We start from the raw sequence: 50062 nt of genomic DNA on the forward strand, positions 1-50062 counted from the left end.
CGCCGCCGCTGGTGCCGACATCGATGTAATCGATGCCTTTTGAACGGAGTTGCGCAGCCTTGTCCACGTCATCATGGTAATGGGAATTGCCGCCATCGATGATGATGTCGCCGGCCTTCATCAAGGCGGCGAGCTTATCGACATTGACGCCGGTAATGGCTGCGGGAAGCATCAGCCACGCGCAGGCGGGTTGTTTCAATTGAGCGACGAAATCGTCCAGTGACGCCGAGCCGATCGCGCCTTCGGCGACGAGGGCCGCGACACTTGCGGGGTTGATATCGTAGACGACGCATTCATGACCGTCGCGCAGCAAGCGCCGGACCATGTTCGCGCCCATCCTGCCCAGTCCCATCATTCCGATCCGCATATGCCTGTCCTTTTTGATGAAGCCGAATTCAACGCCTTGAAAAGCCCAGGGTCTTGAAAAGGCTAGGGTGTATCTAGGGGGCCGATGGCAATGGTGAAGTCGATATTTTCCCAATCCCCGCTTTCCGGCCAGAAAAAGGTGAAGACGATGGCGGAGCCGGAGGAAAGCCCGGCCACCGGGAGATCAACCAGATAGATGCCAAGGAGGTTTTCGCTGGTTTCCGTGTCATGGCTGGTCGCCCAGCCGTCCACACTCCAATGCACCATGGCGCGCGCCGGCAATTCCAGCCGCAGCGTCTTTCCCGCCGGGATCGACCGGATCTTGTTGTTGAAACGCCAGCTTCGCAGCGTCGAGACGGTCTTGTCCTCGATATAGCGCTTTACGCCCTGCGGCGGCATGTCGAAGACGGCGCCGTCACGCAGCGACCGCAGCAGCTTGATATATTCCGAATGCGCCCAAACCAGAGGCATGGCGCTGCCTGTCGGGCCACCGCGCAGCAGTTCCCGCTCCGGCATGTCGGTGCCGTCCCAGACCTGCTCCGGCAAAAGCCCACCTGGTCCGGCCGATGCCTCGAACGTCGCAAGCAGGCTTACGGCGCTGTCTTTGCGTCCGGCCGCCAGCTCGAAATGCGCGCGTTCTCCAACCAGCAGTGGCCAGGGTCGGCCTCGGCCGGTTCCATCGAAAGGGTCGCCATTTTCGTGTTCACCGTAACCGTCGTCCGTATAGCGGTACCAGACCGGCCCCTGCGGCAGGTCGCAGCGCAAATGCGCGTCGATGACCGTCACCGTATCGACGATGCGCGGGTCGGTCGCGGCTCTCAGGCCAAACCGGACCAGCGCAAGCGCGTCAGGGCTGACGATCAGTTCGAGTGGTCTGTCCGTGTCACCGGGCGGCCGGTTCTTGATCGGCACATAGCCTTGTGAGACGGAAGATGCCTCAGCCGTGTCGGGCGGGGTGATGCGGACGTAATAGCCGTCCACGCCCAGGGTATTCGCAGTGTGCGTGCCTTTGACATAGGTCCAGTGCTCGACCTGATCGTTCCAGCAATCGGCGGTTTCGCGCAGATAGATTGCGGCAGCAGGCTTGCCGCATTCATCCAGAATGTCGGCTGCAGCCAGCAGCGCCGCGATCTCGACCGCGAGCGTGAAGGGCGAATACCCCGCATCCTCCTCCCATCGATCTTCGCCGGTCACCGGTCCATTGCGGGTGAGATAGGCGGCCGCCCGTTCGATCATCGGCAGGAAGGAGAGAAGTGCTTCCTGCGACAGCTGGCCCTTCCGGCGCAATGCATCGGCCAGCAGAATTGGAAATCCGCACTCGTCCATCTGGATGCCATCCCAATAGGGCATTCCATCCAGCCAGGCATTTTGTGGCCAGTGCCCATCGGCCTCCTGGATCGTGCGGAGATAGGAGAGGATTTCGACTGCTGTGTCACTGGCACCGGCCGCCAGAAAGCCGCCCGCCGTTTCGACAAGATCGCGTGGCCAGACGAGGTGATAGCCGCCCAGGTCGTCATCCCCCTTGTCGAAGCCCCAGGGGATGGACAGGCTGGCAACCACCGGCCCCGGAAAGGCCGCCGAACGGTGCGCGGCCAGAACGGCGGTGCTGACGCGATACATATTCACGCCGGTTGCCGCAATCCGGTCAAGCGGCTGCAAACCCTTCTGCCAGTCACGCCAGCCGGCGACATAGGGCTTGGCTGCGGCATCGAAGCCCGCCATCAGGCTGGCAAGCGCATTGTATCCGGCTTCCTCCGGGCTTTGCGCGAAGCCAAGCGAAAGACACGCCCTGTTGCTCTCAGCCGAAAACCCGATCTGCCCCGTCAGGGACACGTTGCCGTCTTCGGCGCGCTGGCAATCCGGGTCGAGGGCACCGTTCTGCGAAAGCTGCTGCCAGCCATCGGAGAAGCCGGCATACCCGGCCGAATGGCAAAGCCAGGGCAGGGAGCAGGCGAGCGCAAGCGAAACACCGTCGCGCCCCGTGGCAAACAGCATCGGCGTACCCTTGTAATCGCCGGTCCAGGCCGTATTCCCCATGCCGCAATTGAAAAGATGCGGCGAGAGCAGCGCATAGACATTGTAGTCGCCGGCGAGGCCCTTGAGGGGCGTGAAGGTGATCTCCTGCAGGACGGAAGAACGCAGCGGATCCGTGACGATGCGTTTCTCGATCCGGTAGGCGCCATCTGTCGCGGTATTGGTCAGGCAATAGGCGGGAACGCCTTTTTCAAACGGCGTAATCAGATGCTGTGCGTGCCGTTTCTCCTCGGAAAAATATCCGTCTGGCCCCGTGACGATCAGGCCGAAATCGCGTGTGCAGGCGCGGTCCACGCGCGGATAGTATATTTCGTTGAGAATGCCGTGGCTGAGGGTGAACCAGACGCGGCTTGCCGGAGAGAGGGCGGTGCCGACACCGCTTTTTGCACTCGATGTCCAGCGGGCGGGTATTCCCGGAGCCCCTGGTGAAACGCGTCCGCTGGCCATCTCGTCGTGATCTCCTCGAGACTTGGTACTCGCCCCGGCCAAGCCTGATTTCTGTCCGGTCTTGTGGGCATATAGATGCCGCTAGCGATGGTTCCAGCCCCGGATGACGGGTTCTTCCAGATTGTGTTCGTAACCCAGAATGCTGATGCTCGTGGTGTCGAGGACAAAGCTTGCTCCCTGTTCTGGTGGCAGGCCGATCCACCGCGCGGCGAGAACGCGCAGAAAATGGGCACTGGAGAAGATCAAGATGGGGGCGCCTGCCGCACGAATCTGGCCGATGACACGATCGGCCCGAATGCCGACATCCTCAGCCGTCTCCCCTTGCGGGCATCCATCGCGAAAGAGCTGCCATCCCGGCCTTTGAGCCAGGATTTCCCGGGTCGTTATGCCCTCATAGGAGCCGTAGTCCCACTCTGCCAGATCGGGATTGATGGCGCTTTCGGACGCGAAGCCGGCCAGGGCACAGGTTCTCAGGGCGCGTTGAGAGGGGCTCGACCATACCGCTGAGAAGCGGTGTCCCTGCAACCTGCCGGCAAGCCGGCGGGCTGCCTCTTCTCCGTCGCTCGTCAACGGAATGTCCGATCTGCCCGTATGTTTTCCAGACAAGCTCCACTCAGTCGCGCCATGCCGGACGAGATGGGTTTCGGGCAAAGGGTTACTCATATGTATCCTCCCGGTTGTATGGTGCGACTTTAAGGGCTGGCAGGGGTAACTGAAAAGGGTTATTTCGTCAGATGGATAGGGTGAAGCGTATAAACGAATTGCCACCGGACCTTCAGCACGTCCTGACCGAGCGATCTGTGTCTGGCGTTTCGGCTTGTAAGGCCGCTGACGGCGGTGGCTCTTGGAGTCCGTTTGAGAAGTGCCGTTGATGGGTATGCCTCTGATGAGCAGGCTACCCATTGCGATATGGATCATGGCCTGTGAGCAGCCTCACCCGAGACGGCGCCATCGCTTCATCCATCCGAAGGTCCGCTTGACGATCCACCGTCTTGGCAGAGTTTCGAAGCCCTCAGCGGGATCATCTCGACGGTGAAGTCGAGGAAGGCGGCTCGCACCGGTCATATTCCCGCTGTCTCGAAAGCGCGCCTGCTAATCGGTCGCCTCGGCCCCAACCGTCACAACCTGTTGAAGCACCACACCGAGAGCGCGTCTTAGCGACGCTTCGCCAGCATGGACCGGGACAGCACAACAACGAGGCCGATGATGATCGTTGTGGCGATGAAGAGGAAGGCAGCGGCGGCGATGGCGGGGCTGATATTCTCGCGGATGCTGGAAAACATCTGCCGGGCCAGCGTGCGCTGGTTGGGACCGGCGACGAAAAGCGTCAGCACGACCTCGTCGAGCGAGGTGGCGAAGGCGAGCACGGCACCGGAGAGCACGCCGGGCATGGCAAGCGGCAGGGTCACGCGCCGGAAGACCGTCGTAGGCGGTGCGCCGAGGCTTTGCGCGGCGAGCTCCACGCGCTCGTCGATGCCGGCAAGCGCGCTGGTGACGCTGACGACGACGAAGGGAACGGCGACGACCGTGTGGGCGATGATCACTCCGGCATAGCTGTTCGTGAGGCCGAAGCGCGCAAGCAGCACCTGCATCCCGACGCCGAGCACGACGGCCGGTACGACCATCGGCAGCAGGAACAGGGTGCGTATCGTGCCACGAAAGAGGATGAGCCGATTGCGCAAGCCAAGCGAAGCCGCTGTGCCGAGTACGGTCGCAAGCAACGTCGTGCCCCCACCGATGATCAAGCTGTTGACGATCGCCCGCCGCCACGCGTCCGCCGTGAACAGTTCCTCGAACCAGCGCAGTGACCAGGAGGGGATCGGGTAGGTGAGGATGACGCTCGACGTGAAGGCGAGCGGCAGAATGGCGATGAGCGGTGCTACGAGGAAGAGGATCGCAAGCGACGCGAAAGCGAGTTTGGTGAGCTTCATCGGCATGGTCTAACGCCTCTCCGGCTCTTCGGCAGAAAGCCGTGCATAGACGCTGTAGAGCAACAATGTCGCGACGAGCAGCACGACGCCGAGCGCACCGGCCATGCCCCAGTTTGCAGAACCCGTTGCGTAGAAGGCGATGATCGACGAAATCATCTGGTCGCCCGGCCCGCCGATCAGCGCCGGCGTGATATAATAGCCGATCGCCGAAATGAAAACGAGCAGGCTGCCGGAGGCGACGCCACGCAGGCTGAGCGGCAGTAGCACGCGCAGGAACGCGCGCAGCGGATGGGCGCCGAGGGATGCCGCCGCCGGCATCAGGTTCTTCGGGATGGTGATGAGCACCGAATAGATCGGCAGCACCATGAACGGCAGCAGTACATGGGTCATGGCGATGATGACGCCCGTGCGATTGAAGATCAGCGGCAGCGGGCTGTTGATCAGGCCCAGCATTTGCAAGAGGTCGTTGATCAGGCCTTTTTCCTGCAACAAGATGAACCAGGCGGCGGTGCGCACCAGAAGCGAGGTCCACAGCGGCAGCAGCACGGCGCCCAGCATCAGGTCCCGCTTCCAGCCGGTAAGCGAGGCTGCGATGATGGCGTAGGGGAAACCGATGCATACACAGGCGCAAGTGACGAGGGCGGCGATCCAGAACGTGCGAATGAGAATAACGCGGTTGACCGACTGATCGGCCGGCAGGTGTTCGATCTCGCCGGTTGCGTTGCGGCCGAGGTCGACGGCGGCAAGCAGGTTACGGTCGGTCAAAGGCGACAGCGCATCGGCGATTGCAAGCCAGAATTCCGGCTTCTCCCAGCGCTTGTCGATGGACACGAGATCGGCAGGCGGGTTTGCGCTGTCCGCGAGCGCACTCGTCGTCTTGGACATCAGCGTGCGAAAACCGGACCGGGCGCTGTTGAGACGGCGTACCATGTCACCGAGAGCCTGGTCGTCGTCGACGGCTTTCAGGTCCTCCATCAGCGCCGCTTGCATGGGCACGGTCGGCGGTGACTTGCGATCCCAGCCTGGCAGTACCTCGGCGCTCCGTGGCAGAAGGCGCAGCACTGCGGTGTCGGACACCGACTGCGACATCATGCTGAACAGCGGCCAGACGAAAAAGGCCACGACGAAGAGGAGCAGGGGCGTGAGAAGGAGGATCGAGCGCCCTGTTCGTGACGACGCCGCGCTCATGGTGCGATGACCCGGCAATCGCCGGCCGAAAAGGCCGCATAGACCTTGGTGCCCGGCGCAAACTCGCGCGACCGGCGTCCGAGTTTGGCGATCAGCGGATGCGATGCGTTCTGGAGATGCACCCGCAGGTGATCCCCCTGATAGACAGAGTCAGTGACCTCCGTTTCAAGGCAGTTGCGCACATCCCCGCGTATCTCGGTAAGATCGACACGTTCGGGGCGGATGGACAGAAAGACCGTCTGGCCCGGCACCACGGTGCCGGAGACGGCCGAAACGATTTGCGCGCCGGAGGCCAGGCGCACACTGGCTTCCTCCCCCTGCACCGCCTCGACGACGCCTTCCACCAGATTGGTCTCGCCAATGAATTCGGCGACGAAACGCGTCGTCGGCTCGTCGTAGACCTGTCGTGGCGTGCCGATCTGCTCGATCCTGCCCTTGTTGAAAACGGCAACGCGGTCAGACATGGTCAGCGCCTCCGACTGATCGTGCGTGACGAAGACGATGGTCAGGCCGAGACGTCGATGCAGGTCGCGGATGTCGAGTTGCATCTGCTCGCGCAATTTTTTGTCGAGCGCGCCGAGCGGCTCGTCCATCAGAACGACGCGCGGCTCGAAGACAAGGGCACGGGAAAGCGCCACGCGCTGTTGCTGACCGCCGGAAAGTTGTGAGGGACGGCGGTCGGCGAAGGCCGACAGCTGCACCATGTCCAGCGCTCGCGCCACACGCTGGGCGATTTCCGCCTTGCCCATGCCCCGCATCTGAAGCGGAAAGGCAACGTTCTCGCCGACCGACATATGCGGGAACAGCGCATAGCTCTGGAACACGACACCCATGTCCCGCTTGTGGGTTGGCACGTCGTTGATGGCGGTGCCGTCCAGGATAATATTGCCGGACGTGACCAGCTCGAAACCGGCGAGCATCATGAGCAGCGTCGTCTTGCCGGAGCCGGAGGGGCCAAGCAGGCTGACGAATTCGCCCTTGTCGATGCCGAGGTCAAGGTTTTCGACCACGCAGAGTGGGCCGTAGAATTTGGTGATATGGTCAAATCGAATGAATTCGGCCACGGAAGACTCCATCACGAGGGGCGAAGGTTGCGCAATGTGGGAAACCCGCAGGGACGCATCCAGCCAGACAGGAAGGGCGCCCGGTTCGGGCGCCCTCCACCGTTGATGTTTCTACTGGGCCAGCCAGGCGTTGAAGCGCTGCGTCAGCGTTTCCGCATTGTCGATCCAGAAATCGACATTGAGCGAAATGGAGTCCGTCATATTCGCCGCGTCGGTCGGCAGGTCCTTGGACAATTCTGCCGGAACCTGTGCGGCGGCTTCCTTGTTCGGCAGGCCGTAGGCCACGAATTCCGGCAGTTTCACCTGGTTCTCGGGCAGGCTTGCGAAAGCGATGAAGTCTTGCGCGGCGTCCTTGTTCTCGGCGTCTTTCAAGACCACCCAGCTGTCGACGGCGTAAATGCTGCCCGGGAAGACGACCTTGAAGTTCTTGCCTTCGGAGCGGTTGATGCCGGTGATGCGGCCGTTATAGGCCGATGCCATCGTCACTTCGCCGGAGGCGAGGAACTGCAGCGGCTGGGCGCCGGATTCCCACCAGACGATGTTTGGCTTCAGTTCGTCGAGTTTTTTGAAGGCGCGCTCTACACCCTCATCGGTCGCCAGCACATCATAGAGTTCATCCTTCGAGACGCCGTCGGCAAGCAGTGCGAATTCGAGCGTGTATTTTGGCCCCTTGCGCAGCGAACGCTTGCCGGGGAACTTCTCGATGTTCCAGAAGTCCGCCCAGGAGGTCGGGCCTTCCTTCAGCTTGTCGCCGTCATAGGCGATCGCCGTCGACCATACGATGGCGCCGACGCCGCAGTCATTCACGGCGGAATCGAGGAATTTGTCCTTGCCGCCCATCTTGTCCCAGTCGATCTTTTCGTAGAGACCGTCTGCACAGCCAAGCGCCAGCTCTTCGGCTTCCACCTGCACGGCATCCCAGTTCGGCGTGCCGGCCTTGACCTTCGACTGGATGACACCGATGCCGCCATCCCAGGCTTCATCGAGCACCGGCTTGCCGGTTTTCTCAGAGAAAGGCTTGAAGTAGATGTTGCGCTGCGCATCCTGATAGTTGCCACCCCAGGAGACGACGGTCAGGTCCCGCGCAAAAACCGGCGCGACAAGGTTGGCGGACAGCACGACGGCCGCGACCGTCAGAATCCCGGGTTTCATGAAAGTCTTCATTGCATTCCCCTTTTCTTCGTTAGCGAAGGAACCGGATGGCCCGGCTCCGATGACAAAGTCACGCGAACTGGCGACCTGCCGGCCCACGCGAACTGTTGGTGCCACCCTCACCTTTGGCGTATCGGCGGCATTCACTCTCTCCGGTCGTTGCACCCTTTTCCCCTGGGCGCCTCAACCGATCGATGCATTCCGGTCATTGCCGGTCAGCAGGGATTTCCCCTTTTGACCATTGTCAGACGTGCTGCCCTCCGTTGATGTGGATTTCAGCGCCGTTGATGTAGGACGATGGCTCCGTGCAGAGAAAATAGATGGTTTCCGCGACTTCGCGCGGTTCGCCCAGTCTTCCCATCGGAACCTCCGCGGCCACCAATTCATCCGTTCCTGGAGACAGGATCGAGGTCTGGATCTCACCTGGCGCGATGGCGTTCGCCCTGACCCCGCGGCGGCCAAATTCATGTGCCATTTCCCGTGTCAGCGAGCCGAGGGCCGCCTTGGAAGCCGCATAGGCGACACCGGCAAAGGGATGGACACGTGTTCCGGCAATGGAGGTGACGTTGACGATCGACCCCTTCGCCGCTTCAAGCTCCGGCATGAGCGCGCGGGCGATCAGCGCCGTTGAGACGACATTGACATTGAGCACCTGCGTCCAGATGTCCGCGTCCGTGCCCATCACGCCAAGGCGGCTCTTTTCCGGCCCCTTCGGCGAAATGCCGGCATTGTTGACGAGGGCATGCAATTGGCCGTTCGGTAGGCGCTCGCGCACGGTCGCTGCGAGGTGGTCGATCTGCGAGAGGTCCGCCAGGTCTGCCTGGATGTGGCTCTCGCGGGCGGACGGCCAGGCACATTCCTCGGAGAACGGCTGGCGTGACACGGTGAGGATGCGCCAGCCCTTCGACTGGAAGAGCTTCACCGTTGCATGGCCGATGCCGCGGCTCGCGCCCGTCAGCAACATGTAGCGGCGTTCTTCGGTCATGCGCGCATTCTCCGTTGATGCTTGATACATCGTAATGGGAGGCTCGCGAAATGCAAGCCTCCTCTCGCGAAAGGCCTAGGCCTTTCTTGTCTGCCGCTCCTCACCCCGCTCGATGCGTTCCAAAATAGGCTTGCCTCCCAGCAGGATATCATCAACGATCGCCATGGAAGCGGCCGGCGAATCGTGCCGTTTCAGAGCTTCGATGACGGGATAATGATGATCGATCATCGCTCGACCGCCCTGAACATAGGCATCGGAAATGTGAGGCCCCATCTGCAGCCAGAGCCGCCGCAGGATGCCGTTCAGAACCGGTAGTCCGGCGATCTGTGGCAGCATAAAATGGAAGGCCTGGTTGAGTTCTGTCCCTTTCAATCGGTCTCCGGCGTCGATTGCCTGCTCGTTTTCACGCAAAATTCGCTCCAGAACCTCGATATCCGCGCTGGTTGCCACCTGCGCGGCAGTTTCCGCGGCCAGCCCCTCCAGCCGGATTCGGATCGCCCGGATCTCCCGGTACCGGCTTTCGCTCAGGCCCGGAATGCGGATGTCGCGCGGCGAACGGAAGATGATCGCTTCGTCATTGGCAAGCCGCAGGATGGCGTCACGGATCGGTGTGACGCTCGTGCCGAACTGCTCGGCGAGATCGCGGATCTTCAACCGGTCGCCGGGCTGGAACCGCCCCTGGATCAAAGCATCGCACAGTGCGCTATAGACGGTGCTGTTCAGGTTTTCATGTTCCAAGGTGGTGAATTCGGGCATGGAAATGATCCGCAAAATCGAATAATAGGATACTTGATGCATCTTTTTCGGTGTGTTTCAAGTATGCTCTGCCGTGGCAGGCATCTTTCGTCAGCCACGACATCAGTGCAAGGCGGCCAAACCATTCTTTCAACGGGTGACAGAACCCGTCGAAACGGGATGGCGATCAGGAAAATGCGGGAAACCGCGCGCAACGGAGCAAGCATGACGGAGCCATCGTCCGCCACCCAGAAAACGGATTCCATGTCGGCGACATGGAATCCGACATCGCTCGCCGATGCCGAGACAGCGGTCGCGGAGATCTATGGCCTTGCTGGTACGGTAAAGCGGCTTTCCAGCGAGCGCGACGAGACCTTTCTGTTCATTCGCAACGATGGAACCGAGTTCGTCCTCAAGATCGCCAATCCCGCAGAAGACCCGGCAGCACTCGATTTCCAGGACGGTGCGCTGCTGCATCTGGCATCGGCCGCTCCTGCGGTTCCTGTGCCCCGGCTTGTCGCGACGAAGAACGATGAACGGAGCCATACGCTGGCCAGGTCGGACGGCCCGCGCATTATGCGCCTCCTGACCTTCCTCCGTGGCGAGTTGCAGTACCGGACGCTCGCCTGCGTGGCGCAGAGCCGCAATGTCGGCCGGGCATTGGCGGAGCTTGGCCTCGGTCTTGAGGGCTATAACGGACGGCCCCCCGCCGGAAAGCTGATGTGGGATATCTCCCACACGCTGGACCTTGCCGCCGTCGTCGACCACGTCGCACCCGAACGCCGCGCGCAGGTGGAAGCCGTGCTTCTCGAATTCGAGCGTGCGTTGCCCGCAATTGCGGGGCTTACTCGGCGCCAGATCATCCACAACGACTTCAATCCGCATAATATCCTTCTCGACCCGGCAAAGCCCACCGAGGTCGTCGGCGTCATCGATTTTGGCGATATGGTGCACGGGCCGCTCGTCAATGATCTCGCCGTCGCACTGTCCTATCATCTGGCGACGGAGAACTGGGCGGCGCGCACCGGTGCCTTCCTGGAGGGCTTCCTGTCGGCGCGCACGCTGGAAGCCGCCGAAATGGAACTCCTGCCGATCCTCACCCGGGCGCGACTGGCGATGTCAATCATCATCGCCGAATGGCGCTCGGCGCGCTTTCCGGAGAACCACGATTACATCATGCGCAACCACGCCTCCGCCTGGCAGGGGCTTCTCAATATATCCGATCTAACACCGGCGGGGCTGAAGACGCTCGCGCCCAACCTTTCCGAGGCCTGAATCATGTCGATGGTAAACGCTTTCTCGCGTGAGGATTTTGAACGGCTGGACGAGACCGAACGGGCGCTGATTGCGCGCCGGGAAAAGGTGCTCGGGCCCGCCTACCGTCTTTTCTACGAAAAGCCGTTGCATCTGGTGCGCGGCGAAGGTGTCTTTCTCTATGACGTTGCCGGCGAGAAATACCTCGACGCCTACAACAACGTCGCCTCGCTTGGACATTGCCATCCGCGCGTGGTGGAGGCGATCACCAAGCAGACCGCAATCCTCAACACTCACACGCGCTACCTGCACGAAGGCATTGTCGACTATGCCGAGACGCTGACAGCGACATTCCCCGAAGCGCTCAGTCAGGCCATGTTCACCTGCACGGGGAGCGAGGCAAACGATCTTGCGGTGCGCATCGCCCGCCATGTCACCGGTGGTACGGGCATCATCGCCACCGAGCTTGCCTATCACGGCCTGACGAGCGCGGTGGCGGAGTTCTCCCCCTCGCTCGGCGAGTCCGTGACGCTCGGTCCCCATGTGCGTACCGTACCCGCCCCCGACAGCTATCGTCATTCGCCGGAAGAGGTGATGGAAAAGTTCGGCCGCGATGTGTCCGCGGCCATCGCCGACCTGAAGCGCCACGGCATCAAACCGGCCATGCTGATCACCGACACGATCTTCTCGAGCGACGGGATCTTCGCCGGGCCAAAGGGGTTTCTGAAGCCGGCGGTGGACGCGATCCACCAAGCTGGCGGCCTTTTCATCGCCGATGAAGTGCAGCCCGGCTTTGGCCGCACAGGTGAAACCATGTGGGGGTTCGAGCGTCACGGCGTTTCGCCCGATATGGTGACGATCGGCAAGCCGATGGGCAATGGCTATCCGATGGCGGGTATCGTGCTGCGCCCGGAGGTCATTGCCGAATTCGGCCCGCGCGCCCGCTATTTCAACACCTTCGGCGGCAATCCCATCGCCGCCGCAGCCGGCAAGGCGGTGCTCGATACGATCCGCATCGAGGGCCTGCAACAGAATGCACTGGAAGTAGGCCGTTACCTGATGGACGGCCTCAGGAACCTGTCCCACCCAGCCATTGGCGACGTACGCGGCTCCGGTCTGTTCATCGGGGTCGAAATCATCGACGACCCGGCCACAAAGCGCCCGGATTCCGCTTTGACGACCCGCATCGTCAACGGCCTGCGCGACCGCCGCATCCTGATCAGCGCCTCCGGCCCCAATGCCAATATCCTGAAAATCCGTCCGCCGCTCGTCTTCTCGCGGGAAAACGCGGATATGCTTCTGGATGCGCTGGGCGACGTGCTCAAAACGGCCTGATCACGAAAAAAAGGCCCGCGCGCCGGCTCGTGTGCAGTGAAATGCCCGGCGGCTCAGACAAGTGCCGTGACCTCGATCACGAGCAGCAGTCGGGTGCCGAACGTGGGGCTTTGACGGTCGCACGGATCGATGTGTTGTTCTTGTCGATCAAAAGCTTGGCGTTCAAGCTCTCACGCACACTTGGCCGGCGGAACTCCAGCTTGACCCTGTCGCTGTTGTCGAGGGTAGACAGCGCGATATGGAATGTATCGGCCCCTTGCAACAGGCAAAAACGCTGCTTAGTACTGAAGCCAACACATCTCCAATGCACGTCTTTTGGATGGTCGGGCACAATCAATGAATAGCAATAAGAATGTCGTTGTAACCGGCGTTTCCGGGACGCTTGGTGCTGCAATATCTGCAAATCTGAAGGGCTCTGGCTGGAATGTTATTGGGATTGACCGCCAGCCAAGCGCATCCTGCAAGACAGTTTTGATTGATCTGACGGACGCATCGCAAATCCGCACAGGCTTCCAGTCCATCATCGACGATTACGGTGATTTACACGCACTCGTTAACAACGCGGGCGTTTTCCTCGGGCGATCGTGGGATGACGTCACCGATGACGAAACCAGCCTGACACTGGGTGTAAATTTGCGTGCGCCTCTTCTGTTGTCTACCCTGTTCGCAAAGAACGCGATTGCGAGAGGGCTCAAGGCGTCGATCGTAAATGTGGCCTCGGTTGCCGGCCGGGAACCTGGGCATGACATTGTGTATGCCGCATCAAAGGCCGCACTCCTTCAGGCAACGCGCGGGCTCGGGAGACAATTGGCGGGGCAGGGTGTTCGGGTTAATGCCGTTGCGCCGGGGGTGATTGAAGGTCCAATGGCAGATCGGATTCCCGAACCGGGCCGGTCGGCCTACAGACAGCGTACCCCGATGCAACGTTTCGCTGATCCTGCCGAGATTGCGAGCGTCATTTCCTTTCTTCTATCGCCGGATGCCAGTTATATGACGGGTGCAGTGATTGATGCCAATGGCGGGCTATTTTAGGGAGCCTCGATATACTTTTAGGGGAGAAGTGCCCATAAAACTTATGTTCCCCAACTCGAAGGCTTTACCCAAATTGGGATTTCCAACTGTCGATTATCCTGACCGTGACTTGCCACGGACCTTTCATTCAGCGACGATTGTGGCCTCGGCGTTTTCAGATCACGAAGAAGTGCCTCTCTGTTCGTTGCCAAAAAACCATAATTGTTCCACCAACATCACTCATTGACGATACGACATTGAAAATGGATCAAATCTGAATGCGTATACAATACGGCGTGCTTGGCGTTTTCCTGGCAATCGCACCCTCCGCATATGCTCTGGAAGTCAAATCGCCACCCGTTTTGGCGCCATTACAGCAGCAGGCGCAAGCCGCCCGTTTGAGCGCGCAGTTTCTGACGCGTTTCGGTTACAAGCCCGTTCCGCTCGATGATGCCTTGTCGGCCAAGATTATGGCCCGATTCATTAAATCGCTGGATCCGGATCGAGTGCTGTTCCTGCAGGCAGACATCGACAAGTTCATGACGAACAGCACCAAGATTGATGACGCCATCAAACGGGAAGACCTGCGGATCCCGTTTTCAATTTTCAACGTGTATGAGCAGCGCGTTGTTGGCCGTATGGAATATGCGCGCAACTTGCTCAAACAAAACTTCGATTTCAGTGGGCAGGAAACCTATTCCTTGTTGCGCGACGAAGCCCCTTGGCCGCAATCCGAAGCCGAAAGCGATGATCTCTGGCGCAAACGCGTCAAAGGCGATTGGCTGCGGCTGAAACTGGCGGGCAAAACTGATGCGGTTATTCGCGACACGCTCGACAGACGCTATCAAAATTCCCTCGAGCGCGCTTTCAAGTATAAGAGCGACGACGTTTTCCAGTCGTTCATGGATGCCTATACGACGTCCGTTGACCCGCACACGGACTATTTCGGCGCGAGAGCCGCGGCTGAGTTCGATATTTCCATGAAGCTGTCGCTGGTTGGTATCGGTGCGGTCTTGCAGGAACGCGACGACTACACGACGATCCGTGAGCTCGTGCCGGGTGGCCCGGCGCAATTGTCCGGCAAGCTCGCGGTCGGAGACCGCATTATCGGCGTTGGTCAAGGCAAGGACGGCCCGGTAAAGGAAGTGGTGGGCACGCGCCTTGATGAAATCGTGCAAATGATACGCGGGAAAAAAGATTCTGTCGTCCGATTGGACATCCTGCCGGCGGATGTCGGGCCAGATGGCGGCCATCGTCTCATCAGCCTGACGCGCGACAAGATAAGCCTCGAAAAGCAGGCCGCCAGCAAAACCATCCTGCCTATAAAGGATGGCGAGGCAACGCGCAAAATCGGTATCATTACCCTGCCGGCGTTTTATGAAGATTTCGAAGCGCGACGAAAAGGCGAGCCGGACTACAGAAGCGCAAGCCGCGATGTCGCCAAGCTTCTCGGTGAACTGAAGAAAGACGGCGTCGATGGGGTTGTGATCGATTTGCGCGACAATGGCGGCGGGTCGTTGACCGAGGCGATTGATTTGACAGGTCTGTTCGTCGGCAAAGGCCCGGTGGTCCAGCAGCGCGGCGCCGACGGTAAAATTGCAGTCGGACGGGACGATCTTCCGGTGCCTGCCTGGACAGGTCCGGTTGGCGTCTTGATCAATCGCGGTTCGGCGTCGGCTTCCGAGATTTTTGCCGCAGCGATACAGGACTACGGCCGTGGCGTGATCGTCGGCGAACCCAGTTTTGGCAAAGGCACCGTGCAAACCGTGGTCAATCTTGACAAGGCGGCGAACAACGGCAAACCGAAATTCGGTGAACTGAAATTGACGATCGCCCAGTTTTTCCGTGTGAACGGTGGTACGACGCAGCTGCGCGGCGTAACACCTGATATCAGCTTGCCGGGCCTTTCGGACCCGAAGAACTTTGGTGAAGCAAGCTATGACAACGCTCTGCCGTGGACACAGATCAAGCCTGTAAACTATGCGCCCACCGGTAATATGGCGGCTTTGCTGCCGAAACTGCAAAGTCTCCATGATGCCCGGGTGCGAAACGATCGTGATTTTCAACGCTTCGTGGAAGATGCTGCCGAACTGAAAGCGCAGCGGGAGAAAGGCACTATCTCTCTCAATCTAACCGAACGCCGAAACGAACTGGCTGCTCGAAAAGCGCGTCTCAAGGCACGGGCACAAACAAACGATGGCTTGGATCTTGGTGGAGATGACGGCCTGCAGGCGAACGAGCGCAGTCTGAGTGCTGATATTGCCATTGAAAATGCCCGCAGAAACGCAAAAGATGTTCTGCTGAACGAGGCCGCCGCTATTCTTGCTGACAAGGTGGGTTTGCAGGAGGGCTTGCAATAAGCAGCCATACAGCCATCGGAAAAAACGGGCGAAATTGGCCAATCGCACGGGTGCAACGGCATGCGGCGAGTCTGCCCCGTGTACCCGTTTTTCAAATGGTGACGCTTGGACCTCGCTGCGATTCCGTGGGACAGCAACTCATGTCCCGTCAAGGCGTGAAGTGCTTTAACCTGTCTGGGAACGGAAGCAGGCCAAATCCAGGGACACGATCTTTGCTAACGGCGGGAACTTTCACTGAGGCAGATACGCGACGGCCCCTCTGGCAATAATGTCTTCCTCGCTCAGAGACCGATGCCAGTGCGAGTAGAGCACGAACCGATCCCGGGAAAGCCCGATATCCTGCTTCAGGTGCCGGTAAATGGCACTGAACGTCCGGTGCTCGCATCCGCCCCAGACAAAGCTCTTGTCTGGGTTTTCAGGCCATTGCACGGAGCTGAGAGCATCCTTCAGCAAGGTCGTCGTGCCGGGGGCGGCGCCGTTGCGGTGCAGCCAGAAGATCGACACACCGCCGGGACAGTGAAGCGGTAACTCGTCGGCTTTCGTATCCACCTCGATGAAAGCTTGACCGGTTGCTGTCTCGGGCAGGTTCTCCAGGATACGCGAGATGCCTGGCAATGCCGTCTCGTCCCCCAGCAGAACATAGAACTCAGCATGTCTTGGACCATTGGCGGCAGGGCCCAGAATCCCCACGATGTCGCCCTTTCGCGCATCCATCGCCCATAGTGTCGCAGGGCCGGGGTTGGCGTGGAGGGCAAAGTCGATGGAGATTTCCTGCTTTGCCGTGTCAATCTGCCGGATCGTATAGACCCGCATCGGCACCGCGGCATTGCCGAGCCACACCACATGGCCGCGCTGGTCGAGCATCGGCCACAGGGGTTCTGCCACATCGCGCTGCTGGAAAATGAGCCGACAGTGCAGCTGGTCGTCGCGATCATATCGTTCGAGATTCTGCCCTCGAAACGTTATCCGGCGCATGCGGGGAGCAATGTCTTCGATCGTTTCCACATGCAAGATGCGAAGATCGTCGGGCAAAGCCGGTTCCGCATGGTCGCCTTGCCAATGGATTTCCAGCTTCTCTTGCGCGGCGATAAAGCCGATCGGGCCGACAAGCGCATGCTTCAGGCGATTAAGCCCTCCCGGATCGGGGGATTCAACTTTCAGCCGAAAGCCGCCCTTGATAGTTTCAAATGTGGCGTTACCGAAGGGCGACCGGATATGGTGGACCCCATCCGCCTCTTCGACGCTCATGTCGTGTGTGGCGATCGAATCGACGATCGGATCGACGTATTCGTCGATCCTGGCAAATTGTACGATCGCGCTTGCGCGATATCGTTTTCCGACAGTCAGGGACATTTGGAGTGGCTCCGTGAACTCAGACCGAAGCCCACAGCGGCCCCTCGATGGGGAACGCGGCGAACTCGCGATTGATGACGGTGAGAATGGCTGCCGGATCGAGATCGGCGCACTGCTCGGGGTGAAGCCATTTGGCGGCTAGTGCCACGAACACGACATGAAGAGGTAGATTGGTGATCAGCCCTGTCCAAATACCATGGACGCGTTTGTTGCGAACACTCGTAAGCTGACTGAAACCAACCCGGCCATCTATCAATCGTTGTAAACCTTCCTGGCCCAGCTTCGGATCGATTCCCGGGCCGATCGCGGGCCGGTTGCCCGATGCCCATCCACCGCCTGACGCGATATAGACGTCATGCGGTGTGGACAGGAGATATTCGAGGGATAGCTTCTCGAACCACGGCGCAGTCACGCCGGGCAGTGGTTGACCTCCGGCTAGAGCCAGCAGCTCGCCCCAGACTTTCCGTCCGGCGGCCCAGCAGCAATCGTCGGGCGTGGATTGAACCTCCAGATAGGTTGTTACAGTGGGCGCGCCCGAAACGCGTGTAGTGATCCCCGTCATTTCCCTGTCGAAGAAGGATATGAATGCATCCGCCTTCGCCGTAGCGCCGAGAAGCGCACCCCACATTTGCATGGAGGCGTCGAGTGCGCTGACCCGATCGGTTTCTTGTTCATCGGCCAGCGTATTGCTTGAGGCATCACTGAAGACGACCGGGATACCGAGCTGCTTCAGGCGTTCCACCAGGGGATCGGCATCGCCCTGCGGTGTCATGAAGGCGGTGGTGACGATCAGATCCGGCGCGAGACTGATCAACCCCTCAAGCGACACGGTGTCGGGAGTTTGCTTGCCGACAACTGAAACCTGGTGACCATTCAGCAACTGCGTCTGCAAACGTTCGCTGTCGATGCGATCGACGGCCGCCCAGCCCACCACCAGTGATGCAGGATCGGGATGCAGGAGAGACATGGTCAGAAGATCGTGTCCCTCCAGCAGTATTATCCGTTGAGGGAGTGCGGACAGATGCACCTCGCGCCCCGCCATATCGACAACCGTGATTGGTTGTCCGGCCACGACCGGTCCGATTCCGGCAAAAAGGGCCGTGGTCGCGAGGGAGGCGCATAATTGACGTCTCGTTATAGGCACTTTCACCTCACCACTTGTATTTCAGACCTGCCAGAGCGGTCCGGCCGTTTCCGTACTGGCAATAATATTCGGAACTGCAAGAGGAGTAATATTCCTTGTCGAACAGGTTGGTGACGTTCAGCGTCGCCTGAAGCCCCTTCAGATTTGGATTCTTGACACCAAAATCATAGCGCAATGCGGTGTCGAGCAACGTATATCCGTCGGCCTTCACCGTATTGGCATCATCACTGTAGCTGGACCCGACGAAACGCACGCCACCACCGATGCTCAGTCCTTCCAGCGCGCCGGAATCGATCGTGTAATTTGCCCAGAGCGAACCATAATAGCGTGGCACGGCTTGCGGACGGTTGCCTATGATGGATGCAATGCCGGATTCGGAAACCTCTGTGTCGAGCAGGGAAAGTGCGGCAATCAGTTCGACATTGCTGGCAAGATTTCCTCTCGCTTCGAATTCGAGGCCGCGAGAATGAATCTCGCCCTGCTGTTCGTTCGCGAGCTTCGAGGCGTTGTAGTAAACGACGTTTTGCTGGCGGATATCGAAAGCGGAGAGCGTGAAGAGGGCATCCAGCCCTGGTGGCTGATACTTGATGCCCACTTCATATTGTTGCGCTTCCGTTGGCTTGAACGGGCGGCCAACCGCGTCCGTGCTGGTGGACGGTTCGAATGAGGTGGAGTAGCTGGCATAGGGCGCTATGCCGTTATCGAACAGATAGAGCAGGCCCGCGCGATAGCTGGTCGCCGTATCCGAGCGTTCAGATGAAGTTCTGCTGAGGAGATTGTCGGCATCCTGATCCGCCCAGTCTTGACGAATTCCAAAAACGCCACGAAGACCGCCGAGTTCGATCTGGTCCTGCACGTAGATGCCGGTCTGGCGAAGCGACTGGTTGGTGTTGGTGAACGTCATGAACGGACCGACTGGCTGGCCATAGACGGGGTTGGTGACATCAAGTGGCGTGGCACCGCCTATCAGATATTGCCAGCTGCTGCTGGAGTGCTGGAGGTCTATGCCTGTGAGAAGCGTATGCTCGACAGCGCCCGTTTCGAAACTGAACTCGGCCTGGTTGTCGAAGGAAAAACCTGACACGTCCTCGATAGAATGAACAGCCCAGCGGGGAATGATGCCTGCATTCGACATCTGCCCGTTCATCTGAAGGGAGCGCATGTCGGCTTCCACGCCCGTATACCGGAAGTTGGACCGGATCGTTACCCGCTCATCGAACGTGTGCTCAAACTGGTAGCCTATTCCGTATTGCTCGCGTTCGAAGCTGTCATATGCCGGATCTCCGACATTGAAATCGCGGCCGAGGTAACCGGCTAAGCCGGACGGCGCGAGAAATTTCGGATAGAGCGAATTGAAGTAGCCCCCGTCCGGATCGCGTTGGTAGTAGCCAGAGATCAGCAACGAGGTATCGGCGTCCGGCTGCCATTTCAGGGATGGCGTGATACCGAAACGCTTCTCATCAACGTTGTCATAGCGGGCGCCGGAGGAACGGCCGACCACCCCAAGTCCATACTGCAAGGTGCCATCGGATGTGAGCGGTCCGGTGGAGTAAAGTCCGCTCTGAACCCGCCGGTCACTTCCAGCCTCAAGCCGCACCTCGTTTGACTGGACGTCGGATGGCGTCCGGCTGACCTGGTTGACGAGACCGCCGGGGCTGACCTGGCCATAGAGAAGCGCGGACGGTCCTTTCAACACATCCACATGATCCAGGAAGAACGGATCGATAGAGGGCGTGGCGAAGGCCTGTCCACGCTGCAATTTTAGGCCATCGAGATAATTGACGTAGCTGGTTGCCGTCCCGAATGCGCCAAAGCCGCGCAGAAATACGGAGTCATAGCGGGAATTCGAATCCCTGTCTGAGAGAACGCCGGCGGTATAGCGCAGGGCTTCTCCGACCGTCTGAGGGTTCTGGTCATCGATCTGCTTGCGCGTGATGGTCGTTATGGATTGTGGCGTCTCCGCGACAGGTGTCGCTGTTTTGGTCGCGGATCTTGCCGTTTTGACGAGAACGCTGGCTGACGTATCGTCGGTTGCGCCCTCGCCTTGGACGACAATTGGTGCCAGTTGCGTGCTCTGCTCCTGAGCCCAGGCTTGCGTGACGGCCAGGAGAAAGGTTGATGCCGTCAGGATGTGTTTTGCGGAAAGGCGGTGCTTCACGAATTGCCCCCATGGTCGAAGCTTGCGATGTCTGGTAGGCTCATAATCAAACGGGACCGTCCTGTCCAGTTAATATGAGAGTCTGTGTCAACTTTGATGTTGGCAATTCCGACGGAGGTATTCAGAGAGGTGGTGAACAGAGCAATGGGAGAGAGAATGGCATCGAGAAAGTCGGAAATGATCGTCAGATCAGGTCGCCCTCCCAAGGAAATGCAGAATGCCGCGGCGGAAAGGATCATCGAAACGGCGACGGAGCTGTTTGCCAAGAGGGGGTTCGCCGGCACGTCAATGGAGCAAGTCGCTTCGCATTGCGGAGCAGGCAAGGACACCGTCTACAGACGCTTCCCTTCGAAGGTGGCTTTGTTTGAGGCTGTGGTTGAAAACGCTCACAAGCGTGCCGTCGCACGGCTCAAGGACTTGCCTCACGCTGACGGAAACGCTCTGGAGCGGCTGCGAGCCCTTATGTGTGAACTTCTGCACATCAACATGGAACCCGATCTGATCGCATTCAAGCGCATCACCTTCAGCGAAGCCGTCGTATTCGAGAAGAGGGGGCCGATACCGCCTCAACCTGACCCGATCATGGGCCGATTAATTGACGCCGTTTATGAGGCGCAGCAGGACGGCGCGATCGGCGGCGGCGACGCCGGTTCGATCGCCAGCCACCTGATTCACTGTCTTGTCGCACTCCCGACCTCCGTCGCCATGATGGGAGGTGATCAGTTCAAGGAAGCGCACGCCATCGATGTGCATTTCGAGAATACGTGGAATTGGCTCATCAAGGGTGTCGCGAAGCAGCACCGGACTTAGCCCGGTGCTGCGATCTATGCTTCGGGTGGGCACGGTACGTTAACCTGTCGGCTTGGCGAAAATGCTGCTACGAGCGGCGGGATGAGATGCGGATAGGATGGTTCATCCCCGCGATGAGCTTCATCAGGTTGCGAACCTCACTGCGGGCGGCGTGCTGAGCATACGGATCGCCGAAAACATTCCCTTGTCTGATGCAGCACTCGAATACATCAAAGCCGGGCACAGTCCGGGGAAAATCCTCCTCCGTCCCTGAACCGGGCCGCCGATCTCCCAAGGCAGAACGCCTCATAACTGACCAGGGTGCGCTAACGTCTGGGGAGAGCGGCAGCTGCACCATCTTGTTCTGCCCCCAAAATGCAATGGGAAAATCCATGCGGCACCGCATGAGAACTTCCCTATTGACAATACACAATTACATTTGGCAAATGTCACGACCGGCGCGAAGGCGCTGGTGATCGCTGGGGTGGGGTCTGGAGGACCTGCCTGAAATTTGTCAGATGCAGCCTTCCGATCGGTGAAATCGGGCGCGGCAGATGTCAGTTTGCGATTTCGCCAAGTGTGGAGGATTGTGTCTTGCAGTTTCGCGTTGATCGCCAATTGGGCTTTTTGGCTATTGTCAATATTGCGGTTCTGGTCGGCGGCGGCGTCCTGGTGGGGGCAAGCTTCCTGGATATCTACAATCTCCAGTCCATGGCTTCCCAAGTTCCCGAACTCGGGCTCCTGGCGCTCGGTATCATGCTGGCGATGATCTCAGGCAATGGGGGCATCGATCTGTCCGGCATCGCTCTTGCCAACCTGTCGGGCGTCTTTGCTTACATCGTTGTTCGTGATCACGTTTCGGCGGATGATGCGCCGCTGCTGTTCAGCTGGGCTTTCGCTGGCGTGGCATTGCTGGTCGGCCTTGCCGGTGGCATGCTCAACGGCCTGCTGGTGGCGCGCGCTGGGCTCACGCCGATCATTGCAACTCTTGGCACTCAGCTGTTCTTTACCGGCCTTGCAGTGGCCCTGACCAATGGTTCGGCCCTCGGCCTCGGTTATATCGAGCCGCTCGATAATTTTGGCAATACGCCGATGCTCGGCGTGCCGCAATGTTTCGCTCTTTTCCTCGTTGTCGCTCTCGTTCTCGGCGTTGTCCTGCGCTTCAGTCCATTTGGCCTGCGCCTGCTTCTGCTGGGCAGCAATGCCAAGGCGGCGCGTTTTGCCGGCATTCCGGAAAAGCGTATTCTGTTCGTGACCTACACGGCCTGCGGTGTGCTTGCTTCCGTCGCCGGTATCGTCATCGCTGCTCGGACATCGAGCGTGAAGTGGGACTACGGCAGTTCCTATGTTCTCATCGCCATTCTGATCGCCGTCATGGCCGGTGTTCGCCCGGAAGGTGGCTATGGCCGGGTTATCTGCGTCGTGCTGTCGGCCACGGCACTGCAGATGCTGTCGAGCCTTTTCAACTTCATGGACATTTCCAATTTCTTCCGCGACCTCGCCTGGGGTGTCCTGCTTCTCGTCTTTCTAGCCCAGGCGGAGTTTGACCCGAAGGCCTGGTTCAGGACCTTGCGCGGCTGACCCACATTTTGGCGCCTGCGCGATGCCTTCGCGCGCCGGCTCGTGCCATGTTTGAAGGTTCTTAGGGAGGAATAATGACTATTATCCGCAAACTCGCCGCCTGCACGGTTGCTCTGGGGGCATTGGTAACGGCGACCGCCGTTATCGCCGAAGAAAAGCCGAGCATCGTCACCGTGGTGAAGGTGACTGGTGAAAACTGGTTCACGCGCATGGAGGAAGGTGTCGTTGCCTATGGCAAGGACAATGCCGATGTCACCACAAGCCAGATCGGACCTGCCAAGGCAGACGCCGCCCAGCAGGCCCGTCTGATCGAGGATCTGGTTGCCAAAAAGGTCAGTGCCATTGCTGTCGTTCCAATGGATGCCGCGGCACTCGAAGGCGTTCTGAAACGCGCAGCACAGCGCGGCATCAAGGTCGTGACCCACGAGGCCGACAGCATGAAGAACACGCTGGTCGATATCGAAGCCTTCGACAACAAGGTATTCGGTGCGCGTTTCAACGAAAAGATTGCCGAGTGCATGGGTAAATCCGGCAAGTGGACGTCCTTCGTGGGTTCGCTCGGCAGCCTGACCCATGTCCAGTGGGCTGACGGTGGCGCAGAAAATGCCAAGAAGTACCCGGAAATGGAGCTGGTGTCCGAGAAGAACGAATCCTTCAACGACGCCAACAAGGCCTACGAAAAGGCGCGCGAAATCCTGCGCAAATACCCCGACATCAAGGGCTTCCAGGGTGGGTCGGCCGTTGACGTGATCGGCATTGGCCGTGCTGTCGAGGAAGCTGGCCTGCAGGACAAGACATGCGTGTTCGGTATTGGCCTGCCGAAGGACACCGGTTCCTACCTTGAATCAGGCGCCGTCGACGGCATCAGCTTCTGGGATCCGAAGGATGCAGGCTTCGTGATGAACAAGGTCGCCGACATGGTTCTGAAGGGCGAAGAGATCAAGGACGGTATGGATCTCGGCGTTCCTGGCTATGAGAAGGTCACCGTCAAAAAGGGCGCCGGTGAGGGCGTGATCCTGGTTGGCCAGGCCTGGGTCGATGTCAACAAGTCGAACTACTCGCAGTATCCGTTCTGATCGAACGCTGTTGTGCAACGCCGGGCTTCATGATGAAGCCCGGCGTTGCAATCGAGTGTTCGAGGAATGTCTCTTCATCAGGATCGTGCCATGCAGCTCAAATCCACGGACGCCTCTCATCCCGATACGGGGCCGTCGAAAGCCGCGATTCCCTTTCTGGAAATCCGTGACGTCCAGAAGAGTTTTGGCGGTGTCCGGGCTTTGAAAGGCGTCAGCTTTGCCATCGAACCCGGCCAGATTTATCATCTCATGGGCGAGAATGGCTGCGGCAAGAGCACGCTCATCAAAATTCTCTCGGGTGCGCAGCCGGCGGACAAGGGTGAGTTGCTGATCGATGGAAAACCGCTCGGCAAACTGACGCCGGTGGCGGCGCTGGCTGCCGGCATCGAGACCGTCTATCAAGACCTGTCGCTGCTGCCCAATCTCTCGGTTGCGGAAAATGTCGGTTTGACCCAGCAACTCGTCGCCTCTGCCGGAAAGCTCGCGCGCCGTCTCGATCTTGGCAGGATGCGCCAGACGGCGGAACGGGCATTGACAGCCGTCAACCTGCCGACAAACCGGCTATTCCTTTCGACACGCACCGATGAACTGCCGATTGCGACGCGCCAGCTGATCGCTATCGCCCGGGCCATTGCGTCGGATGCCAGGCTGGTCATCATGGACGAGCCGACCACCGCCCTGACCAAACGGGAAGTGGACAACCTCATCGGCGTGGTCGATCGTCTGCGCGCCAAGGGCGTCGCGGTGCTGTTCGTCACCCACAAGCTCGACGAATGCAAGTCGATCGGTGGTCGCGCCGTGATCATGCGCGATGGTCTCAAGGTTGCTGAATGCGATATTGCCGATCACAGCAAGACGGAACTGGCCTTCTGGATGACCGGCAAGGTGCTGGACGAGGCGCGCTATCGCGACCAGCCGGCATTGGGGGACGATCTCCTGGCCGTCGACAAGCTATCGCGGCGCGACGGTTTCACCGATGTTTCCTTCACCATGCGGCGCGGCGAGGTGATTGGCATCACCGGCCTGTTGGACTCCGGACGCAACGAACTTGCGCTGGCCATGGCCGGCGTCATTCCTGCGGACACCGGCCGCATTCGCCTCAATGGCGCTGACGTGACGCCGAAAACGCCCGCCGCCGCGATCGCCGCGGGCATCGGCTATGTGCCGGAAGACCGTCTTTCGGAAGGGCTGTTTCTGGAAAAATCGATCCAAGAAAACATCGTCATGCCGGTGCTGGACCGGTTGCGCAACGTGTTCGGCATCGTCGATGGGCGCCGCAGCCGCGAACTGGCGGAGCGCACCATTGCGGATCTGCAGGTGGCGACGCCGGATGTTGCCAATCGAGTTCAGTCCCTGTCCGGGGGCAATCAGCAACGCGTCCTGATCGGCCGATGGCTGACGATCAATCCGAAGCTATTGATCCTGCACGGCCCGACCGTCGGTGTCGATGTGGGATCCAAGGATACGATTTTCCGGATCATTCAACGCCTTGCGGACGAAGGTATGGGGGTCGTGATCATCAGCGACGACCTGCCGGAGCTTCTGCAAAACTGCGACCGGATCATGGTGATGTGCAAGGGCAGCGTGGTCGAGACCTTCGAGGCCGAGGGGCTTGTCGAGGAGACGCTTTACCGCGCGCTGGTTCAAGAGACGACTGCAAGGACAGGGCAATGACCGACGTGACTTCAACTGCAACCGTTCCGGCGCCGGTCGGCAAGCCGTCTGCCGCCGGCATCTGGCACTGGCTGCTACGTCATCCGCCGGTCTTTACATTGATCATGATCGTGCTGGTCTGCGTGGTGGTCGGCACGATCAATCCGGATTTCTGGCAGGTTGCAAACCTGTTCGACATCCTGCGCGCCTCCACGGTGCGCGGCCTGTTTGCACTGGGCGTGCTGGTGGTGTTGGCATCGGGCGGCATCGACGTTTCCTTCACGGCCATTGCGGCTTTCGTGATGTATTCCGTCACCATGCTGGTCACCAACTGGATTCCGGACATGCCGATGCCGGTCATTCTGGTGCTGGCTGCGACGGGAGGCGCCTGTTTCGGCGCCCTCAACGGACTTCTCGTTCATTCGCTACGGGCGCCGTCGCTGATCGTGACGATCGGCACGCAATATGTCATCCGCAGTTTCCTGCTGACCTTTGTCGGCACAGCATTGTTCATGAATATCCCGGTTTCGATGGAAACTTTCGGCAAGCTGGCGCTGTTCACCCATCACAGCGCCAATGGCATGATCTCCGTGCTCCCGGCTTCGGTGCTGGTTCTGCTTGTCGCTGCCGTGATCACGTGGTGGATCTTGCAGCGGACGCTGATTGGCCGCGCTGTCTATGCTGTTGGCGGCAGTCCCGGTATCGCCGAGCGGCTCGGCTACAATCTGCGCGTCGTTCATGTCTTCGTCTTTGCGTATGCAGGGCTTCTGGCTGGCATCGCCGGGATCATGCACGTGTCGAGCAACCGCCTGGCAAACCCTTTCGATCTTGCCGGAACCGAACTTGAGATCATCGCGGCCGTTGTTCTGGGCGGAGCGCGGATCACGGGCGGGTCGGGAAGCGTCATTGGCACGATGCTCGGGGTGGTGCTGATCACGTTGGTCAGCAATGTGCTGATTCTAGTCGGGATTCCCAGCACGTGGCAGCTCGTGATCGTCGGTATCTTCATCGTTCTTGCTGGCACCGTGTTTTCGCTACGCCCCCGGCGCTAATTGACCGGAATGGCTTATGTGCTCGGCTTCCGAGGGCCGTGGGCAGGATAAGAGGTCCCTCGGGAGACAGATTTCATCAGGGAGGTTAAGTGCATGGTGCACGACGTATCCGTAATCGGACTTTACATTCTCGATATTCTCGGCCGGCCGGTCGACCGCATTCCGGCGGGGGGCAATGTCGAGTTCATCGACGAGATTCGTCTGACCGTTGCCGGTACCGCCGGCGGCACGGTGGTGGATCTGGCAAAGCTGGGGCTCAACTGCCTGGCCGTCGGCGCTGTTGGCGACGATGAAAAAGCAGATTTCGTTCTGGCCACGCTGGATCGTTTCGGCATCGACAGAACCGAAATGCAGCGCATCCCCGGCGTGCCGACATCTGCGACCATCCTCAACATCCGCCGCAATGGCGAAAGGCCTGCTCTGCACGTGCGCGGTGCATCTGGACATTTCGAGATTCCGGAAGATGCCCGCGAGCGCGTTCTGGCGCCGCCGATCGTTCACCTCGGCGGTACCGGCCTGCTCGATCGCCTCGACGGCGAGCCGAGCCGTATTCTGCTTGAGGAAGCCAAGCGATACGGCCGGACTGTAACCTTCGACCTGCTGGGCGCGAGCGAGAAGACGCTGCCGCTCATCCGTCCGCTTTTCCCCTATATCGACTACTTCATGCCGTCAGTGGAAGAGGCGATGCTGATCTCCGGCCAGAAGACCGCTGAAGACGCCGGGCGCTTCTTCACCGATCTCGGTGTCAAGCACTGCGTGTTCACCATGGGCGGTGATGGGGTCTGCTTCATGGATGCACAACGGAATAGCTTGAAACTGCCGGCCTTCGAGATCGATGTTGTCGATACCACCGGCTGCGGTGATGCCTTCAATGCCGGCTTCATCGCCGCGCTTCATCATAAGATGGACACAGAAACCGCGATGAAGTTTGCACAGGCGTCGGCTGCGCTGGTTGCAACCGGGCTCGGCTCGGATGCCGGGATCGTCTCGTTCGAGGGGACCTGGGATTTCATGAAGACAGCCCGCGTCAAGACCAATTGACACGGCACACTCCGGGAGCAAAGCCGGCCTGCTCGTTGTTTCCGGATGGAACGGCGAGCGGGCACACGGGCTATTCCAACAGCATCTCCGCCGTGGCGATGTCGGTCACCAGATGGGTGGCGAAACCGCCCTTCAATGTTGCGCGGATCGCCGGAACCTTGAACGCACCGCCGGCAACGCAGAGGCGGCGGGGGACCTGGGCCAGTTCGTTCAGCTCTATCCCCACCATGCGATCATCGAGCTCGCCAGTCACCGGATTGCCGTCGGCATCGATGAAGCGGCAGATCAGTACGGCGACCGCGCCATTGGCCTCATAGAGATCGATCTCTTCCTGGTTGGCGATATTTGCAGAGCGCATCAAGGTCTGGGGGCCAATGTCGCCAACACCGAACAGGATCATATTGGCCGAATGAATAAGCTCGAACTGTTTGACGAGCACCGGCTCGGCAAGAAGCTGTCTCTTCAACGCCGGTGTCGAGAGTAGGGCCGGCGCCAAAAGGTTGACGCAGCGCGCATGGATACGGTTGGACATCAAGGAGGTGCAGAACTCGGGTGAGAAGTCCGGGTTGCCGATGGAGCTACCCGATACCTGGACGACGGTCAGCCCAGCCAGCGGTTCCGGCAGGGATATATAGTCGGCCACGGCAAGTACGGTTTGTCCCCAGGCCACGCCGATCGTATCGCCCTCCTGAACCATGTCGGCGAGAAGACGGGCACCTGCCTCCCCGAGCCGTTGGACGAGGGGCGTGGTATCCGCAGCGGGGATGACGAGCGCCCCATCAAGGCCGAATTTATCCTTCAGGCGCCGGGCAATGCCGGTGCGGCTGCCGACCTCGGTGTTGATGCGGATGGAAACGAGACCACGTTCACGAGCTTCCTGCAGGAAGTTGACGATCGTCGCCCTTGAGACGCCGATCATCTTGGCGATGTCGCTCTGCGTTAACTGGTCCACATAATAGAGCCATGCCGCCCAAACGACAGCATCGTCGAACTCCGCCGGCAGGACTATGCTCTCTCCGATCGACCGGTTTGCACGCGCAGCGTCCATTATCCATTGCTCCGCTGGACTATCATAACTCTCTCCTCACCCTGTCAGGTGGCGTTTGTCAAACAAATTTATCGCGTACATTGACAAAAGACACCATGAGGTGCCATTTGTTTCTGCGAGATGATGGGAGGAGCCAAAATGCAATCGACAGCCATAGGCTGGCCGTTGGTGGTCCGGAACATGTCAGCCGGCAATGTCGCCTGCGGCGGGTTCCGACGCTCCGGTACCATCCTTCCCTCCCGTATTCACACCGTTGCGGGGATCGCGTCGGCCGTAGCACTGCGGCCCATTTTCCCTCTTCCATACCCCGCGCGGCAGATCGAACCGCGTGGTCAGCACAGGAGCCTTGCATGAAGTCCAGATGGTCAGATACAGAATTCACGCGCGTCGTCGACGCCTATGTTGCGGCTGGCGTCAATCGCGATCTCGCCATCCGCACCTATACGACCCGTCTTCTCGGGTGTGATCCGGAACTGGTTCTGCACGGCGGCGGGAATACCTCGGTCAAGACGACGTTCATCGAGATGGACGGAACCGAGGTTGACGTCCTGTGCGTCAAGGGCAGCGGTTGGGATATGGGCACGATCGAGCCGGCGGGCCTGCCGGCGGTTCGCCTCCAGCCGCTTCAGGCGATGGTGAAATTCCCAACGCTGAGCGACGACGATATGGTGATGCTTCAGCGCCGGTTACTGATGGATCCGGCCGCGCCGAACCCTTCGGTCGAAGCGATTCTGCACGCAAACCTGCCTTTCCGGCACATCGACCATACTCATGCCAACGCAATCGTGTCGCTGACCAACCAGCCGCATGGTGAAGACCTGGTACGCGAACTGTTCCCCGATTCGATCATCGTGCCCTACGTGATGCCGGGATTCGATCTTGCAAAGGCCTGCGACGAGGCATTCCGCGCCAATCCGGGCGGCGATGGCATGATCCTGCTGAAACACGGCATCTTCAGCTGGTCGGACGATCCGCGTGAGTCCTACGAGAAGATGATCGCGGCCATCGACAAGGCGGAACGTCGCATTTCACAGGGCAATCCGCGCCCGTTCACCATCGTCAAACAGCCGGAACATCTTGCGACTGCTGCGGAAATCGCCCCGGTTCTGCGCGGTGCCATCGCTCTTGATACCGGTATCGAGGGCCTGCCGCGCCGTTTTGTTTTGGAACATCGATCCACTCCCGACGTGCTGGATTTCTGCAACGCGGCCAACGTTTCTGATCTGGTCCGTCGCGGCAATGCGACGCCTGAGCATGTCATCCACATCAAGCGGTTCGGCGTGGCGTTGCCCGCCCCCGTTGCAGGGGACATGGCTGCGTGGACGGCGGGTGTGCATGAGGCGATAGCGGCCTACAAGGCCGAGTACAAAGCCTATTTCGAACGCAACAATGCACGTGTCGGCGGCAACAAGCGCATGCTGGACCCGATGCCTCGTGTCTTCTATGTGGCGGGCGTTGGTCTGTTTGCCGCAGGCCCGACGAAGAAGGCCTCCAACGTCGGCGCGGATGTCGCCGAGGCAACGATCAACGTCATCCGTAATGCCGAAGGCATCGAACGCTTCGAGGCGCTGTCGGAAGAACATCTGTTCGATATCGAGTACTGGTCGCTGGAGCAGGTCAAGCTTGCCAAACAGGCGGAAAAGCCGCTGACACGGCAGGTGGCTGTGATCACCGGCGGCGCAGGCGGCCTCGGATTATCGATCGCCGAGGCTCTGCATGCCGAAGGCGCCGAGATTGTGCTGCTTGATCTGGCCGAGGATACCTTGAAAAAGGAAGCCAAGCGGTTGGGCGGTATCGGCCTCGTGTGTGACGTGACCAAGCCTGAAGAGGTGGATGCGGCGCTTGCCAAGGTTGCCGTCCACTTCGGCGGCGTCGATATCATCATCTCGAATGCCGGCGCTGCCTTCCAGGGTGCGATGGTCGATGTCAGCGACGAATTGCTCCAGAAAGCGTTCGCATTGAATTTCTGGGGACATCATTACATGGCGCGTGGTGCCGTGCGGATCATGAAGGAGCAGGGAACCGGTGGCGCGCTTGTCTTCAATGTGTCGAAGCAGGCGATCAACCCAGGCCCGGATTTCGGCCCGTACGGTACATCGAAGGCGGCATTGATGGCATTGATGCGGCAGTATGCCGTCGAGCATGGTGCCGACGGCATCACCTCCAATGCGGTCAATGCCGATCGTATCCGCACCGGCCTGATGACCGACCAGATGGTCGAGGATCGCAGCCGCGCACGCGGCATGACACCGGAAGCCTACATGCGGGGCAATCTCGTGCATCGTGAGGTGACAGGCAATGACGTCGCAGCCGCCTTCGTCCATCTCGCCAAAGCCCGCACCAGCACGGGCGCGGTCATCACCGTCGATGGCGGCAATGTCGCCGCCATGATGCGGTAATACACGCCGTCTTCGCAGCGGAAGAGCCCCGAATCCTGCCCACCGACCAGCATCCGATCTTCGGGTGTCGGCCGGTGTCTCTGTTTTTTAACCGTGCAATAGGGTGGTCGGCCTCACGACCGATCCGGGAGAGGGCTGTCGATGATCGTCTGCATATCGATCCGGCTGCGATTCATGCATGTGCCCGGCTGAGCGGAGGGCGCCCGCGCTCCGATTCACGACCGGTTCGAGATGATCGCACCGAAGATTTGAGGCCATGCATTTTGAGGCCATGCATAAAGTCAGCGACGAGGGCAACGCGTATGCACCAGTCTCTTTCGACTGATCAACAGGCGGCTGTTTCAATGTTGCGGATGGTTCGTTCGGTGTGCTCCGCTGCGACGACTGGTCAACGGTGCGTTCGCCTGGATGCTCTTGTGGATGCCTGGAAACGCACTGATTGACACCGGGTTTTTGAGACGCGGTGGCACCCGCTTCCCAAAGCACCTTCATCACTCAATCGGATCGATCCAACTGGACCAGGCCTTGCATTGTCGGTGCGACCGCAGAAGTCTTGAGCTTGCCCCGTTGATCCAATGCATTTTTCAGTCGGCTCAATGGCTCATCCAGAGAACCGGAGAATGCAGTGCATTCTTGTCTACGAGAGCGAAGATCGCCCGCCAGAATCACGTGCACTTGATTCGTGCCCGAAATTCGAGAGTAACGCGAATGTAAGCTTTTTAGCCAAATCATAGCCTCTCCAGCCCCGGAAAACCCGCGTGATACAGCCGCGGATGGGAAGCGCCATGCTACCGATCGATATCATCGTTCCACGATCCGCTCCTCGCCGTTGGCAGGGGATGGTCATCGAGCGACTTCAGGCGGAGGGTTACGATGTCGCCGTGCTGCAGCAGCTTGGCTCACCGAGCTGGCCAGCCGCGGTGAATGCAATTTTCGCTCTCGAACGGCGTCTTTTTCGCCGAACCGCTCCGGGGCTTTCTGCTCCCCAACCAGAAATTCCGGCGAGCCCTCGCAGCCGTGTTGCGGCCCTGCGGCTGGATCTCGCGGGCGATGCCGCGCCGTCTGACGTTCCCACCATCCTGCTGACCTTCGACGGGGCCCGTTTCGACCTGTCGGCTGCCTTGGCGGTGGCGGCGGGCGATTTGCCGGTGATTGAGGCCGTTCTTGATCACACGGTCGTGGTGGGGCGCGCATGGCCGATGATTGACAAGCGGGAATCTGCGGCATTTGGCATCGAGGATGTCCTTGCTCGCGCGATAACGTTGGCTGTTTCAGTGGTTCGTGCCTTTATCGAAGGCCGACTCACGGGCGAGAAGCGAGCGCCCGAAACGACCCGGAACGGCGAGGGTACAGCAATGCAGTTCGCTGCCGCCTATTTGGCCAAATCCTTGCCGCGGCTCGGCCGGGAGGCCTTTCGGCGTGCACGTTTCCGTCACGCACATTGGTGCGTTGGCTACCGTTTTACCGATGCACTTGGAGTGGCGGAGACGGGCAGGCTGGGGACTGGCTGGTCGGTTTTGCCGGATTCCGGCGATCGCTTCTATGCGGATCCCTTTCCTTTCCAGTGGCAGGGCCGCTCCTTCGTGTTCGTGGAAGACTATGTCCATGCCGTCGGCAAGGCGGTCATTTCCGTTGTGCCGTTCAATTCCGACGGAACCCCACAAGAGCCGCGGGTCGTGCTGGAGGAGCCGCACCATCTTTCCTATCCCCAGGTATTCGAGCGCGATGGCGCGATCTGGATGCTTCCGGAGGCAAGCTCTAGCGGAAAGCTTACACTCTACCGGGCTGTAGGGTTTCCGGATCGCTGGGTCGCGGAGAGCGTCCTCATCGAGGGGGAGATCTCAGACGCGACGCTTCTCGATCATGAGGGGAGGCTTTGGCTCTTTGCCACAAACCGGGATGGCTATGGCAGCACCTCTGACACTCTTGTGGTTTTCTACGCTCCCGCGCTTATCGGGCCGTGGAAGCCGCATCCGCTAAACCCTATTTTGATTGACCGCCGCATGGCGCGTCCGGGAGGCGCTTTCTTTCGTGACCGGGAGGGCCGTATCTTCCTGCCGGTCCAGGACGGGACGCTTGGTTATGGCGGGGGGCTCGGCCTCTGCGAGTTGCAGACATTGGACATGCAGACAGTGCGTCTCTCGCAACCCCGGCCCATTGTCGCGGATGGTGATTGGCCCTATCCGCGGATCCATACTCTGAACCACTCGGGCGGACTGGAAGTGATCGATGGGATTGCGGCTGTGCGGAAGGGCTCAGGAAACAAGTAACGCCTCGTAGCCGGCACACATCCTTGCAGGCGAGTATTGCTCCTTGAGCCGCCGCCCCGCGGCCGCAAGGTGGGCACCCAGCTCCGGCTTGGCGATGATGTTGGCGAGCCCCCCGGCGATACTTTGGGCGTCGGCCTCGACGAAGAGCGCCGCGGGTTCGCCGTCCTCCGTCGTCAGAACTTCCTGCAGTACGGAAAGATTGCTCGATACGACCGGCAATCCGGAAATGGCGGCCTCAACGGCGGCGAGGCCGAAGGTTTCCGTTGTTGAGGAAAATGCGTAGGCATCACCCGCCGCCAGGAATTCGAAAATGCGTGCGGGAGGGACCTCGCCCACCAGATGCAGCCGATCCGCCACGTTTTTGCTTTTGGCAAAGGCGACAAGCGCCTCCCATTCAGGTCCCGTGCCGGCGATCGCCAGATGGATGTTGGGCACGTGAGCCAGTGCGCCGACAAGGGCGATCTGGTTCTTTGAAGGTGACAATCGGCCGGACGAGACGGCAAGCCATACGTGGGGGGGCAGGCCGAATGCGGCGCGAGCCGCCGCCTTGTCGAATTTTTCCAAAGGCGCGGCAACGCCATGGTCGATGCGCAGGATTCGTTTGCGATAGGCTTGTGGGTAGCAATCGAACTGCGCTTTGGTCCAAGCCGAGTTGACGACATTTGCGTGGTAAAGTCCGAGCGTACCCATCAGCTTGTCGATCTGTGAGAGCATGCCCCTGACCCCTTTGGTCTGTGGCGCTCCGCTCTGGTTCGCAACGATCGGCCGGACACCTGCCAGCCGGGCGCCGATCGTGCCAAAGATATTGCCATAATGTTGGAAGGTAATGACTGCGTCTGGCCGCGTTCTGCGTAAATAGCCCGCGAGCCCAACGGCTGCCCGCGCCTGTGCCGGCAATCCCCTTGGTGGGGCGGCGAGGATGAAATCAGCATAGGGATCGCGGTCGTAGACGTCGGTCTTCCGGTACATGAACACGGTACGAACCTCATGGCCGCGGGCACGCAGCCCTTCACCCACCATGTCGGAAATGCGTTGTGAACCAGCAGCCTCCGCCTGTGTCTGCACCTGGACGATTTTCACGTGCGGCCTCTCAAAAACGTGCGGGCGACGCGTTCGTCTTTCCCGGTGAAGAGGCCGAAGATTGACGGGTTGATCCCTATTCTTCGCCGGGCGATAGAGACCGCGATCACGCACCATATGATGATTGTGCCCGCGATGCCGAGCGCCGCGCCGATGGGTCCAAAAAGATAAGTCAGTGCCGCCGTTGCTCCGAGCCCCAGTGTGTTGACCACAATGAGCAGTTTGAAAAGTGCGTGCTGCAGGCCGGTCAATTGCAGAAGGATTTCGGTTGGGCCGCAAGCAGTTCCCACCGTTGCGCCAATGCCGAAGATGATGAGTGTCGCGTGCATTGTTGGCGTGGCATAGGCCGGATCGAAGATCGACAGGATCAGATTTCCGAAGATTGCAAACGTCGCCAGCACGCAAAGGGCGATAGCAAAGCCGCCCAGGGCGGCGAGGCTGGTGATGCGCTGCACATATGATCTGTCGCCTCTGTAGAAGGCGTTTGATATCTGTGGCGCGAGCGCCTGATTGATGCCGTTGAGAGCCAGCACCACGAGCCGCATGGTCCGGTCGGCAACAAAGATTGCGCCGGCAGCTTCAGGTCCCAGGATTGCGGCAACAAGCAGCGTCGTTGCCTGGCCGAGCGCGGGTGGCAGCGCCGTGACGCCCCAAAGGCCAAGCGTCACGGTCTTGAATTCGTCTTTCTGTTCTTCGCTGAGCGGGCCGCGCCTGGCGCGGGTCGTGTCGCGCAGCAAGACAACGGTTTGCGGAACGATCGAAAGGAGCAGTAGCCCGGCCGTCAGGTAGGTCGCCGCAACGGCACTCATCTGGGCATGCATGAAGTGAGCTGCGATAAAAACCGCTATGGTCGCCGCGCGCCATATGATGTCCCGCGGCAGCAGGCCGGCCACGAGCTTGTTTTTGGCGCGGAAAGCGCAGGACGTGAATTCCGACCAGCCAAGTGCGAAGGCCAAAACAGTCGCGGCCGCGCAGAGCGATCGCCATTCCGGCACGTCGCGGCCAATGAGCGGTAGAAAGCCGACCGCCATGACAAGCAGGCTGAAAACGGAAAGTCCGGCCAATGCAACAAGAATGGCGCGCGCCATCAGGCCATTCGCCGAGTTGAGATCGTTGTTTCCGGCATACTGGGGCCAAAACCGCATGACGGTGCTGTGCTGGCCGACCAGTGAGAAGTAGGAGACAAGGCTGGCGCCGGCATAGGCGGTGCTGTAAAGGCCGAATTGCCGCACGTCGGTCATCATTGCCGCCGCCACGAACATGAAGAACGACAGGCCCGCGCTGGCAAGCTTGATGAAGCCTGCAACGGCGCCGCTTTTGGCGAGCGCACCCACAGACATGCGCCCGTCGGCAGCAGGGCCGGCCGGTCCGGCACGCGAGATCTTGTGGTCGCCTATGTTGTCACCCAATTTTACAATCCCGAGATGAATCGATCCTCGCTCGGCGGCCGAAAACCCTGCAATGCAACGTGTCTCTAAATAGCGCAAAAACACGCGATTGCGCCACCATGAACTCGCGGCATGGTTACTGGTGGTCGCTATATTCCCTCGACCTATGGCTGTAATATTAACGGATGGCTAACATTAATCGTTAATACTGAGGCGGACGACCTGTAGCCCGCGGTTGCGGAGAGGCAAAGGATGAAGCCATTTAACATTGATGAGCGCACCCTTCCGCCACTGTTCGATTTAGGTGCCGTCTGGAATATCCTTTGGCAACGTCGAAGGATGGTGCTTGCAAGCATCGGGACGGTGCTTTTGCTGGCACTCCTTTATCTTGCCGTGACGAAGCCGAGCTATACGGCGACGGCCTCGATATTGATCGATCCACGCGATTCACGCGCGACCAATTTCGACAGCGTTCTTCCCGGAATAGGGATGGACAGTGCCGCGATCGCGAGCCAGGTTTTCGTGATTCAATCGCGTGATTTGCTCATGAAGGTCCTGGAAAGCGAGGGCATCGAAAGCGATCCTGAATTTGCCGATCGCGGCCTCCTGTCGTTCCTGTGGGCATCCGGAGCCCTCGAGAAAGATTCCATCTTCAAGCGCTTTCAACGTCGGGTTTCAGTGGAGCGGGCGGGACTGACCTATGTCATCAATGTCAGCTTTATGTCCGAGGTTTCCGACAAGGCCGCACGCATCGCCAATGCCATCGTTGACCGCTACAGAGCGGGTCTTTCCGGAGAAAGAGAAACCGCAAATAGCGATGTGAGCGCGCTGCTTGCCGATAAGATCAGCGGCCTTCAGAAAAACGTCAGCGATGCCGAGCGAACGGTTGGTGATTTTAAAATCAAGCATCAGATCCTGGACGTTGCTGCCGGAGGCACACTGCAATCCCAGATCGATCAGGTCACGGACCAATTGATTGCAGCGCGGGGCGACGCCGATCGAGCGAAGGACAAATATGATCAGGCGCTGGTGGCTGGTACGCTGCCAGCAGATCTTGGCGAGCTCTCGGAAATACTGTCTTCCAGCACGATCGAAAAACTACGCGATGACTATAACAAGCGCGCAGCGGAACTTGCCAATTCCGAAACCGTGTACCAACCCCGCCATCCGCTGATCCGGCGGCTCAAGTCCGAATTGAATAAGACCGAAGGGCTCATGGCGGCAGAGGCCAAGCGGATAACCCGGGAGCTGAATGCCAAATACGATCTGGCGCTACAAAATGTCACGACGCTTCAAGCGAAGCTCGATGCTTTGCGCCAGCAGTCGGAGAGCTCTGATGCCGCTCAGGTGCAGTTGCGGCGACTGGAATCCACAGCCCAGGCGGCCCGCTCCGTACTCGACGACTTTCTGAAGCGCGCCGAGGAAACGTCGCAGCTGCAAGGTCTCCAGCTGCCCGAGGCGCGGGTGATCAGCATGGCTGCTCCCCCAGCGCAGCCGACGTGGCCGAAGCCGTTTCTGCTCTTGCCTGTGAGCGCTGCTCTGGGCCTGATTGCTGGATGTGGTCTAGCGTTGGTGAACGGGCCGATCCGTCAACCACAAGATGGCTCGCCAACACCTCCAAGGGGACTCCTGCAGGCGATTGACACGCAAAAAGATGACGGAGCTGCCCTATCGCGGCCGGAGCCTGTGCCTATCAACTTTGGAGAGTACCGCTTGCCCGCGCGTGTGGGCTTCGGCGCGCAGTCATCCATCAGGGCGATCAGAAGGCGTTTTTTCCAAGCGGGAAGCGAGGCCTTCTCGCGCGATCTGCTGCAGCTCGTACGGCGGATCATTCTCCACCTGACCGAGCACCCCAAACCCTATGTGCTCCTGGTATCCTCGATTCACAATCCTTTCGAAGCAAAACTTGCGGGCGCGATGATTGGAATAGGCTTCCAACAGGCCGACCAGAAAGTGCTTGTGGTTGAATTCGACGGTTCGGCGCGACACGGCACTGGCGTGTTCGTCAATGGTGCAAGCGGCCTCCAAACCGTCGTGTACAATACCGCTGCGAGCAGGGCAGGGGGAACCGGTCGTCGCTTTACCGCCGATGACATTCTGGCCGACGCCGGGGCGTTCGATTTCGTGCTCATGATGGGTCCTGCCGTCATCGACAACAGCTGGGATCCGGAGCTTTTCGCGGACGCTGACCTCATGCTCTTTGCACTCGGCCCATCGGAAGAGGAGTCTGAAGCAACCAGCCTGCTGCGCAAACATCTCGATTCTGACCAAATCCGGCGGAGTGCGACGCTTGTCATCGCGCCCGAGGGTATAGGGTCAGCCGAAAACCGGGTGGCGCGGCCTATCCGGTCGGCCGGGGACGGCGAGGGGAGCCGCAACGTCTTTGAAAGGCGTGGTCGATGATGCTGACGGATAGCAGATGGCAATCGACGGCTGTATCACGCCGCCACGCTCTCGCGCTCGCAGGAGGTTCCCTCCTGGCGGCGCTTTCCCTTCCCGTGTCAGGGTTGGCACAGGCGGCGGGCGGGCGGGCCGTTCCGTCGCGCGGCTTCAATCTGCCGGGCTGGCTTGACCGTAAGGACGGACTTTCTCCGGGCGAGGCGGTCCTTGAAAAGCTTCGCCAAACAGGCTTCGAGACGGTTCGGTTGCCGGTAAACGACACTCTCATATCGGCGGATGATACGGCCGGACTCCGTCTTATCCACGATGGAGTGACGACACTTGTCCGGCAGGGTTTTGACGTCATTGTGGACATGCATCCGTCCACCGATCTTCACACGGCTTTGCGTGATGATTTCGATGCGGGAGCCGAGAGGACGATCCGGGCCTGGACGATCCTTCGCGACGTCATTGCCGATCTCCCGGCAAGCTCCGTTTATCCGGAACTCCTGAACGAGCCGCCCATGGAACGCACGGCGTGGCTTCCCTTGCGGGACAAGCTTGCCGAAACCCTGCGATCCAAATGTCCGCTTCACACGCTGATATGGGGCCCGGCCCCATATCAAGGAATCTGGGAGCTTGGTGATACGCCGCCTCTTGCCGACGATAACCAGATCGTTGCCATTCATTTTTATGCGCCGATGGCCTTCACGCATCAATGTCAGACCTGGGACACCACATCGCCGCTTGCCCGTATCGCCAACCTGCCTTTTCCGGCAACGAAGGAAATGCCGCTCGTGCGGGAGCGTATCGCTGCGCTGCGGGCGGCCGGAGATGAGCAGGCGGCAGCGATGATCGAGGAGCAATTGGCCACTCCGTGGACGGAAGCGGCGATCGTGTCCGAGTTTGCCGGGCTGGCGCGTTGGTCTGCGGCACACGACTGCCCGGTGATTCTGAACGAGTTCGGCGTGCTCAATTTCTGCGTGGATGCCGAAAGCCGCACGTCCTGGGTCCGCGCCGTGCGTCAGGCGGCCGAAGCCAACCAGATCGGCTGGGCCTATTGGGAGCTCGATCAGGGGTTCGGCGTCATCCAGAGCCGGCAGAGCACCGAAGGGTTCGATCGCTCAATGATCGCTGCCCTGTTCGGAGCTGATGGTGGGGGGTGAGATGTACGGAAGATATCATCCCTTCGCACAGTCCTTTGCGGAAATCGAAGGGGACCGGAAATGAGCACCACGGGCGCGCCGATCCGGTTCGGTGCAAGCGATCATGGGTTGATGCAGACCGACGCGCTCTTTGACCTGTGCGTTGCTGTCCTCGCTATCGTCGCGGCCGTTTCGGCTTTCGCGGTCTGGACCCCGTTCGGGATCGTTACAACCTTCCTGCTGACATTGATCCTTTCGATCGCATTGCCGGCAAGCATGCCCGTTATTATCGCGTGTGCCTTTCTATACCAAAACCTTGTGGTCGCGTGGTTCACGCCCTTCGTGCCCGACGACAATACGTTCGACGCGCTGCGCGGTGCCAATTTCGTCATCCTGATGACCGCTTTTGGTGTTTTTCTCGTGGCTTCGTTTCAATACCGCGTGCGCGCCTTGACCGAGTTGCGCCCCTGGCTGCTCTTCAGTTTCGTACTATGCGCAACGGTTTGTTTCTATTTCGCCCTGGGGGTTCTGAACGGAGGCCCCAAGGACGCCGTCATCTATTTCCGCAATACGATCACACCATTGGCCTGCTTCCACATCGCGGTCCTGGCCGCCAGCCTCTATCCCATCGACTTGCGTAAAAGCATATTTTGGCTCTGTGTCGGTGCAATTGTCTACGGCTATCTGGAACAGATCTTCAGGATGGACTTCCTCAGTCTCTTCCATGGCGACCTTTACATTCAACGTGGGCTCAAGGAACAGATTGAGGCTGGCGTGTGGGAGAAGGCGCTGAGGGAAACCGGATTCGTGCTCCGCGGTCTTGAGGACACAATGATGACGACCTTCTTCAATACACGGTTCTTCAGCGATCTGCTCCCGCCCATCTTCCGTAATGGCGGCCCGAACTTTCATCCAATCAGCTATGCATATGGCTTGAGCATCATGTCAGCCTGGCTTCTCTTCAAGGGGCGCTGGCTGCTGCCCATCGCAGCCTTGCCTCTGCTTCTTGTGATCGGTTCAAAGGGGGCCACATTCATGCTGGTCGTCGCGCTCGGCGCTCGGCTGATCTATCGGCCGTCTCAAGTCCAACTGACGCTTACGGCCGTGGTCGCGCTGGCCGTGAGCTGGACGACGGTGGCCGTTGCTTATGGTGCGACGCATGGCGACTATCACGTTCTCGGCCTGATTGCGGGGGTTCGTGAATTCCTGTCCAACCCACTTGGGCAAGGACTCGGGTTGGGGGGTAATTTGTCCAGCACCAGCCTCAATCTCGATTGGGGGCGAGCTCAGGGGGAGGGGGTTGCCTCGGTTCCTGTGGAGAGTGCCGTCGGCGTGATGCTCTACCAGATGGGAATCGGCAGTTTCGTCTTTTTCGGTTTTCTGGCGGCGCTCGCCGCAACGGCGCGGCGGCAGCTCCTGGAGACAGGTGAGCCCGACTTCCTGTTTGCCTTTGTCGTCATTGTCACGATCTCGGCCAATGCCGTATTGCAGGAGGAGGCATTCTTCTCGCCCCTTGCTCTCGGCTTTTGTCTGCTTCTTGTCGGCATCTCGTTGGGTACGCGCTGGCGTGAAGCAGCGATGGCAAGAGGTCCTTTGCGCGACTGAGCTTGGCAAGAGCCGCAGGCCTTTCTCGCCCGCTTCGATCGCCGCCCCTCGTTTATCGTGACACGCGTCCCGAGGAATACCGTCCCACGGGACAGCCGCTTGTTCCCTCTGCATTCACGAGCCGAATATCACGAACTCGGTGAACGTCAGGTCTCCAAGTGAAGGCGGTTTCGGGCCCTTGAAATATTTTGGTCCACTCTCCCCAAAATACCGGCCCGTCAGGCCGAGAACCGGCTTGTTGGCATCAACGACGCAAAGCAGGATTCCCTTTCGAAGGAGAAAGCGCCCGATAGGGCCGGCGCACTGGGCCAGTTCCAAAGCGGAGCGGCAATAGATGACCTGACTGCATGGAACGAGGCCATGAAACACGCGGCGCGTCTTAAACACGAAAGGGAAAGCTCTTCCGTCGCGAACGCAAACCAGCGAACGGCAACCGAGCGCAGCATGTTCCAGGAGTATGCCTCGTTCGCTTTCAGACAGCAGCATCAATTCAGGAAGATCAGGCCGCACTTCAAGAATACGGTATGGCCTTCGAACCGAACCTAGGGCAGGCAAGAAGGCAAACTGCCCGTTGGAGTAGCGACGGAAACCGAGTGCTTCGTTGATCTTCATCGTTTCGGGTGCCGGTGAAACGTTGATATAGGTCACATTCTTTCGTCTGAGCGCCGCAATGACCATTTTTCCGGCGTAGGGCCGAAATTCCTCATCGACAGCCCAGCTTGAAAGATTGCAGCGGATTTCTTCGCCCTCCTGCCCTTGCCGGGTGTAATAGAGCGCCAGCAAAACACCGACGATCCTCTCCTCCATGGCCAGAACGAAGCCATATCGCGGGAAGTCGGCGATGGCAGACCGTTGTGCCATACGGGCCAGAGCCCTGACCCAATGGCTCCGGTGACGTTGCGGAAACCCCCTGCCAAGACATGCGATGACACCTTCCCAATCATCTTCATGAATCGGTCGGCAGACGAGGCCTGCGGGGAATGCACCTAAGACAGCCATGATCAACTCCGAAATACAATTGAAAAAGTAGCATTCTCCGCATGATTCAACTTGCGCTGATGTTGGCGAGTGCCCCTGCGCGGCGTGTGCGGGCGATGGCAATCTCGGTATCGGTATCGGTATCGGTTTCGACGAGCTGCGAGTCGGTGAGGCGACGGATAATCATTTCGAATACCTCCAGATGACATAGAGGGCCCGGGGATTGGTTGTCAGGTAACGCCAGAACAGTCGGCGCGGCTCCATCAACACGCGCCATAACCACTCGAAGCCGGCTTTTTGTGCCCAGAGCGGTGCTCGCTGGGTCTTCCCGGCCAGATGATCGAAGAGCCCGCCCGAGGTTTTCAGGACGCCGACATGTGTGAGGCGGGCTGCAAAGTCGCGCACGAAGATCTGCTCGCGCGGCACGCCCAGACCCAGCCACAAGATATCGGGTGCAAGCGCATCGATTTCCGCAAGCTTCGCCTCCAGAGCGTCGCCGGTAAGATAGCCGTGGCAGTGGCCGATGATGCGCAGGTTGGGATAGCGGGCCTGAATCGCGGCGACGGCCTTGTCGCTTTCGGCTTCGGTCGCTCCCAACAGGTAGAATGTTACGCCCAGAAATTCAGCCAGCCTCGCGACGTCGTGAAAGAGGTCGGTGGTGGCTACTCGCTCCGGAAGCTTTATCCTGCACAGCCATCGTGATGCGAAGACGAGCGCTTGGCCATCGGCAAAGATCTGGTCGGCGCCGTGGAAGAGACTGGCTATCCGGGCATCCGCGTGCACGCGTGCGATAACCTCTCCATTGGCAGAGGTGAAATAGTAGGGACGGTTGTCGGGGCGACGTTTCCGCGTCGCGGAAATCATCAAAAAGGCGGCGCTTTGCCGATCAAGCACCGTGATGGGCAGCCCCCCGAGCAGAATGCTGGGGAACGTGAGGAGGTTTTCCGGAAGCAACGAGACGGTTTCGCGCTGTTTCGCGGCGGGCGGTTGGCCCGTGTCTTCCCCGTTCACACGGAGGTCCTCCCCCGCTGTGGATATGGCCATATCGGGCCGCTCAGCACGACCGGTCCGATATGCACTCTTGATTGCATTTCTACCGTCAATGTTTTTTCCCGAACGTCCATCAATACCAGTCATTCCAAGTACCTCCGGTTGAGAGATACATAAAGATTCCCGTCATCAAAGTTAAGCTGCCAATTAATATTTAGTTAATACGTAAACTTTAAATAAAATATATTTTATCTCTATGATTGTGTTTGGTTTTCAACCGCGTCGCTTCGAAGCTGCGCGCGGGCGACCGCGCCGCACAGCGTTCTGGCCCGCTCCGACCGAGATTTTCCTCGATTAGAGTGGTTTTCCCGGCCATTGCCGTCTGCCAGGCCAAGACATGCGCCCCGTGGACCTCATCAACTCTGCTTGGGAGAGGACTACAACCTGCCGGGGATGGATGGCTCCGAGTGAACACAATATCGTGGCCTTCCAAGCCCGCGAATTGCCGGAGAGACGATCGCGAAATGACTGCCGGCGCCTTCACAACCACTGGAGGAGTTGGCAGCAGACCGGGACATGCGGACATTGGGCCGTCGTAAGTTGATCGTGTCGATCCGCTCGTCGCGCTTATCGTGCCTGTCGCGGGGCCGCTGTCGAGCCGCGCAGCATCAGGCGGCATTCTACCGGTGGCGGGTCGTCCGGCGTGCCGTCTTCGAGGCAGGTGCGAAGATAGTCGGCGGCTCGACGACCGATTTCGGCATTCTCGACACGCATGGTGGTTAGCGGCGGGTCCATCTGCAATGCCATGGCAACGTCATCGAAGCCGATCACAGACAGGTCCTCCGGCACCTTGATGCCCAAAGCGCGGGCTTCGATCATTGCGCCGATCGCAAGCGTATCGTTGCCGCAGACGATGGCTGTTGGGCGCGGGCCTGGCGTCTCCATGATGGCCTTCAGGCTTTGCCGTCCGAATGTGAGCGACGGGACACCCTCGTGAACATGTTGCGGCCGAAGGGCGATGCCTTTTTCCGCGAGTGCTCCGCGCAGTCCGTCAAGGCGGGCAAGAACGCGGTCATTGTCCTTCGCAGGCTGATGGATCAGGCCGAAATCGCGATGGCCGAGATCAAGGAGATGGTGGGCGGCCCGGCGGGACGCGTCGGCATTGTCGAAGCCGGCGAACGGATGTTCTGCATGCGCGCGATACGAATACATGACGATATAGGGAACACGCCGCGCGCGAATCATGTCGAAGACACCCTCGCGCTGTGCCTCGCCTACGATCGCTAGCGCCTCGACGCCCCGGGCAAGCATGGCCCGCAGCTGCGCCTCGGCCTGTGCACCGTCATAGTTGGAGCAGCCGATGAGAACGGTTATTCCTGCCTCCGACAGCCGCGCTTGCAGCTCACCCACCTGCGAGGCGAAAACGTCATGGTCGAGCGTGGGGATCAGCACGCCCACCAGCCAGGTCCGGCGGCTTGCGAGGGCTGCGCCGGCCGGATGAGGCATCCAGCCGAGCCCGGCGGCGATCTTGAGGATCTTGTCGCGGATCTCGGGAGCCACCTTTTCAGGTGCATTGAACGCACGCGAAACCGTCGCCGTCGATACGCCCGCTGCCGCAGCCACATCCAGTGCGCGCGGTCCTGCTGCCTTGCCTGTCTCCCTCATGCCACGTGCCATGCTTCCTCCCATACGCAAATATGTATCCGCATACAATAGGACACGAAACGCAAGCAATCGACCGAAATCCGGCCGATTGACAAAGTTTCCGCCATTGATATGTATGCGCTTACATTGCGGATCGCGAGGAGGCGGAAGCGGCTATGGAAAGCCCTGTCCGGGCGCGATTGGAGGAGGGGATATGAGCGCCGTCACGAAAATTCTGGTCAAACCCATCGAGGCGATCATTGCTGCCTGTATGGCCGTGATGCTGCTGCTGGTGTTTGGCAATGTTGTGCTTCGATACCTCTTCAACACCGGCATCTCGGTTTCGGATGAGCTGTCGCGGCTGCTCTTCGTCTGGATGGTTTTCCTCGGCGCGATGGCCGCGCTCGTAGAGCGTGCCCATCTGGGCGTCGATACGCTGGTGAAAAGGCTGTCGCGCAAAGGGCGCATCATCTGTTTTGTTCTGTCGAACCTGCTGATGCTCTACGCAACCTGGCTGGTCGCGACCGGCACATGGAAGCAGTTCGTCATCAATCTCGGCATGACCACGCCCGTCATGGGCATTTCCCAGGCCTGGTTCTTTGCGCCGCTGCTGATCTTCGCCGCGCTTTCTGCCGGCTGGTTCAGCCTGGCGCTCCTTCGGGCACTAGCCGGGCGCGTGCCGGACGACGAGCTGATCGGCGTGCGCGAGAGCGAGGAAGAGGTGGATATCGAGGCCTACCGGACGCCGGATAACGGCAAATCCTGATTTCCCCCACGCCTTCGTTGACCATTCAAGTGTGCCGGTGAGCGCCAGACGCGCCCGGATACTGCGGGATAAGCCAAATGACCATTCTGATTTTCGTCACCTCCCTGCTCGCCGCCATGGCCATCGGCATGCCGATCGCCTATGCGCTTATTATTTGCGGTGTCGCTTTGATGCTGCAACTCGATATTTTCGATGCACAGATCCTGGCGCAGAATCTCGTTGGCGGCACCGATAGCTTTACCCTGCTGGCCGTTCCCTTCTTCATGCTGGCTGGCGAGGTGATGAATGTCGGCGGCCTGTCGCGCCGCATTGTCGATCTGGCTCTGGCCCTCGTCGGCCATGTTCGTGGCGGGTTGGGTTACGTCGCGATCATCGCGGCCTGCATCCTCTCTGCGCTGTCGGGTTCGGCCGCTGCCGATGCGGCTGCGCTCGGCGCGCTGCTCGTGCCGATGATGGTGAGGGCGGGCCATGACAAGGCACGCTCCGCCGGTCTTGTCGCCTCCGCCTCGATCATTGGGCCGATCATTCCACCTTCGATCGCCTTCATCCTGCTCGGCGTGACGGCCAATCTCTCGATTTCCAAGCTCTTCATGGCGGGTATCGCGCCCGGTCTGATGGTTGGTCTGGCGCTTGCGATCGCCTGGTACATCGTTGCCCGCAAGGAGAAGACGGAGCCGCGCCCGCGCGCCTCGGCTGCCGAACGGCTCAAGGCGCTGCGCGAAAGCCTCTGGGCGCTCGGTCTGCCGGTCATCATCATCTTCGGCCTCAAGTTTGGTCTTTTCACGCCGACCGAAGCTGCCGTCGTCGCCGCGATCTACGCCCTGTTCGTTTCCATGGTCGTCTACCGGGAACTCACGATTGCGCAGCTCTACAAGGTGTTCGTCACGTCGGCCAAGATCACCAGTGTCGTCATCTTCATGGTTTCGGCGGCCCTCGTCTCCGCCTGGCTGATCACCATCGCCGACCTTCCGGGCCAGGTCGTCGCGCTGCTCTCACCCTTCATGGACAGCCCGCGCCTGCTGATGTTGATGATCATGATTCTTATTGTCATCGTCGGGACGGCGATGGACATGGCGCCGACCATCCTCATTCTCGGTCCGGTGCTCGTGCCGGTGGTTCAGGCGGCCGGCATCGATCCGATCTATTTCGGCGTCCTGTTCATCATCAACAATTCCATTGGTCTCATCACGCCCCCCGTCGGCACGGTGTTGAACGTGGTTGCCGGAGTGACCCGGACCAGCATGGAGACCGTGATCCGCGGTGTCACGCCGTTCATGATCGCTCAGCTCATCGTTCTCGGGTTGATGATCGTCTTTCCGGAACTGGTCACCGTCCCGGCCGCATGGCTGTCGCACTAATCCGCACACATTCGTTTTCGCATTGCAACCAGGAGGAAATCTATATGCGTAAGCTCGTCAATACCCTTCTTGCCGGTGTCATGCTGGCATCTCTTTGCGTACTGCCGGCTCAGGCCGAAATTCACGAGCAGACCATCCGCTTTGCCAGCACCGGTTCGGAAGGCTCGCCGCTTGTGATCGGGCAGCGCAAGTTCGCTGAAATCGTCAAGGAAAAGAGCGGCGGCAAGATCGATGTCAAGGTGTTCCCGGCCGGCATGCTCGGAGGCGACATGCAGTCGGTTGCGTCGCTGCAGGGCGGCCTTTTGCAGATGTCGGCCCTGAATGCCGGGCTCATGGCGAGCCTTGCACCCGATTTCGCCCTGCTCGACATCCCCTTCCTGTTCGAGAACACGAAGGAAGCTGACGCCGTTATGGACGGCGAAGTCGGCAAGATCTTCAAGGCGGAACTCGACGAGAAGAACCTTGTCGTTCTGGCCTATTGGGAGTTGGGCTTCCGCAACCTGACCAACAGCCGCCGCGCCGTCGAAAAGGTCGATGATATCGAAGGCCTGAAGATCCGCGTCGTGCAGTCGCCGATTTATCTGGAAATGTTCCAGGCGCTGGGCGCCAATGCCGTGCCGATGCCGTTCCCTGAAGTTTATACGGCCCTGGAAACCGGGACGGTTGACGGCCAGGAAAACCCGGCTGCCTCGATCCTGACGGCCAAGCTCAACGAAGTGCAGAAATATCTGACGCTGACGCGCCACACGTACAATCCGATGGTGCTGCTTTTTTCCAAGCCTGTATGGGAAAAGCTCGATCCGGATGAACAGGAACTGCTTCAGCAGGCAGCGCTGGAGTCCGCCGCCTTCCAGCGTGCGACATCCCGCGAGGCCGATGCCAAAGCCGTGGAGGCGCTTGCCGCCGCTGGCATGACCGTTACCAAGTTGGCGCCTGAAGAAATTGCGCGCTTCCGTGAGAAGACCAAGCCGGTCGCAGAAAAGTTTTCGGCCGCCGCGGACCCGGCGCTGGTCAAGCTGCTGAACGATACCATCCAGCAGGCGCGCACGGCCAAGTGATGCCTCTGCGGCGCGGGGCTTATCCCGCGCCGTTTCATTTTTTCCCAAGCTTAGAAGGTATGACCGATGTTCAAGCCCAATCGCCTCAAGGCCCAACTTCTCGCCGGTGAAACTGTTTACGGTTGCTGGGTCGGCGGCGGTTCGCCGACCAATGCCGAAATCCTCGGGCATATCGGTTTCGACTTTCTCCTGGTGGATCACGAGCACGGCGTCGGTGAAAGCCGCGAGATCATGGAAACGCTCAGGGCGATCCAGACAACCCCGGCCCTGGTGCGCGTGCCGTGGAACGATCATGTCTTTCTCAAGCGTGTGATCGATGCCGGCGTGCAGTCGGTCATGATCCCGTCCGTCGATACCGCGGAAGCGGCACGGGCTGCCGTGCGGGCTTGCCTTTACCCGCCGCACGGTATTCGGGGCTATGCAGCCGGCGTCGTGCGTGCCTCCACTTTCGGGCTCGAGCCCGACTATATTCATAAGGCGAACGGCGAGATGCTCATCGCGGTGCAGTTGGAATCCTATACCGCCGTCGAGAATGCCGTGGAGATTGCCGCCGTCGAAGGGGCGGATATCATTTTCATCGGCGTCAATGATTTGGCCGGTTCGATCGGCCGGCTTGAACAGACCGGCCATCCGGATGTGCAGGCTCTCGTCAGGAAAGCCGAGGCCGCTATCCGTGCCTCCGGCAAGATCATGGGAACGGTGCCCAACGGTGGTGCGTCGGTCGGTCAGTTGATCGAGCGCGGCTACCGCGTGATCGCCGGCCCCCACGATGTCGCGCTTTTGCGCGATGCAGGCCTTGCCGCTCTGGCGGACTACAAGGCTTTGCGCAGCAAGCTCGCCAATGGTGACGCCGTCGACGCCGGCGGTCTGACGCGGTCCTACTGAAAGATCGGGGCGGCTATCGATGGGGCGAGAGAACTTCAGATGATAGCCGCTCCCGGCATTGGTGCCCCCACTGTCTCCGAGCTCTCTCGCAGTTCGGCCGGCCGGCATTCGCCCTCGAACAGGCATTCGCGAACCCGGATACGAGTTGGCCGGATCTCGTCGCGGCGAAGGCGCAATTGGCTGCGCCTGAAAGCCTGGCAGATACGGTTCCGCACCTCAAAGACCGGTAGCTTCATCGTGCGGATAGGCATTCGCCGACGATCCAGTATATCGAGTCGCTCGGCATTGCGCTGGATTGGGCCATTCTGGGCCATGCAATCCGTTGCCCGAATCTGGAAGCGCCCACGTTCGGCCGGAACGCTTTCGCCGACAGGAACGGGTTTTACAACGCTCTGAGCGGTGATTTCACCAGTGAAGCGCAGGGTACGTAGCGCTCAGCAGTTACGCCAAACATGTCCCCCGGCCGGCGTCGCAAATTTAAAGCACTGAAGGCATGCCCGGAAAGTGCGGCTGCTGTGATGGCCTGTATCCTGGAGAGGGGAGGGCGGACCCATTCTGCCGGGGGAATGATGCGTTCTCGCCTGGCCCGATGGTAATCACTCTGATGCTGCAAATGGTTCAGGGACTTCAAAGGCGGGATAACAACGATCTGCAGCTTCCCCGGGCGTTGTTCGTGCGGACCGGACAGTGTCCAGTGCCCGCCAGAAGACCGGGTAGCTTGCCGATGAGGTCTATCTCGGTATCGAAGAGGTGATCTCGGGAGAGACGGCCAATGGTGCGTCCGGTGCGTTGGAATGGGTCATCGCAAAATTCAGGGTGAACATCGCCACGATCGCAAACGCGATGACGGTGATCGTAATTCCTTTGTCTGTGGCCATACCCCAATCCCTTCGCAAACAACTGCAACACTTTGAAAGCTGCGGGTGAGACTATTGTGCGGCACGGAATCTGCTGTTCCACCAGTAACAGCCATCATGGTAAATCCTTCGTTAAGGCAGCATGGATAGCGGCGAAGGGCGGTGAGATCCCCCCTCCAGCCGCCAGCAAAGCGCCCCATTGAAGGCTTTCGCGCATGCCTCTCGTTTGGACTCCGCGCAGAACCAATTTATTTTGAATTTCTTTGCATTGGCCTGTTGACTTCGTTCCGGTGTGTCGCCTATAAACCGCTCACCAACGAGGGCGGCGGCGCTGCTGGCGACCGACGAACTCGCTCTGAAGTTTCTTATGAAAGTTTGGTGCGGATTTGGGGTTTCAGGCAGGGATGTTTGGGCTCTCGGGGTTAGGTTTTCGACGGATTTGTCCGTCTGTTTTTTGACAATTGAATAGAGAGAAAGAGAAACGTGGGCGGCGGATGTTCGCG

Annotated in this window: 39 protein-coding genes and 1 pseudogene (1 of these 40 cut by a window edge); 19 read left to right on the forward strand and 21 right to left on the reverse strand. The window is 59.7% G+C overall.

From position 1 onward, the window contains the following. The 10 genes and pseudogenes from gnd to ADU59_RS10735 form a co-directional block, all read right to left on the reverse strand. A protein-coding gene (gnd, locus tag ADU59_RS10695; RefSeq protein WP_068954072.1) for a phosphogluconate dehydrogenase (NAD(+)-dependent, decarboxylating) crosses the window boundary here: on the reverse strand, positions 1–367 show its 5' end (the start). It extends 650 nt beyond the left edge of the window; the window shows 367 of its 1017 coding nt (coding positions 1–367); it begins with the start codon at positions 365–367; its stop codon lies off the left edge, out of view. A gap of 62 nt (positions 368–429) precedes the next feature. Next, complete coding sequence (locus tag ADU59_RS10700) at positions 430–2847, reverse strand: glucan 1,4-alpha-glucosidase (RefSeq protein WP_068954073.1); 2418 nt, start codon at positions 2845–2847, stop codon at positions 430–432. A gap of 81 nt (positions 2848–2928) precedes the next feature. After that, the gene (locus ADU59_RS10705) at positions 2929–3510 is read right to left on the reverse strand and encodes a histidine phosphatase family protein (protein ID WP_068954074.1); all 582 of its coding nucleotides are present in this window, start codon (positions 3508–3510) and stop codon (positions 2929–2931) included. Between the two features lie 273 nt (positions 3511–3783). Then, positions 3784–3879: pseudogene (locus tag ADU59_RS30250) on the reverse strand (IS5/IS1182 family transposase); the annotation flags it as partial. A gap of 122 nt (positions 3880–4001) precedes the next feature. Continuing rightward, a complete protein-coding gene (locus ADU59_RS10710; RefSeq protein ID WP_068954075.1) occupies positions 4002–4784 on the reverse strand; it encodes an ABC transporter permease in 783 nt (260 codons plus the stop codon). Positions 4785–4787: 3 nt separating this feature from the next. Continuing rightward, positions 4788–5966 (reverse strand): ABC transporter permease, encoded by a 1179-nt coding sequence (locus tag ADU59_RS10715; protein ID WP_068954076.1) that lies wholly within the window; start codon positions 5964–5966, stop codon positions 4788–4790. Further along, positions 5963–7042: an ABC transporter ATP-binding protein gene (locus ADU59_RS10720; RefSeq protein ID WP_068954077.1), complete on the reverse strand. Its 1080-nt coding sequence runs from the start codon at positions 7040–7042 to the stop codon at positions 5963–5965. Before ADU59_RS10720 ends, ADU59_RS10715 begins: the two co-directional genes overlap by 4 nt. A gap of 99 nt (positions 7043–7141) precedes the next feature. Continuing rightward, entirely contained in the window at positions 7142–8182 is a 1041-nt protein-coding gene (locus ADU59_RS10725; RefSeq protein WP_068954078.1) for an ABC transporter substrate-binding protein, read from the reverse strand. A 244-nt stretch (positions 8183–8426) separates the two neighbouring features. Then, the gene (locus tag ADU59_RS10730; RefSeq protein WP_068954079.1) at positions 8427–9167 is read right to left on the reverse strand and encodes an SDR family NAD(P)-dependent oxidoreductase; all 741 of its coding nucleotides are present in this window, start codon (positions 9165–9167) and stop codon (positions 8427–8429) included. A 75-nt stretch (positions 9168–9242) separates the two neighbouring features. Further along, entirely contained in the window at positions 9243–9923 is a 681-nt protein-coding gene (locus ADU59_RS10735; RefSeq protein WP_068954152.1) for a GntR family transcriptional regulator, read from the reverse strand. A gap of 204 nt (positions 9924–10127) precedes the next feature. Between ADU59_RS10735 and ADU59_RS10740 the strand changes: the two genes are divergently transcribed. From ADU59_RS10740 to ADU59_RS10760, 4 genes are all read left to right on the forward strand, one after another. Beyond that, positions 10128–11177, forward strand: coding sequence for a phosphotransferase (locus ADU59_RS10740; protein WP_068954153.1), 1050 nt, complete (start codon positions 10128–10130; stop codon positions 11175–11177). 3 nt (positions 11178–11180) lie between these two features. Then, positions 11181–12491 (forward strand): aspartate aminotransferase family protein, encoded by a 1311-nt coding sequence (locus ADU59_RS10745; RefSeq protein ID WP_068954080.1) that lies wholly within the window; start codon positions 11181–11183, stop codon positions 12489–12491. 336 nt (positions 12492–12827) lie between these two features. Then, complete coding sequence (locus tag ADU59_RS10755; protein WP_068954082.1) at positions 12828–13523, forward strand: SDR family NAD(P)-dependent oxidoreductase; 696 nt, start codon at positions 12828–12830, stop codon at positions 13521–13523. A gap of 257 nt (positions 13524–13780) precedes the next feature. Beyond that, entirely contained in the window at positions 13781–15862 is a 2082-nt protein-coding gene (locus tag ADU59_RS10760; protein ID WP_068954083.1) for a carboxy terminal-processing peptidase, read from the forward strand. A gap of 231 nt (positions 15863–16093) precedes the next feature. On the opposite strand, the gene ADU59_RS10765 is transcribed toward ADU59_RS10760, so the two are convergent. The 3 genes from ADU59_RS10765 to ADU59_RS10775 form a co-directional block, all read right to left on the reverse strand. Further along, on the reverse strand, positions 16094–17215 hold the full coding sequence (locus ADU59_RS10765; RefSeq protein WP_068954084.1) for a siderophore-interacting protein: 1122 nt from the start codon (positions 17213–17215) through the stop codon (positions 16094–16096). 19 nt (positions 17216–17234) lie between these two features. After that, positions 17235–18287: an ABC transporter substrate-binding protein gene (locus ADU59_RS10770; protein WP_244506396.1), complete on the reverse strand. Its 1053-nt coding sequence runs from the start codon at positions 18285–18287 to the stop codon at positions 17235–17237. Positions 18288–18366: 79 nt separating this feature from the next. Further along, positions 18367–20517: a TonB-dependent siderophore receptor gene (locus tag ADU59_RS10775; protein WP_068954085.1), complete on the reverse strand. Its 2151-nt coding sequence runs from the start codon at positions 20515–20517 to the stop codon at positions 18367–18369. A 156-nt stretch (positions 20518–20673) separates the two neighbouring features. Here ADU59_RS10775 and ADU59_RS10780 point away from each other — a divergent pair, with 156 nt between their 5' ends. The 6 genes from ADU59_RS10780 (at position 20674) to ADU59_RS10810 (ending at position 27709) form a co-directional block, all read left to right on the forward strand. Next, positions 20674–21327, forward strand: a complete 654-nt coding sequence (locus tag ADU59_RS10780; protein ID WP_083198223.1) for a TetR/AcrR family transcriptional regulator — start codon at positions 20674–20676, stop codon at positions 21325–21327. Positions 21328–21900: 573 nt separating this feature from the next. Continuing rightward, positions 21901–22887 carry an ABC transporter permease gene (locus ADU59_RS10790; RefSeq protein ID WP_068954087.1) on the forward strand — a complete coding sequence of 329 codons (987 nt, stop codon included), beginning with the start codon at positions 21901–21903 and terminating at the stop codon, positions 22885–22887. A gap of 74 nt (positions 22888–22961) precedes the next feature. Further along, positions 22962–23963, forward strand: coding sequence for a substrate-binding domain-containing protein (locus ADU59_RS10795; protein WP_068954088.1), 1002 nt, complete (start codon positions 22962–22964; stop codon positions 23961–23963). A gap of 90 nt (positions 23964–24053) precedes the next feature. Then, positions 24054–25637, forward strand: a complete 1584-nt coding sequence (locus ADU59_RS10800) for a sugar ABC transporter ATP-binding protein (protein WP_068954156.1) — start codon at positions 24054–24056, stop codon at positions 25635–25637. After that, positions 25634–26668, forward strand: a complete 1035-nt coding sequence (locus ADU59_RS10805) for an ABC transporter permease (protein ID WP_068954089.1) — start codon at positions 25634–25636, stop codon at positions 26666–26668. The genes ADU59_RS10800 and ADU59_RS10805 overlap by 4 nt, the downstream gene beginning before the upstream one ends. Before the next feature lie 93 nt (positions 26669–26761). Then, positions 26762–27709: a carbohydrate kinase family protein gene (locus ADU59_RS10810; RefSeq protein WP_068954090.1), complete on the forward strand. Its 948-nt coding sequence runs from the start codon at positions 26762–26764 to the stop codon at positions 27707–27709. Positions 27710–27779: 70 nt separating this feature from the next. Here ADU59_RS10810 and ADU59_RS10815 read toward each other — a convergent pair whose 3' ends face one another. After that, entirely contained in the window at positions 27780–28757 is a 978-nt protein-coding gene (locus ADU59_RS10815; protein WP_068954091.1) for a sugar-binding transcriptional regulator, read from the reverse strand. 350 nt (positions 28758–29107) lie between these two features. Here ADU59_RS10815 and ADU59_RS10820 point away from each other — a divergent pair, with 350 nt between their 5' ends. Together ADU59_RS10820 and ADU59_RS10825 are read left to right on the forward strand one after the other, a co-directional pair. Beyond that, positions 29108–31156, forward strand: a complete 2049-nt coding sequence (locus tag ADU59_RS10820) for a bifunctional aldolase/short-chain dehydrogenase (protein WP_068954092.1) — start codon at positions 29108–29110, stop codon at positions 31154–31156. 785 nt (positions 31157–31941) lie between these two features. After that, a complete protein-coding gene (locus tag ADU59_RS10825; protein WP_068954157.1) occupies positions 31942–33426 on the forward strand; it encodes a glucosamine inositolphosphorylceramide transferase family protein in 1485 nt (494 codons plus the stop codon). On the opposite strand, the gene ADU59_RS10830 is transcribed toward ADU59_RS10825, so the two are convergent. Continuing rightward, positions 33412–34506, reverse strand: a complete 1095-nt coding sequence (locus tag ADU59_RS10830; protein WP_068954093.1) for a glycosyltransferase family 4 protein — start codon at positions 34504–34506, stop codon at positions 33412–33414. The two genes, ADU59_RS10825 and ADU59_RS10830, sit on opposite strands and share 15 nt — an antisense overlap. Beyond that, positions 34503–35915, reverse strand: a complete 1413-nt coding sequence (locus ADU59_RS10835; protein ID WP_068954094.1) for a lipopolysaccharide biosynthesis protein — start codon at positions 35913–35915, stop codon at positions 34503–34505. Before ADU59_RS10835 ends, ADU59_RS10830 begins: the two co-directional genes overlap by 4 nt. Positions 35916–36146: 231 nt before the next feature. On the opposite strand from ADU59_RS10835, the gene ADU59_RS10840 reads away from it, so the two are divergent. Genes ADU59_RS10840 through ADU59_RS10850 form a run of 3 tightly spaced genes read left to right on the forward strand, consistent with a single transcriptional unit; the run spans position 36147 to position 41023 of the window. Continuing rightward, the gene (locus tag ADU59_RS10840) at positions 36147–38297 is read left to right on the forward strand and encodes a GumC family protein (RefSeq protein ID WP_068954095.1); all 2151 of its coding nucleotides are present in this window, start codon (positions 36147–36149) and stop codon (positions 38295–38297) included. After that, positions 38294–39439 carry a glycoside hydrolase family 5 protein gene (locus ADU59_RS10845; RefSeq protein WP_244506397.1) on the forward strand — a complete coding sequence of 382 codons (1146 nt, stop codon included), beginning with the start codon at positions 38294–38296 and terminating at the stop codon, positions 39437–39439. Before ADU59_RS10840 ends, ADU59_RS10845 begins: the two co-directional genes overlap by 4 nt. Before the next feature lie 60 nt (positions 39440–39499). Beyond that, complete coding sequence (locus ADU59_RS10850; protein WP_068954096.1) at positions 39500–41023, forward strand: hypothetical protein; 1524 nt, start codon at positions 39500–39502, stop codon at positions 41021–41023. Positions 41024–41137: 114 nt separating this feature from the next. Here the strand turns inward: ADU59_RS10850 and ADU59_RS10855 are convergent, their stop codons facing one another. From ADU59_RS10855 to ADU59_RS10865, 3 genes are all read right to left on the reverse strand, one after another. Then, positions 41138–42022 (reverse strand): hypothetical protein, encoded by an 885-nt coding sequence (locus ADU59_RS10855; RefSeq protein WP_068954097.1) that lies wholly within the window; start codon positions 42020–42022, stop codon positions 41138–41140. 162 nt (positions 42023–42184) lie between these two features. Beyond that, positions 42185–43138 (reverse strand): WecB/TagA/CpsF family glycosyltransferase, encoded by a 954-nt coding sequence (locus ADU59_RS10860; protein ID WP_244506398.1) that lies wholly within the window; start codon positions 43136–43138, stop codon positions 42185–42187. A gap of 480 nt (positions 43139–43618) precedes the next feature. Beyond that, entirely contained in the window at positions 43619–44668 is a 1050-nt protein-coding gene (locus ADU59_RS10865; protein ID WP_068954098.1) for a LacI family DNA-binding transcriptional regulator, read from the reverse strand. 181 nt (positions 44669–44849) lie between these two features. Between ADU59_RS10865 and ADU59_RS10870 the strand changes: the two genes are divergently transcribed. The 4 genes from ADU59_RS10870 to ADU59_RS10885 all read left to right on the forward strand — a co-directional run bounded on the left by ADU59_RS10870 (position 44850) and on the right by ADU59_RS10885 (position 48702). After that, positions 44850–45401 carry a TRAP transporter small permease gene (locus ADU59_RS10870; protein WP_068954099.1) on the forward strand — a complete coding sequence of 184 codons (552 nt, stop codon included), beginning with the start codon at positions 44850–44852 and terminating at the stop codon, positions 45399–45401. Between the two features lie 77 nt (positions 45402–45478). Continuing rightward, complete coding sequence (locus tag ADU59_RS10875; protein WP_068954100.1) at positions 45479–46759, forward strand: TRAP transporter large permease subunit; 1281 nt, start codon at positions 45479–45481, stop codon at positions 46757–46759. Positions 46760–46803: 44 nt separating this feature from the next. After that, positions 46804–47817: a TRAP transporter substrate-binding protein gene (locus ADU59_RS10880; RefSeq protein WP_068954160.1), complete on the forward strand. Its 1014-nt coding sequence runs from the start codon at positions 46804–46806 to the stop codon at positions 47815–47817. 66 nt (positions 47818–47883) lie between these two features. Continuing rightward, complete coding sequence (locus ADU59_RS10885) at positions 47884–48702, forward strand: HpcH/HpaI aldolase family protein (protein ID WP_068954101.1); 819 nt, start codon at positions 47884–47886, stop codon at positions 48700–48702. 731 nt (positions 48703–49433) lie between these two features. On the opposite strand, the gene ADU59_RS30610 is transcribed toward ADU59_RS10885, so the two are convergent. Next, on the reverse strand, positions 49434–49580 hold the full coding sequence (locus tag ADU59_RS30610; RefSeq protein ID WP_158515717.1) for a hypothetical protein: 147 nt from the start codon (positions 49578–49580) through the stop codon (positions 49434–49436). Positions 49581–49691: 111 nt separating this feature from the next. Beyond that, positions 49692–50062, reverse strand: a 371-nt coding sequence (locus ADU59_RS31030; RefSeq protein WP_210183469.1) for a hypothetical protein, incomplete at its 5' end; no start/stop codon positions are given.

This window comes from Pararhizobium polonicum (genome assembly GCF_001687365.1).
GTDB classification, from domain to species: Bacteria; Pseudomonadota; Alphaproteobacteria; order Rhizobiales; family Rhizobiaceae; genus Pararhizobium; species Pararhizobium polonicum.

What these genes read in the sequence shown, in the direction of transcription:
- ADU59_RS10855 (WP_068954097.1), bottom strand. Translation starts at nt 42,022, where the DNA reads ATGGCTGTCTTAGGTGCATTCCCCGCAGGCCTCGTCTGCCGACCGATT.
- ADU59_RS10725 (WP_068954078.1), bottom strand. Translation starts at nt 8,182, where the DNA reads ATGAAACCCGGGATTCTGACGGTCGCGGCCGTCGTGCTGTCCGCCAAC.
- ADU59_RS10795 (WP_068954088.1), top strand. Translation starts at nt 22,962, where the DNA reads ATGACTATTATCCGCAAACTCGCCGCCTGCACGGTTGCTCTGGGGGCA.
- ADU59_RS10715 (WP_068954076.1), bottom strand. Translation starts at nt 5,966, where the DNA reads ATGAGCGCGGCGTCGTCACGAACAGGGCGCTCGATCCTCCTTCTCACG.
- ADU59_RS10710 (WP_068954075.1), bottom strand. Translation starts at nt 4,784, where the DNA reads ATGCCGATGAAGCTCACCAAACTCGCTTTCGCGTCGCTTGCGATCCTC.
- ADU59_RS10815 (WP_068954091.1), bottom strand. Translation starts at nt 28,757, where the DNA reads ATGGACGCTGCGCGTGCAAACCGGTCGATCGGAGAGAGCATAGTCCTG.
- ADU59_RS10885 (WP_068954101.1), top strand. Translation starts at nt 47,884, where the DNA reads ATGTTCAAGCCCAATCGCCTCAAGGCCCAACTTCTCGCCGGTGAAACT.
- ADU59_RS10800 (WP_068954156.1), top strand. Translation starts at nt 24,054, where the DNA reads ATGCAGCTCAAATCCACGGACGCCTCTCATCCCGATACGGGGCCGTCG.
- ADU59_RS10840 (WP_068954095.1), top strand. Translation starts at nt 36,147, where the DNA reads ATGAAGCCATTTAACATTGATGAGCGCACCCTTCCGCCACTGTTCGAT.
- ADU59_RS10700 (WP_068954073.1), bottom strand. Translation starts at nt 2,847, where the DNA reads ATGGCCAGCGGACGCGTTTCACCAGGGGCTCCGGGAATACCCGCCCGC.
- ADU59_RS10730 (WP_068954079.1), bottom strand. Translation starts at nt 9,167, where the DNA reads ATGACCGAAGAACGCCGCTACATGTTGCTGACGGGCGCGAGCCGCGGC.
- ADU59_RS10845 (WP_244506397.1), top strand. Translation starts at nt 38,294, where the DNA reads ATGATGCTGACGGATAGCAGATGGCAATCGACGGCTGTATCACGCCGC.
- ADU59_RS10870 (WP_068954099.1), top strand. Translation starts at nt 44,850, where the DNA reads ATGAGCGCCGTCACGAAAATTCTGGTCAAACCCATCGAGGCGATCATT.
- ADU59_RS10780 (WP_083198223.1), top strand. Translation starts at nt 20,674, where the DNA reads ATGGCATCGAGAAAGTCGGAAATGATCGTCAGATCAGGTCGCCCTCCC.
- ADU59_RS10765 (WP_068954084.1), bottom strand. Translation starts at nt 17,215, where the DNA reads ATGTCCCTGACTGTCGGAAAACGATATCGCGCAAGCGCGATCGTACAA.
- ADU59_RS10745 (WP_068954080.1), top strand. Translation starts at nt 11,181, where the DNA reads ATGTCGATGGTAAACGCTTTCTCGCGTGAGGATTTTGAACGGCTGGAC.
- ADU59_RS10755 (WP_068954082.1), top strand. Translation starts at nt 12,828, where the DNA reads ATGAATAGCAATAAGAATGTCGTTGTAACCGGCGTTTCCGGGACGCTT.
- ADU59_RS10850 (WP_068954096.1), top strand. Translation starts at nt 39,500, where the DNA reads ATGAGCACCACGGGCGCGCCGATCCGGTTCGGTGCAAGCGATCATGGG.
- ADU59_RS10820 (WP_068954092.1), top strand. Translation starts at nt 29,108, where the DNA reads ATGAAGTCCAGATGGTCAGATACAGAATTCACGCGCGTCGTCGACGCC.
- ADU59_RS10720 (WP_068954077.1), bottom strand. Translation starts at nt 7,042, where the DNA reads ATGGAGTCTTCCGTGGCCGAATTCATTCGATTTGACCATATCACCAAA.
- ADU59_RS10740 (WP_068954153.1), top strand. Translation starts at nt 10,128, where the DNA reads ATGACGGAGCCATCGTCCGCCACCCAGAAAACGGATTCCATGTCGGCG.
- ADU59_RS10810 (WP_068954090.1), top strand. Translation starts at nt 26,762, where the DNA reads ATGGTGCACGACGTATCCGTAATCGGACTTTACATTCTCGATATTCTC.
- ADU59_RS10860 (WP_244506398.1), bottom strand. Translation starts at nt 43,138, where the DNA reads ATGACTGGTATTGATGGACGTTCGGGAAAAAACATTGACGGTAGAAAT.
- ADU59_RS10880 (WP_068954160.1), top strand. Translation starts at nt 46,804, where the DNA reads ATGCGTAAGCTCGTCAATACCCTTCTTGCCGGTGTCATGCTGGCATCT.
- ADU59_RS10805 (WP_068954089.1), top strand. Translation starts at nt 25,634, where the DNA reads ATGACCGACGTGACTTCAACTGCAACCGTTCCGGCGCCGGTCGGCAAG.
- ADU59_RS10760 (WP_068954083.1), top strand. Translation starts at nt 13,781, where the DNA reads ATGCGTATACAATACGGCGTGCTTGGCGTTTTCCTGGCAATCGCACCC.
- ADU59_RS10705 (WP_068954074.1), bottom strand. Translation starts at nt 3,510, where the DNA reads ATGAGTAACCCTTTGCCCGAAACCCATCTCGTCCGGCATGGCGCGACT.
- ADU59_RS30610 (WP_158515717.1), bottom strand. Translation starts at nt 49,580, where the DNA reads ATGGCCACAGACAAAGGAATTACGATCACCGTCATCGCGTTTGCGATC.
- ADU59_RS10865 (WP_068954098.1), bottom strand. Translation starts at nt 44,668, where the DNA reads ATGGCACGTGGCATGAGGGAGACAGGCAAGGCAGCAGGACCGCGCGCA.
- ADU59_RS10875 (WP_068954100.1), top strand. Translation starts at nt 45,479, where the DNA reads ATGACCATTCTGATTTTCGTCACCTCCCTGCTCGCCGCCATGGCCATC.
- ADU59_RS10735 (WP_068954152.1), bottom strand. Translation starts at nt 9,923, where the DNA reads ATGCCCGAATTCACCACCTTGGAACATGAAAACCTGAACAGCACCGTC.
- ADU59_RS10825 (WP_068954157.1), top strand. Translation starts at nt 31,942, where the DNA reads ATGCTACCGATCGATATCATCGTTCCACGATCCGCTCCTCGCCGTTGG.